The sequence below is a fragment of the Streptomyces sp. MGP-BFMKR1 genome (assembly GCF_057766585.1).
Genome location: NZ_CM173408.1, coordinates 1519754 through 1577424, shown reverse-complemented (window position 1 = coordinate 1577424; position 57671 = coordinate 1519754). Strand labels below are relative to the sequence as shown.

General features: G+C 72.2%; 5 protein-coding genes and 1 pseudogene (2 of these 6 running past the window's edge). All 6 read left to right on the top strand.

Annotated elements, in window-relative coordinates:
- Window positions 1-4778, top strand: partial view of a type I polyketide synthase gene (locus tag AC3CHW_RS05810; protein ID WP_488469775.1) — the end only. Its footprint begins 9517 nt before the window's first position; only the last 4778 of its 14295 coding nucleotides appear in the window; its start codon lies beyond the left edge, outside the window; its stop codon occupies window positions 4776-4778.
- A gap of 76 nt (window positions 4779-4854) precedes the next feature.
- Window positions 4855-29748, top strand: coding sequence for a type I polyketide synthase (locus tag AC3CHW_RS05805; RefSeq protein ID WP_488469774.1), 24894 nt, complete (start codon window positions 4855-4857; stop codon window positions 29746-29748).
- Window positions 29749-29793: 45 nt separating this feature from the next.
- Complete coding sequence (locus AC3CHW_RS05800; RefSeq protein ID WP_488469773.1) at window positions 29794-39414, top strand: type I polyketide synthase; 9621 nt, start codon at window positions 29794-29796, stop codon at window positions 39412-39414.
- Window positions 39415-39456: 42 nt separating this feature from the next.
- Window positions 39457-49839, top strand: coding sequence for a type I polyketide synthase (locus AC3CHW_RS05795; RefSeq protein WP_488469772.1), 10383 nt, complete (start codon window positions 39457-39459; stop codon window positions 49837-49839).
- 61 nt (window positions 49840-49900) lie between these two features.
- Window positions 49901-56215 (top strand): annotated as a pseudogene (locus tag AC3CHW_RS05790) (type I polyketide synthase); the annotation flags it as partial.
- Window positions 56216-56327: 112 nt separating this feature from the next.
- Window positions 56328-57671: the 5' end (the start) of an SDR family NAD(P)-dependent oxidoreductase gene (locus AC3CHW_RS05785; protein ID WP_488469771.1), read on the top strand. Its footprint extends 5568 nt past the window's final position; only the first 1344 of its 6912 coding nucleotides appear in the window; it begins with the start codon at window positions 56328-56330; the stop codon falls past the right edge of the window.

Sequence of the window (57671 nt, the reverse complement as noted above, 5' to 3'; positions counted from 1 at the left end):
CCGCCGACCGTGGTTGGGACCTCGACGCGCTGTACGACCCCGACCCCGAGCGGCTCGGCACGTCCTACGCCCGCGAGGGCGGCTTCCTCTACGACGCCCCGCGGTTCGACGCCAGGTTCTTCGGGATCTCCCCGCGTGAGGCGCTGGCCATGGACCCGCAGCAGCGGTTGCTGCTCGAGACCTCGTGGGAGGCGTTCGAGCGCGCCGGTATCGCTCCCGAGTCGCTGAGAGGCGCCCGGGCGGGTGTGTTCGTCGGAACGAACGGCCAGGACTACGCCGGATTGTGGGTGGACTCCCAGGGCGACCTCGAAGGCCACTTGGGCACGGGCAGTGCGGCCAGCGTGGTGTCGGGTCGTATCTCCTACACCTTCGGTCTCGAAGGACCCGCGGTGACGGTGGACACGGCGTGTTCGTCGTCGCTGGTGGCACTCCATATGGCCATGCAGGCGCTGCGCCAGGGCGAGTGCGATCTGGCGCTCGCCGGTGGCGTCTCGGTGATGTCGTCGCCCGGTGCGTTCGTGGAGTTCAGCCGGCAGCGTGGGCTGGCGGTCGACGGCCGGTGCAAGCCGTTCGCGGACGCGGCGGATGGTACGGGTTGGTCCGAGGGTGTCGGCTTGCTGCTGGTGGAGCGGCTGTCGGACGCGCGGCGCAATGGTCACCCGGTGTTGGCGATCGTGCGGGGTTCGGCGGTCAACCAGGACGGTGCCAGTAATGGTCTGACGGCGCCGAACGGTCCTTCGCAGCAGCGGGTGATTCGGCAGGCGCTGGCGAGTGCGGGGTTGTCGGCGGCCGAGGTGGACGCGGTGGAGGCGCACGGCACGGGGACGACGTTGGGTGACCCAATCGAGGCGCAGGCGCTGCTGGCGACCTATGGTCAGGGGCGGCCTGCGGAGCAGCCGCTGTGGTTGGGTGCCATCAAGTCGAACATCGGGCACACGCAGGCGGCGGCCGGTGTCGCGGGCATCATCAAGATGGTGATGGCGATGCGCGAGGGCGTGTTGCCGAAGGTCCTGCATGTGGATGAGCCGTCGAGTCAGGTGGACTGGTCGGCGGGTGAGGTGCGGTTGCTGACGGAGGCCACCGCGTGGCCGGAGACCGGCCGTCCGCGTCGGGCGGGCATCTCCTCGTTCGGGCTGAGTGGGACCAACGCTCACACCATTATCGAGCAGGCGCCGGAGGCCGGGCAGCCCGCGGCTTCGGACACCGTGGCTCCCGATTCCACACCGGTCTCCGCTTCCGCGACCGTCGACGCGTCGACAGTGGTGCCGTGGCTGCTCTCGGCCAAGAGCCAGGAGGCGTTGCGGGCACAGGCCGGGCGGCTGGCCGCGCATGTGGCGGCCCGGGGCGACCTCGGTGTGCTGGATGTGGGGTACTCGCTGGCGGCCAGGTCGGTGTTCGAGCACCGTGCCGTGCTGGTCGGCGAGGACCGGGCGACCCTGCTGCGTGGTCTTGAGGCCGTGGCCGGGGGCGGAATCGCCTCCGGTGTGGTGCGGGGGCAGGCGGTATCGGGCGGTAGGACGGCGTTCCTGTTCTCGGGTCAGGGTGCGCAACGCCTGGGTATGGGGCGGGAGTTGTACGACGCCTTCCCGGTGTTCGCCCGCGCCCTGGACGAGGTGTGCGCCCATCTGGACGTACTCCTTGACCGTCCGCTGAAGGACGTGATGTTCGCGGCCGAGGGCAGCGCGGACGCCGAGCTGCTGGACCGGACCGCGTTCACGCAGCCCGCGCTCTTCGCCGTCGAGGTGGCGTTGTTCCGGTTGCTGGAGCACTGGGGCGTCACCCCGGATGTGGTGATGGGCCACTCGGTGGGTGAGATCGCCGCCGCGCATGTGGCCGGGGTGTTCTCGCTTCAGGACGCGTGCACGCTGGTCGCGGCGCGTGGTCGGTTGATGCAGGCCCTGCCGGAGGGCGGCGCGATGGTGGCCATCCAGGCATCCGAGGGGGAGGTCGCCGCCTCGCTTGCCGGCCGTGAGCACGAGGTGAGCATCGCGGCGGTCAACGGCCCGACGGCAGTGGTGATCGCCGGGCACACGCAAGCGGTCCAGGAGGTGGCGGACACATGGACGGCGATGGGGAAAAAGACTAGGGGATTGCGGGTCTCACATGCGTTTCACTCTTACCTCATGGACAGTATGTTGGACGAGTTCGGCCAAGTAGTCCGTGAGATCCCTTTTGCGCCGCCGACCATGGCGCTGGTCTCCAACGTGACGGGCGGGCTGGCCTCGGAGGGGGAGGCGTGTTCTCCGGACTATTGGGTCCGGCATGTGCGTGAGGCGGTTCGGTTCGCGGATGGGGTTCGTTCGCTTGAGGCGTTGGGCGTGACAAGGTTCTTGGAAGTCGGTCCGGACGGTGTGCTCACCGCCATGGCGCAGGACTGCCTCGCGGCACACGCCGAGGACACTTCGGCGGCGGTTCTGGTCCCGGTGCTGCGTAAAGAGCGACCCGAAGCAGGGTCTTTGATGACGGCGCTTGCCGAACTGCACGCACACGGTGCCACGGTGGGCTGGGAAGCGGTATTCGCCGGACATGGTGCCGGCAAGGTGGAGCTGCCCACCTACGCGTTTCAGCGTGAACGGTTCTGGCCCGAGGTGTCCGCGTCCGGCGGCGGCCGGAATTCCGGCTCGACGACCGCGGACTCGGTGGACGCGCGGTTCTGGGAAGCGGTCGAGCGCGAGGATCTCGAAGCGCTCGCCGAGGCGCTCGACGTTGATCGCGATGCGCCGCTGAGTAGGGTCATGCCCGCGCTGTCCGCGTACCACCGGAGCAACCGCGAGCAGTCCACGCTTGATGGTTGGCGTTATCGGGTGTCGTGGAAGCCGGTTGGGGATGTGGTGGGTGGGTCGTTGTCGGGGACGTGGTTGGTGGTGGTCCCGGGGGCGTGTGTTGAGGACGAGTTGGTGGCGGGGGTTGTTTCGGGGCTTGAGCGGCATGGTGCGGGTGTGGTGTCGCTGGTGGTGGATGAGGAGGACTTGGAGTCCGGGGTGCTGAGCGGGCGGTTGCGCGAAGCTCTGGAGTCTGCACCGGAGTTGGGTGGTGTGGTGTCCCTGCTCGCTCTGGATGAGGGGCCGTGTCCGGGGCACCCGGAGCTGTCTGCTGGCTTTGCTTCGACGTTGACGTTGGTGCAGGCGTTGGTGGAGGTGGGTGCTGGGGGTTTGTTGTGGTGTGTGTCGCGGGGTGCGGTGTCGGTGGGGCGTTCGGATCGGTTGGCGAGTGCTGTGCAGTCGCAGGTGTGGGGTCTGGGTCGGGTGGTGGGGTTGGAGCACTCGGGGTTGTGGGGTGGTCTGGTTGACCTGCCCGAGGTGCTGGATGAGCGTGCGGTCGCGCGGCTGGTGGGTGTGCTGTCCGCCGAGGTCGGTGAGGGCGGCGAGGACCAGGTCGCGGTGCGTGGTTCTGGTGTGTTCGTGCGTCGTTTGGCCCGGTCGGCGGCGCCTGTCGCTGACGTAACGCCGTGGCGGGTGCGTGGCACGGTGTTGGTGACCGGTGGTACGGGTGCGCTGGGTGGCCGGGTGGCTCGCTGGCTGGTGGGTAATGGTGCCGAGCATCTGGTGTTGACCAGCCGTCGTGGTCTTGAGGCGCCGGGTGCTGTGGCGTTGCGGGATGAGTTGGTGGGCCTAGGCGCTCGGGTGTCGGTGGTGGCGTGTGATGTGTCTGATCGCCAGGCGCTGGCTGGGGTGTTGGAGGCGGTTCCGGAGGAGTTTCCGTTGCGGGCGGTCTTCCACGCGGCGGGTGTGGAGCAGGCGGCGGAACTTGCGGGGATGGGATTGGCGGATGCTGCCGCTGTGATCTCCGGCAAGGCGACGGGTGCCGAGCATCTGGACGCGTTGTTGGGTGATCGTGAGTTGGACGCGTTCGTGGTGTTCTCTTCGATCGCGGGTGTGTGGGGCAGTGGTGGTCAGGCTGCTTACGGTGCGGCCAACGCCTATCTGGACGCGTTGGTGGAGGATCGTCGGGGTCGGGGTCTTGCTGGTACGGCTGTGGCGTGGGGGCCGTGGGCGGAAAGCGGTATGGCGGCCGGCGACGGTGGCGACCAGTTGGCCCGTCGTGGCCTGCCCGCGATGGCGCCAGAACTGGCTCTCGCGGCGCTGCGTGGGGCGGTCGCGGGTGATGACGGTGTGGTGACGGTCGCCGACGTGGATTGGGAGCGGTTCGCGCCCTTGTTCACCGTGGAGCGGCCGAGCCCGTTGCTCGGCGACCTGCCCGAGGTCGTATCGGCCCTGGAGCAGGCCCGTGCCGCCGAGGAGAGCCACGCCGAGGGTGGATCGGCACTGCGGGAAAGGCTCCTCGCGCTGGCTCCGGGCGAGCGGCAGCGCGCTGTGCTCGACCTCGTGCGCGGTCACGCGGCGGCGGTTCTCGGATTCGCCGGTATGGAAGGCGTGGAATCCGACCGAGCCTTCAAGGAATTGGGGTTCGACTCACTCACCGCGGTGGAGTTCCGTAACCGGCTGAACTCCGACACCGGGCTGCGACTGCCCACCACCCTGGTCTTCGACTACCCCAACGCAAAGGCTCTGGCAGAGCATGTGCGAGCGGGTGTCCTGCCCGACGAAGGGGTATCCGCCTCTCCGCTGATCGCGGACCTGGAAAAACTCGAGGCATCACTTTCCACGGCTGAACCGGACGATGCCGGGCGAACGGCCATCGCGGCTCGACTCCACGTACTCCTTGCCAGGCTGAACGGCGACGAGGGCGGAGCGAAGGACGCTGAGAGCATCACGCAGCGGCTTGACGGGGCGTCCGACGACGATCTCTTCGATTTCATCGAGAACGAGCTCAGCTAAAACGCGAGCGCCGAGGCAGTTCTCTGGCCTCCTTTCATTCTTCAGTCTTCTTTGACTCGTAACAGGCAAGGGTTTCATGGTGAACGAAGATAGGCTTCGGGACTACCTCAAGCGGGTAACGGCTGATCTGCACCAAGCGCGCCAACGCCTGCGCGAGCTGGAGGCAGGAGAGCAGGAACCCATCGCGATCGTGGCGATGAGCTGCCGTTTCCCGGGTGGTGTGGGGAGCCCCGAGGATTTGTGGCGGCTGGTGGCCGGCGGTGGTGATGCCATATCCGATTTCCCGTCCAATCGCGGATGGGACGTGGAGGGAATGTACGACCCGGACCCCGAGAGTTCGGGGACGTTCTACTCCCGTGAGGGTGGTTTCCTTCACGACGCGGACGAGTTCGACGCGGGTTTCTTCGGGATCTCGCCGCGTGAGGCCCTTGCCATGGACCCGCAGCAGCGGCTGCTGCTTGAGACCTCGTGGGAGGTCTTCGAGCGGGCGGGCATCGCTCCGGGGTCGGTGAAGGGCCGGCGTGGCGGTGTGTTCGTGGGAGCCGCCACCTCGGGCTACGGGGCGGACGTCGTCGGCTTCCCCGAGGAGATCGAGGGCCACCTGCTGACCGGTACGGCGACTTCGGTCGTATCGGGCCGTATCTCGTACACGCTCGGTCTTGAGGGACCCGCGGTGACGGTGGACACGGCGTGCTCGTCGTCGCTGGTCGCGCTGCACCTGGCCGCGCAGGCGCTGCGCCAGGGCGAGTGTGACCTGGCCCTTGCCGGCGGTGCCACGGTGATGTCCACACCGGGTGCCTTCGTGGAGTTCAGCCGCCAGCGCGGGCTGGCCCCCGACGGCCGCTGCAAGCCGTTCGCGGACGCGGCGGACGGCACGGGTTGGTCCGAGGGCGTCGGCATGCTGCTTGTGGAGCGGCTGTCCGACGCGCGCAAGAACGGCCACCCGGTGCTGGCGATCGTGCGGGGTTCGGCGGTCAACCAGGACGGTGCCAGCAACGGTCTGACCGCGCCCAACGGCCCGTCCCAGCAGCGAGTGATCCGCGACGCGCTGGCGAGTGCCCGTCTGGCTGCCGCCGATGTGGACGTGGTGGAGGGCCACGGGACCGGTACGTCCCTGGGCGACCCGATCGAGGCGCAGGCGCTGTTGGCCACCTACGGCCAGGAGCGGCCGGAGGGCCGTCCGCTGTGGCTGGGTTCGCTGAAGTCGAACCTCGGCCACACGCAGGCCGCGGCCGGGGTCGCGGGTGTTATCAAGATGGTGATGGCGATGCGGCATGGTGTGTTGCCGCAGTCGCTGCATGTGGATGAGCCGTCGCGGCAGGTGGACTGGTCGGCGGGTGAGGTGCGGCTGCTGACGGAGGCCACCCAGTGGCCGGAGACCGGGCATCCGCGTCGGGCCGGTGTCTCCGCCTTCGGCGTGAGCGGTACCAACGCCCACACCATCATCGAGCAGGCTCCGCCGGCCGAGGAAGAGACCGGGGAGAGTCCGGCTCCCGGCGTTGACAGTGGTGTGGCCACGTGGTTGCTGTCGGCGCGTGGTGCGGACGCGTTGCGGGCGCAGGCGGCGCGGCTCAGGGCGTTCCTGTCGGAGCGGGACGAGTGGAGCGCGCTGGATGTCGGCCACTCGCTGGTGGCGACGCGGTCGATATTCGAGCACCGTGCGGTGGTGTCGGGCGTGAGTCGTGCGGAACTCCTCGCCGGACTCGATGCCGTCGCATCCGGCGAAGCCGCCCCGGGACTGGTCCAGGGCGTGGCCGGGACGGCCGTCAAGACCGCGTTCCTGTTCTCGGGTCAGGGTGCGCAACGCCTGGGCATGAGCCGGGAGTTGTACGAGACGTTCCCGGTGTTCGCCCAGGCTCTGGACGAGGTGTGCGCGCACCTGGACGTCGTGCTTGACCGTCCGTTGCGGGACGTGATGTTCGCGGCGGAGGGCAGTGCGGATGCCGAACTGCTGGACCGGACCGCGTTCACGCAGCCCGCGCTCTTCGCCGTCGAGGTGGCGTTGTTCCGGTTGCTTGAGCACTGGGGTGTCACCCCGGATGTGGTGATGGGCCACTCCATCGGTGAGATCGCCGCCGCGCACGTGGCCGGGGTCTTCTCCCTGGAGGACGCGTGCACGCTGGTCGCGGCGCGTGGCCGGCTGATGCAGGCGCTGCCTGAGGGCGGCGCGATGGTGGCCATCCAGGCATCGGAGGAGGAGGTCGCCGGCTCGCTGGCCGGTCGTGAGGCCGAGGTGAGCGTCGCGGCGGTCAACGGCCCGACGGCCGTGGTCATCGCGGGCGACGAGACCGCCGTACTGGAGGTTGCCGCACAGTGGGCCGAGCAGGGCCGTAAGACCAACCGCCTGCGGGTCAGCCATGCCTTCCACTCGCCCCGCATGGACGCCATGCTGGACGACTTCCGCCGCGTCGCGCGGGGCCTGACCTTCCGGACTCCCACCCTGGCCCTGGTCTCCAATGTCACCGGAGAGCCGGTCGGGGCCGACGATGTCCGCTCGCCCGAGTACTGGGTGCGGCATGTGCGCGCGGCCGTGCGGTTCGCCGACGGCGTTCGGTCCCTCCAGGCCCAGGGCGTCACCGCGTACATCGAGGTGGGCCCCGACGGTGTGCTCTCGGCGATGGCGCGGGACTGCCTGGCGGGCGAGGCGGCTTCGGCCCCGGCCGTGGTGCCGGTCCTGCGCAAGGACCGGCCGGAGGTTCAGGCGCTGACGGCGGCGCTGACCGAGGCCCATGTGCACGGTGTGACGGTCGGCTGGGAGCAGGTCTTCGCCGGGCGCGGTGCGCGGACGGTGGAGCTGCCGACGTACGCCTTCCAGCGTCAGCGCTACTGGCTGGAGGGCACGGGCGGAGCCTCGGGCGCCTTTGCCGCGGTGGACTCGGTGGACGCGCGGTTCTGGGACGCGGTGGAGCGCGAGGACCTGGAGGCACTGGCACAGGCGCTGGACGTCGACGGGAGCGGCTCGCTGGGCGAGTTGCTGCCCGCGCTTTCCTCGTACCGCCGTCAGCGGCGCGACCGGGCCACGGTCGACGGCTGGCGCTACCGGATCTCGTGGAAGCCGGTCTCGGAGACCCCCGCGGTCACACTGCCGGGTACCTGGCTCGTGGTCGTTCCCGCGTCCGGTGTCGCCGACGCGTTCGCGGACTCGGTGTCCGCCGCACTCCAGCGGCACGGCGCCGATGTCGTACGTCTGGTGGCGGACGAGGCCGACCTCGCCCCCGGCGCGCTGGCCGGGCGACTGCGTGACATGGCCACCGAGCCGTCCGGGCTCGGCGGTGTGCTGTCCCTGCTGGGGGTGGACGAGCGGCCCTGCACCGAGCACCCGGTGGTCTCGCGCGGCCTCGCGCTGACGCTGACGCTGGTGCGCGCCCTGGCCGAGACGGACATCCGCGCCCGCCTGTGGTGCGCCACCCGGGGTGCCGTGTCGGTGGGCCGTTCCGACCAGCTCACCAGCGCCGTGCAGGCGGAGATCTGGGGTCTGGGCCGGGTGGCCGCCCTGGAGCACCCGCGGATATGGGGCGGTCTGGTCGATCTGCCCGAGACCGTGGACGAGCGCGCCGCCGCGCGACTGGCCTGGGCCCTGTCCGCCGGAGACGGCGAGGACCAGGTGGCGGTACGCGGATCCGGAGCGTACGCCCGGCGCCTGACCCGCGTCACGGTCGGCAACGGGTCGGCGGAGCGCGCGTGGCGCCCCCGGGGCTCGGTGCTGATCACCGGCGGCACCGGGGCCCTGGGCGCCCAGGTGGCGCGCTGGGCCGCGCGCGAGGGCGCGGAGCACCTGGTGCTGACGAGCCGTCGGGGCCCGTCGGCCGACGGCGTTTCCGAACTCACCGCGGAGCTTGAGGCACTCGGCGCCGAGGTGACCGTGGTGGCCTGCGACGCCGCCGACCGGGACGCCCTGGCCGAGGTGCTGGCCGCCGTACCGGAGCGGTATCCGCTGACCGCCGTCGTGCACGCGGCGGGCATCCTGGACGACGGTGTGCTCGACGGCCTGACCGTCGGCCAACTCGCCGGCACCCTGGCCGCGAAGGCCGAGGGTGCGCGTCATCTGCACGAGCTGACCGCGGAGCTGCCGCTGGACGCGTTCGTGCTGTTCTCCTCGTTCGCCGGTGCCGTCGGCGGCGCCGGCCAGGCCGCCTACGCGGCGGCCAACGCCTACCTCGACGCGTTGGCACAGCACCGCCGGGCCCAGGGCCTGGCCGCCACCGCGGTCGCCTGGGGCCCGTGGGCCGAGAGCGGGATGGCCGCGAGCGGCCGAGCCGGGGAGCGGGCGCGCGGCGGGCCACTGCCCCCCATGACTCCCTCGCTGGCCCTGGACGCGCTGGGCTGGGCCGCCGGCCATGACGAGGCCGCGCTGGTCGTGGCCGACATCGACTGGGCCGGCATGGCCTCCATGCTGAGCGCCGGTCCCAGCGCCCTGGTCAGCGACATCCCCGAGGCACGTGAGCTGCTGACCGCCGCGGCCGGCACCATCGGCCAGGCCGGTCCGGGCCATGACCTGCGCGGACAACTGGCCGGACAGTCGGACGAGGAACAGCGGCTCTTCCTGCTGGACCTCGTCCGCACCCACGCGGCCTCGGCACTCGGCCACTTCTCGGCCGACTCCGTCGAGCCGGGCCGCGCCTTCCGGGACCTCGGGTTCGACTCCCTGACGGCCATCGAGCTGCGTAACCGACTCGACCTGGCCACCGGCCTGAGCCTGCCCGCCACCCTCATCTTCGACTACCCGACCGCCGAGGTGCTCGCCGACCACCTACGGCGGGAGCTGGGCACAGCCCACGTCGAGGCCGCCACCTCGGCGGTCCCGCACCGCGTGCGGCCGGATGACGACGACCCCATCGCGATCGTGGCGATGAGCTGCCGCTTCCCCGGAGGCGTGGAGAGCCCGCGGGACCTGTGGCGACTCCTGGCCGAGGGCGGCGACGGCATCGCCGGGTTCCCCGGCGACCGGGGCTGGGACGTCGAGGGCATGTACCACCCGGACCCCGAGCACCCGGGCACCTTCTACGCCCGCGAGGGCGGATTCCTCTACGGGGCGCCCCAGTTCGACCCCACCTTCTTCGGGATCTCGCCGCGCGAGGCGACCGCCATGGACCCGCAGCAGCGGCTGCTCCTTGAGACGTCCTGGGAGGCGTTCGAGTACGGAGGCGTCAAACCGGCCGCGCTGCGTGGCAGCCGTACCGGTGTGTTCGTCGGCACCAACGGCCAGGACTACTCCACGATCATGCTCGACGCCGTCGAGGACTTCGGCGGCCACGTGGGCACGGGCAGTGCGGCCAGCGTGGTGTCCGGGCGCATCTCGTACACCTTCGGCCTTGAGGGGCCCGCGGTGACGGTGGACACGGCGTGTTCGTCGTCGCTCGTCGCCCTGCATCTCGCGGTGCAGGCACTGCGTCAGGGCGAGTGCGACATGGCGCTCGCCGGTGGCGTGTCGGTCATGTCGACACCCGGCGCCTTCGTGGAGTTCAGCCGCCAGCGTGGGCTGGCCCCCGACGGCCGCTGCAAGCCGTTCGCGGAGGGCGCGGACGGTACGGGCTGGTCCGAGGGTGTCGGCATGCTGCTCGTGGAGCGGCTGTCGGACGCGCGCAGGAACGGCCACCCGGTGCTGGCGGTGGTCCGCGGCAGCGCCATCAACCAGGACGGCGCCAGCAATGGACTGACGGCGCCGAACGGTCCTTCGCAGCAGCGGGTGATCCGGCAGGCGCTGGCCAGCGCCGGACTGTCCGCCGCCGAGGTCGACGCGGTCGAGGCGCACGGTACGGGGACGACGCTGGGTGACCCGATCGAGGCCCAGGCGCTGCTGGCCACCTACGGCCAGGAGCGGCCGGAGGCCCGCCCGCTGCTGCTGGGCGCCATCAAGTCCAACATCGGTCATACGCAGGCCGCCGCGGGCGTGGCCGGGGTCATCAAGATGGTGATGGCGATGCGGCACGGCGTGCTGCCGCGGACCCTCCACGTGGATGAGCCGTCGAGCCAGGTGGACTGGTCGGCGGGTGAGGTGCGGCTGCTGACGGAGGCCACCCAGTGGCCCGAGACCGGCCGTCCGCGTCGGGCGGGCATCTCCTCGTTCGGGCTGAGCGGGACCAACGCCCACACCATCATCGAGCAGGCCCCCGAGCTGGAAGAGGCGGTGGCCTCGGAAGCGGCCGGGCCCGGGACACCGGTGACGACGGACGTGGTGCCGTGGCTGGTCTCCGGGAAGAGCCGGGAGGCGCTGCGGGCGCAGGCCGAGCGGCTGTACGGGGACGTGGCGGCTCGCGAGGACGTCAGGGCGCTGGACGTCGGCCACACGCTGGCGGCCAGGTCGGTGTTCGAGCACCGTGCCGTGCTGGTCGGCGAGGACCGGGAGACCCTGCTGCGTGGCCTGCGGGCCGTCGCGGAGGGTGGCATCGCCTCGGGAGTCGTCCAGGGGCAGGCCGTAACCGGTGGCAGGACGGCGTTCCTGTTCTCGGGTCAGGGCGCGCAACGCCTGGGTATGGGCCGGGAGTTGTACGAGGCGTTCCCGGTGTTCGCCCGCGCCTTGGACGAGGTGTGCGCGCACCTGGATGTGCTGCTTGACCGTCCGTTGCGGGACGTGATGTTCGCGGCGGAGGACAGTGCGGACGCCGAGCTGCTGGATCGGACGGGGTTCACGCAGCCGGCGTTGTTCGCCGTCGAGGTGGCGTTGTTCCGGTTGCTGGAGCACTGGGGTGTCACTCCTGATGTGCTCATCGGTCACTCGGTGGGTGAGATCGTTGCCGCGTATGTGGCGGGGGTGTTCTCGCTGGAGGACGCGTGCGCGCTGGTGGCCGCGCGTGGTCGGTTGATGCAGGCGCTGCCTGAGGGTGGCGCGATGGTGGCCATCCAGGCATCGGAGGAGGAGGTCGCCGGCTCGCTTGTCGGTCGTGAGGCCGAGGTGAGTGTCGCGGCGGTCAACGGCCCGACGGCCGTGGTCATCGCGGGCGACGAGACCGCCGTGCTGGAGGTCGCCGCACAGTGGGCCGAGCAGGGCCGTAAGACCAGCCGCCTGCGGGTCAGCCACGCCTTCCACTCGCCCCGTATGGACGCGATGCTGGACGACTTCCGTGACGTCGTCACCGGTCTGTCCTTCCAGGCACCGGCCATCGCCCTGGTCTCGAACGTGACCGGCGAGGCGGCGGGCCCCGACGAGGTGTGCTCGCCGGAGTACTGGGTGCGCCATGTCCGGGAGGCCGTGCGGTTCGCGGACGGCATGCGGGCGCTCAGCGCCCAGGGCGTCACCAGGTTCCTGGAGGTCGGCCCCGACGGTGTGCTGTCCGCGATGGCGCGGGACTGCCTGACGCCGGACGAGGCAGCGGCCTCGGCCGTGGTGCCGGTCCTGCGCAAGGACCGCCCCGAGGCCCGGGCGCTGACGACGGCGCTGGCCGAACTCCACGTCCACGGCGCCTCGGTGGAGTGGGAGTCCGTCTTCGCCGGGCGCGGCGCGCGGATGGTCGAGCTGCCGACGTACGCCTTCCAGCGTGAGCGGTACTGGCCCGAGGTGTCCCTCTCCCTGAGCGGCTTGGACGCACGGGGCGCCGCCGATTCGGTGGACGCGCGGTTCTGGGACGCGGTCGAGCGCGAGGATCTCGAAGCGCTCACCGAGGCGCTCGCCGTCGACGGCGAGACGCCGCTGAGCGCGGTGCTGCCGGCGCTGTCCACGTACCACCGCGACAGGCGTGACCGGTCCACGGTCGACAACTGGCGCTACCGCGTGGCGTGGAAGCCCGTCTCCGACGTGGCCGGCGGGTCGCTGTCGGGGACGTGGCTGGTGGTTGTTCCGGCGTCGCGTGCCGAGGACGAGTGGGTGACGGAGGCCGTCGCCGGGCTCCGGCGCCATGGCGCCGATGTGGTGGCGCTGGTGGCGGACGAGCGCGACCTCGACGCCGGGGCGCTGGGGGAGCGGCTGCGCGCCGCGGTCGCCGAAACGCCCGCTGTGGGTGGCGTGCTGTCGCTGCTCGCCCTGGACGAGGAGCCCTCCTCCCGGCACCCCGAGCTGCCCAGCGGCCTCGCCCTGACGCTGACCCTGGTGCGGGCCATGGCGGACACGGGCATCGAGGCTTCGCTGTGGTGCGGCACGCGGGGCGCGGTCTCGGTGGGCCGTTCCGAGCGGCTCAGCCGTCCGGCGCAGGCGATGGTGTGGGCGTTGGGCCGGGTGGCCGCGTTGGAGCTGCCGGGGCTGTGGGGCGGTCTGGTCGATCTGCCCGAGGTGTTGGATGAGCGTGCGGTCGCGCGGCTGGTGGGTGTGCTGTCCGCCGAGGTCGGTGAGGGCGGGGAGGATCAGGTCGCGGTGCGTGGTTCTGGTGTGTTCGTGCGTCGTTTGGCCCGGTCGGCGGCGCCTGTTGCTGATGTGGCGTCGTGGCGGGTGCGTGGCACGGTGTTGGTGACCGGTGGTACGGGTGCGCTGGGTGGCCGGGTGGCTCGCTGGCTGGTGGGTAATGGTGCCGAGCATCTGGTGTTGACCAGCCGTCGTGGCCTTGAGGCGCCGGGTGCGCCCGAGCTGCGTGAGGAACTTGAGGCCCTAGGCGCCCGGGTGACCGTGGTGGCCTGTGATGTGGCTGATCGAGAGCAGTTGGCCGCGGTGCTGGACGCCGTGCCTGAGGAGTACCCGCTCGCGGCGGTGGTTCACGCCGCGGGTGCCAACGCGGCGGGACCGCTGGCCGAGACGACGGTGGCCGATGCCGCCGCTGTGATCTCCGGCAAGGTGGCCGGCGCCGTCAACCTGGACGCGTTGCTGGGCGATCGTGAGTTGGACGCGTTCGTGGTGTTCTCCTCGATCGCGGGTGTGTGGGGCAGCGGTGGTCAGGCTGCTTACGCCGCGGCCAACGCCTATCTGGACGCGTTGGTGGAGGACCGCCGGGGCCGGGGCCTGGCTGGTACGGCTGTGGCCTGGGGGCCGTGGGCGGAAAGCGGTATGGCGGCCGGCGACGGTGGCGACCAGTTGGCCCGTCGTGGGCTGCCCGCGATGGCGCCAGAACTGGCTCTCGCGGCGTTGCGTGGAGCGGTCGCGGGTGATGACGGCGTGCTGACGGTCGTCGACGTGGACTGGGAGCGGTTCGCACCCGCGTTCACGATGGGGCGGCCCAGCCCGCTCCTCGGCGACCTGCCCGAGGTCGCATCGGCCCTGGAGCAGGCCCGTGCCGCCGAGGAGAGCCACGCCGAGGGCGGTTCGGCACTGCGGGAGCGTCTGGCGGGGCTGACCGAGGCCGAGATCGACCGGGCCCTGCTCGACCTCGTGCGTGGTCAGGCCGCGGCGGTGCTCGGTTTCGCGGGTGCGGAGGTGGTTGAGCCGGGGCGGGCGTTCAAGGAGCTGGGTTTCGACTCGCTTACCGCGGTGGAGTTCCGTAACCGGTTGAACGCGGAGACGGGGTTGGTGTTGCCGGCCACGTTGGTCTTCGACTTCCCGAGTTCTGTGGTGCTGGCTGGTCATCTGCGTGCCGAGGTGTTGGGTACGCGGGAGGCGGTGGTGGTGCCTTCGGCGGTGGGGGCCTCGGTCGATGACGACCCGATCGCGATCGTCGGGATGAGCTGCCGCTTCCCGGGCGGCGTCGGAAGCCCCGAGGACCTGTGGAACCTCGTCGCGGCCGGCACGGACGCCATCACGGACTTCCCCTCCGACCGGGGCTGGGATGTCGACGGGATGTACGACCCGGACCCGGAACGCCTGGGCACGTTCTACGCCCGCGAGGGCGGGTTCCTCGACGGGGCGGGCGAGTTCGATGCCGCCTTCTTCGGGATCTCGCCGCGTGAGGCCCTTGCCATGGACCCGCAGCAGCGGCTGCTGCTCGAGACGTCCTGGGAGGCGTTCGAGCGCGCCGGCATCGACCCGGCGTCCGTACGCGGCAACCAGATCGGCGTCTACGTCGGCGCCGCGACCTCCGGCTACGGAACGGGACTGCACGAGATCCCCGAGGGACTCGAAGGGCAGTTGCTGACCGGCAGTGCCACCTCGGTCGTCTCCGGTCGTATCTCCTACACGCTGGGTCTTGAGGGGCCGGCGCTGACGGTGGACACGGCGTGCTCGTCGTCGCTGGTCGCCCTGCACCAGGCCGCGCAGGCACTGCGTCAGGGCGAGTGCGACATGGCGCTCGCCGGCGGTGTCACCGTGATGACCAACCCGGCCGCCTTTGTCGAGTTCAGCCGCCAGCGTGGCCTGGCCCCCGACGGCCGCTGCAAGCCGTTCGCGGACGCCGCGGACGGTACGGGCTGGTCCGAGGGTGTGGGGATGCTGCTGGTGGAGCGGCTGTCCGACGCCCGGCGCAACGGCCACGAGGTGCTGGCGATCGTGCGCGGCTCGGCCGTCAACCAGGACGGCGCGTCCAACGGCCTCACGGCGCCCAACGGGCCGTCCCAGCAGCGGGTGATCCGACAGGCCCTCGCCAACGCCGGAGTGTCCGCCGCCGACATCCACGTGGTGGAGGCGCACGGTACGGGGACGACGCTGGGTGACCCGATCGAGGCGCAGGCGCTGCTGGCCACCTACGGCCAGGAGCGCCCGGAAAACCTGCCGCTGTGGCTGGGATCGCTCAAGTCGAACCTCGGTCACACGCAGGCCGCGGCCGGTGTCGCCGGTGTCATCAAGATGGTGATGGCGATGCGGCACGGCGTACTGCCGAAGACGCTGCACGTGGACGAGCCGTCGCACCAGGTGGACTGGTCGGCGGGTGAGGTGCGGCTGCTCACGGAGGCCACCGAGTGGCCCGAGACCGGGCATCCGCGTCGGGCCGGTGTCTCCGCCTTCGGCGTGAGCGGTACCAACGCGCACACCATCATCGAGCAGGCCCCGCCGGTCGAGGACGAGGCGCGGCCCGCTCCGGCCCCCGCCGACGACCACGGCCTGGCCCCCTGGACGCTCTCCGCCCGGAGCCCGGAAGCCCTGCGCGCCCAGGCCGAGCGGCTGCGGACCCACCTGATCGACGGGGCCGAGCACGGCGTTCTGGACATCGCCGAATCGCTGGTCGCCACACGATCGGTGTTCGAGCACCGCGCGGTGCTGCTGGGCACCGAACGCGAGACGCTGCTGCGCGGCCTGGAGACCCTCGCCGCGGGCGACGACGCCCCCGGCATCGTCCAGGGGCAGGCCGCAGGCGGCGGCAAGACCGCGTTCCTGTTCACCGGCCAGGGCGCGCAACGCCTGGGTATGGGCCGGGAGTTGTACGAGACGTTCCCGGTGTTCGCCCGCGCCCTGGACGAGGTGTGCGCGCACCTGGACGTCGTGCTTGACCGTCCGCTGAAGGACGTGATGTTCGCCGCCGAGGGCAGTGCGGATGCCGAGCTGTTGGACGGGACCGCGTTCACACAGCCCGCGCTCTTCGCCGTCGAGGTGGCGTTGTTCCGGCTCCTTGAGCACTGGGGGATCACCCCGGACGTGCTCATCGGCCACTCCGTCGGTGAGATCGCCGCCGCGCATGTGGCCGGGGTGTTCTCGCTCCAGGACGCGTGCACGCTGGTCGCCGCCCGTGGTCGGTTGATGCAGGCCCTGCCGGACGGTGGGGCGATGGTCGCCATCGAGGCGTCCGAGGAGGAGGTCGCCGGCTCGCTGGCCGGTCGTGAGGCCGAGGTGAGCGTCGCGGCGGTCAACGGCCCGACGGCCGTGGTCATCGCGGGCGACGAGGTCGCCGTACGGGAGATCGCCGGTCAGTGGTCGGAGCAGGGCCGCAAGACCCGCCGCCTGCGGGTCAGCCACGCGTTCCACTCGCCCCGTATGGACGCCATGCTGGACGACTTCCGTGCGGTCGCGCGGACGCTCGCCTACCACAGCCCGTCCGTCGCGTTCATCTCGAATGTCACGGGTGAGCAGGCCGGTGCCGACGAGGTGTGCGCGCCGGAGTACTGGGTGCGGCATGTGCGGGAGACCGTCCGCTTCCTCGACGGGGTGCGGGCCCTCGAAGCGCGGGGTGTCACCGCGTACGTCGAGGTGGGCCCCGACGGCGTGCTGTCGGCCATGGCCCAGGACTGCCTGACCCGACCGGCCGCCGACATCACGGCCGAGGACACAGCGGCCCCCCTGTTGGTGCCGGTGCTGCGCAAGGACCGTCCCGAGACACAAGCGCTCGTCGCGGCCCTCGCCGAGATCCACGTCCACGGCGAAACCGTCGACTGGCGGACCTTCTTCGCGGGACGCGGCGCCCGCCGCGTGGACCTTCCCACCTACGCGTTCCAGCACCAGCGCTACTGGCTGGAGGCCGGTACCTCGGCGGGCGACGCCTCCGCCTTCGGCCTCGACCCCGCCGACCACCCACTGCTCGGCGGCGCCGTCCCCCTCGCGGGCGCCGACGGCCTGTTGTTCACCGGAACCCTCTCGCTGCGTACCCAGCCCTGGCTGGCGGACCACGTCCTGCGCGGCGAGGCGGTCCTGGCGACCACGGCCCTCGTCGAACTGGCCATCCGCGCCGGTGACGAGGTCGGCCTCGGCCATGTGGAAGAACTCGTCATCCAGGCGCCGCTGGCTGTCCCCCGAGGGGGCGGTGTCCAGATCCAGCTCGTCCTCGGCGAGGAGGACGAGACCGGCACCCGTTCGCTGGAGATGTACTCACGAGTGGGTGAGGACGCGGACGAGGACGCGGACGAGTGGATCTGCCACGCCAGCGGTGTGCTCGCTCCGGAGCCGGACGACGCCACGGCCGCCGAGGCGGCGGCGGGCTTCACCGCATGGCCCCCGCCCGGCGCCGAGCGCGTCGAGGTGGCCGGCCTGTACGAGTCGCTCGCCGGCGACGGCCTCGTCTACGGCCCCTCCTTCCGTGGCCTGCGCGCGGTGTGGCAGCGCGACGACGAGGTGTTCGCCGAGGTCAGCCTCGCTGAGGAGTCCGTCGTGGACGCCCAGCGGTTCGGGCTGCACCCGGCCCTGCTAGACGCGGCGTTGCAGCCGCTCGGCCTCGGCGTGCTGGACGGTGTGGGGCGCGGACGCATGCTGTTCAGCCTCGCCGGGATATCGCTGTACGCGTCCGGTGCCTCCGCGCTGCGCGTCAGGCTCGCCCGTACGGGCCCGGAGACCCTCGCCCTGACCGCGGTCGACGGAGCCGGTGACACCGTGCTCACCGCCGACACGCTGACCCTGCGCCAGGTCACCCCGGAGCAGCCGGAGACCACCCCGGCGGTCGACGCGGCCGAGACTCTGCCCGAGCCCGCCGCCTCGCCCGAGCCCGCCACCTCGCCCGAGCCCGCCGCCTCGCCCGAGCCCGCCACCTCGCCCGAGCCCGCCGTCTCGCCCGAGGTGGTCGCCGAAAACCCTGTGGCGGAGACCTCCTCCGCCAAGCCGTCACGCCGCCGCAAGGCCGCGCGGCGCTCCGCCAAGCGGGGCGGAACGGATTCGGGGCCGCTCGCCGCGCTGCGGGAGCGGTTGGCCGGGCTCTCCGAGCCCGAGCAGGACCGGATGCTGCTCGAAGTGATCCGTACGCATGTCGCGGCGGTGCTCGGACACGCCTCGGCTGGCGCCGTCCAGGGCTCGCAGGCGTTCAAGGACCTCGGCTTCAGCTCGCTGACCGCCGTCGAGTTCCGCAACCGGGTGAGCAAGGCCATCGGTCTGCGGCTCCCGGCGACGGCCGTGTTCGACTACCCGACCCCCGCCGAACTCGCCAAGTTCACCCGTGCCGAGATCCTCGGCGCGGAGACCGGAGCGGTGCGGCCGGTGCCGGTCGCGGTGGCGGGCAACGACGATCCGATCGTCATCGTGGGAATGAGCTGCCGCTACCCCGGAGAGGTGACCACCCCGGAGGACCTGTGGCACCTGGTCGCCGAAGGCCGGGACGGCATCTCTCCCTTCCCGACCGATCGTGGCTGGGACGTGGAGAACCTCTACGACCCGGACCCGGACGAGCCGGGCAAGTGCTACACGCGGGAAGGCGGCTTCCTGCACGGCGCCAGCCAGTTCGACCCGGCGTTCTTCGGGATCTCGCCGCGTGAGGCGCTCTCGATGGACCCGCAGCACCGGCTGCTGCTTGAGACCTCGTGGGAGGCGCTGGAGCGGGCCGGTATCGACCCGGTCTCCGCGAAGGGCAGCCAGACCGGTGTCTACGCGGGCGTGACCTACCAGGACTACGGCGGTGTCCTCGCCGGATCCCAGGACAACGTCGAGGGCTACATCGGCACCGGCGTCTCGCCCAGCGTGCTCTCCGGCCGCATCTCCTACACCCTGGGCCTCGAAGGGCCGGCGGTGACGGTGGACACGGCGTGTTCGTCGTCGCTGGTCGCCCTGCACCTCGCGTGGCAGGCGCTGCGCCAGGGTGAGTGCGACCTGGCGCTCGCCGGTGGTGTGACGGTGATGTCCACACCGATGTCGCTGATCGAGTTCAGCCGCCAGCGCGCGCTCGCCTCCGACGGCCGCAGCAAGCCGTTCTCGGCCGCCGCGGACGGCGCAAGCTGGGCCGAGGGCGTCGGCATGCTCGTCCTCGAACGACTCTCGGACGCCCGCCGCAACGGACACCCCATCCTCGCCGTGGTGCGGGGCAGCGCGGTGAACCAGGACGGCGCGAGCAACGGCCTCACGGCGCCCAACGGCCCCTCGCAGCAGCGGGTCATCCGGCAGGCACTGGCGAACGCCCGCCTGTCGGCCGCCGAGATCGACGCGGTCGAGGCGCACGGTACGGGCACGTCGCTGGGCGACCCGATCGAGGCGCAGGCGCTGCTGGCCACGTACGGCCAGGAGCGCCCCGAGGGCCAGCCACTGTGGCTGGGGGCCATCAAGTCCAACATCGGGCATTCGCAGGCCGCCGCCGGTGTCGGTGGCGTCATCAAGATGGTGATGGCGATGCGGCACGGCGTACTGCCGAAGTCGCTGCACATCGACGAGCCGTCGCCGATGGTGGACTGGACGGCCGGCGACGTCGAGCTGCTGGCCGAGGCCAGGCCGTGGCCGGAGACGGGGCATCCGCGTCGGGCGGGTGTGTCGGCGTTCGGCATGAGCGGCACCAACGTGCACACCATCCTGGAACAGGCCCCCGAGGCCGAGGGGGCCGAGGCGGTCGAGAAGGCCGAGCCCGTCGGAACCGAGCCCGTCGGGACCGGGGCCGTCGACGGCCCGGTGGCGTGGGTCGTGTCCGGCAAGAGCAGCGACGCGCTGCGGGACCAGGCCGACAGGCTGCGGAAGTTCGTGACCGAGCGCCCCGAGCTGAGCGCCGCCGATGTGGCGCTCTCCCTGGCGACGACCAGGTCCGCGTTCCAGTACCGGGGCGCGGTGACCGGGACCAGCCGTGAGCAGCTCGTCGAGCGCCTGGAGGCCATGGCCGAGGGCGCGAGGACGCCGGGCGTGGTCCGCGCCAACGCCATCGAGGCACCTGGCCGTTCGGTGTTCGTGTTCCCGGGGCAGGGTGCGCAGTGGGTGGGTATGGCGGTGGGGTTGTTGGACTCCTCGCCGGTGTTCGCGGAGGCGGTGGGTGAGTGTGAGGCGGCCCTGTCGGCGTATGTGGACTGGTCGTTGACGGATGTGCTGCGTGGTGCCGAGGGTGCGCCCGGGTTTGGCCGGGTGGATGTGGTGCAGCCGGTGTTGTTCGCGGTGATGGTGTCGCTGGCGAAGTTGTGGCGTTCGGTGGGTGTCGAGCCGGACGCGGTGATGGGTCACAGCCAGGGTGAGATCGCGGCGGCCTGTGTGGCGGGCGCGTTGTCGCTGGAGGATGCCGCCAAGGTGGTGGCGCTGCGGTCGCGGGCCATCGCCGCCGGTCTCGCGGGCCGTGGTGGCATGGTGTCGGCGGGTCTGCCGGTCGATCAGGTCAAGGAGCGCATCGCCGCCTGGGACGGCGCGATATCGGTTGCCGCGGTCAACGGCCCGGGCTCGGTCGTCGTCTCGGGTGATCCGGGTGCGTTGGATGAGATGGTGGTCCAGCTTGAGGGTGAGGAGGTGCGGGTTCGCCGGGTGCCGGTGGACTACGCCTCGCACTCCGCGCACGTGGAGGCGATCCGCGAGGAGCTGCTGAAGGTCCTGACGGACCTGGAGCCGCGTACCGCGCAGGTGCCGTTCTACTCGACGGTCTCCGGTGAACTGGTGGACACCGCCGCTCTGGACGCGGAGTACTGGTACCGGAACCTGCGTCAGACGGTGGAGTTGGAGGCCACGACCCGCCTCCTGCTCGGTGACGGTCACACCGTGTTCGTCGAGGTGAGCCCGCACCCGGTGCTCACCCTTCCCGTGCAGCAGACCGTGGAGGCCGCTGACGCCCAGGCCGTGGTCGTCGGCACGCTGCGGCGCGACGAGGGCGGGGCCGAGCGGTTCCTGACCTCGATCGCCGAGTTGCATGTCAACGGCGCCGACGTCGACTGGCGGAAGGTGTTCGCCGGACACGGTGGCCGGCAGGTCGACCTGCCGACGTACGCCTTCCAGCGGCAGCGGTACTGGCCGCAGCCGGGCGAGGACGGCGGGTTCGGCAACGGCCCCGTCTCCGAGACCGACTCGGTGGACGCCCGGTTCTGGGAGGCCGTCGAGCGCGAGGACCTCGAAGGGCTCGCGCAGACGTTGGAGCTCGACGGGGAGGCCCCGCTGAGCGCGGTGCTGCCCGCCCTGTCGTCGTACCGGCGAGGCAGGCGTGACCGCTCCACGGTCGACAACTGGCGCTACCGGATCAACTGGAAGCCCCTCATCGACCAGCCGTTGTCCGGCTCCGGGCAGGAGCAGGGCGCCCCGATCACCGGTACCTGGGCGATCGTCGTCCCGCCGGTCGACGCCGCCCGTGAACTGGCGGAGCGCGTCGCACGGGACGTGGAGCGCCACGGTGCCCGCGTGGTGCGGGTCGACCTGGACGCGACGGAGCCGGAGCGGTCCTCGCTGGCCGGACTCCTGCGGGCCGCGGCCCCCGGCACGTCCGCCACGGACGGTTCCGAGCAGGACGGGACGCTCGCGATCGACGGAGTGCTCTCCCTGCTCGCGCTCGACGAGGAGGCGCTCGTGGGACACCCGGGCGTACCGCGCGGCTTCGCCGGCACGGTGGCCCTGGTCCAGGCGCTCGCCGACATCGACATCGACGTGCCGTTGTGGCTCGCCACCGCCGGTGCCGTGTCCGTGGGCCGCTCCGACCGGGTCGGCAGCGTCAAGCAGTCCCTGGTGTGGGGTCTGGGCCGGGTGGTCGGCCTGGAGTACGCACAGCGCTGGGGCGGTCTCGTCGACCTGCCCGAGTCGTCGGACGCGCTCGACGAGCGGGCCCTGAACCGTCTGGTCGGCCTGATCGGGCGCTCCGGTGACGAGGACCAGGTGGCGGTGCGCGCCTCCGGGGTCTTCGCGCGGAGGCTGGTCCGGGCGCCCCTGGGCGACGCCCGGCCGGCCCGTGCCTGGCAGCCTCGGGGCAGCGTTCTGATCACCGGTGGTACGGGTGCTCTCGGTGGCCGTCTCGCCCGTTGGCTGGCCCGTGGCGGCGCCGAGCACCTGGTGCTCACCAGCCGCCGTGGCCCGGACGCCCCCGGCGCGGCCGAGTTGAGGGACGAACTGACCGCACTGGGCGCGCGGGTCACCGTCGCCGCCTGTGACGCCGCCGACCGTGACGCGCTGCGGGCGCTCCTCGACGGGCTACCCGCGGAGTACCCGCTGACCGGTGTGGTGCACGCGGCCGGTGTGCTGGACGACGGCCTCGTCGACACCCTCACCGTCCCCAGGACGCAGGGGGTCTTCCGGCCCAAGGTGGACGCCGCGGTCAACCTCCACGAGTTGACCCAGGACCTGGACCTGTCCGCGTTCATCCTCTTCTCGTCCTACGCCGGAACCGTCGGCGGTGCCGGTCAGGGCAGCTACGCCGCCGCGAACGCCTTCCTCGACGCCCTGGCGCAGCAGCGCCGGGCCCAGGGGCTGGCCGCGACCTCGGTGGCGTGGGGCGCCTGGGGTGGCGGGGGTCTCGTCGACGACGCCACCGCGGCCCAGTTGAAGCGGCGCGGTATGCCGCCGCTGGTGCCCGAACTGGCCGTCGAGGCCCTTCAGCAGGCGCTCGACCACGACGAGGTGGACATCACCGTCGCCGATGTGGACTGGGAGCGTTACGCCCCCGGGTTCGCCTCCGCCCGGCCGCGTCCGCTGCTCAACGAGCTGCCGGAGGTGCGGCGGGCCCTGGAGGAGGCGGAGGCCGAGCTGGGCGCGGCCCTCACCGGGCTGGCCGTACGCCTCGAAGGGCTGTCGGCCGCCGAACGCGAGACGGAGGTCCTCGACCTCGTCAGGACCCACGCCGCCGAGGTGATCGGTTACCCGAACGCCGACGCGGTGGAGCCGGAGCGGGCCTTCAGGGACATCGGGTTCGACTCGCTGACCGCCGTGGAGCTGCGCAACGGGCTCAGCGCGGCGGCCGGTGTGAACCTTCCGATCACCATGGCCTTCGACTACCCGACGCCCACGGCGCTCGCCCGGTTCATCCTCGGCGAGGTGCTGGGCACCGTGCCCGCGCCGGCCGATGAGCCGCCGGTGGTCACGGGCACGGTCGTGGACGACGACCCGATCGCGATCGTGTCGATGAGCTGCCGCTTCCCCGGCGGGGTGCGTACCCCGGAGGACCTGTGGCGACTGGTCTCCGAGGGCAGCGACGTGATCAGCGCCTACCCGACCAACCGTGGCTGGGACCTGGACGACCTGTACGACCCGGACCCGGAGAACACGGGCACCAGCTACGCCAGCGGCGGCGGTTTCGTCTACGACGCCGACGAGTTCGACCCGGCGTTCTTCGGGATCGCGCCCCGCGAGGCGCTGACCATCGACCCGCAGCAGCGGCTGCTGCTTGAGACGTCCTGGGAGGCGATCGAGCGGGCGGGCATCGACCCCACGTCGCTCAAGGGAAGCCGGACCGGCGTCTTCGCCGGAAGCAACGGCCAGGACTACATCGGCCTGCTGCTGACCGCCCCGGGCGGCCCCGACGGCTACCTCGGAACCGGTAACGCGGGCAGCGTCGTGTCGGGCCGCGTCTCCTACACCCTCGGCCTCGAAGGGCCGGCCGTCACGGTGGACACGGCGTGCTCCTCGTCCCTGGTGGCACTGCACATGGCCGTGCAGTCGCTGCGTCAGGGGGAGTGCTCCATGGCGCTGGCCGGCGGTGTCACGATCATGTCCACCCCGGGCTCGTTCGTGGACTTCAGCCGCCAGAAGGGGCTGTCGTCGGACGGGCGCTGCAAGGCGTTCGCGGCCTCGGCCGACGGTACGGGCTGGGGCGAGGGTGTCGGCGTGCTGCTCCTTGAGCGGCTGTCGGACGCGCGGCGCAACGGCCACCCGGTCATGGCGATCGTGCGCGGCTCCGCCGTCAACCAGGACGGCGCCAGCAACGGCCTGACGGCGCCCAACGGGCCGTCGCAGCAGCGGGTGATCCGGCAGGCGCTGGCCAGCGCCGACCTCGCCGCCCACCAGGTGCACGCGGTCGAGGCACACGGCACCGGCACCCGGCTGGGTGACCCGATCGAGGCGCAGGCGCTGCTGGCCACGTACGGCCAGGGGCGGCCCGAGGACCAGCCGCTGTGGCTGGGCTCGATCAAGTCGAACATCGGTCACACGCAGGCCGCGGCCGGTGTCGCGGGTGTCATCAAGATGGTGATGGCCATGCGCGAGGGCGTGCTGCCCAAGACGCTCCACGCGGACGAGCCCACACCACACGTGGACTGGACGGCCGGCGAGGTCCGACTGCTGACCGCGCCGACCGCGTGGCCGGAGAACGGCGAACCGCGGCGGGCGGGCATCTCCTCGTTCGGCATCAGCGGTACCAACGCCCACACCATCATCGAGCAGGCCCCGGAACGCGAGGAGCCGGAGGCGGTGTCGCGGGCCGGCACGGACGGCCTCTCGACCGGTGCGCGAACGCTCCCCTGGACGATCAGCGGCAAGGGCGCCGCGGCGCTGCGCGCGCAGGCGCGCGGCCTGCGCGACCACCTGGCGGACCACCCCGAACTCGACCTGGGCGACGTGGGTTACTCGCTCACGGTCTCCCGGTCCGTCTTCGACCACCGCGCCGTCCTCCTGAACGGCGACCGGGACGCGCTGCTGAGCGGTCTCGACGCCATCGCCTCGGGCGCCACGGCCCCCGGGGTCGTCCAGGGGTCGGTGGGCACCGGCGGGAAGACGGCGTTCCTGTTCTCGGGCCAGGGCGCGCAGCGCCTGGGTATGGGCCGGGAGTTGTACGAGGCGTTCCCGGTGTTCGCTCAGGCTCTGGACGAGGTGTGCGCGCACCTGGACGTCGTCCTTGACCGTCCGCTGCGCGAGGTGATGTTCGCGGCCGAGGACGGTGCGGACGCCGAACTGTTGGATCGGACGGGGTTCACGCAGCCGGCGTTGTTCGCCGTCGAGGTGGCGTTGTCCCGGTTGCTGGAGCACTGGGGTGTCACTCCTGATGTGCTCATCGGCCACTCGGTGGGTGAGGTCACGGCCGCGTATGTGGCGGGGGTGTTCTCGCTGGAGGACGCGTGCGCGTTGATCGCGGCGCGCGGTCGGTTGATGCAGGCGCTGCCGTCCGGTGGGGCGATGGTGGCCATCCAGGCATCGGAGGAGGAGGTCGCCGGGTCGCTTGCTGGTCGTGAGGCCGAGGTGAGTGTCGCGGCGGTCAACGGCCCGACGGCCGTGGTGATCGCGGGTGACGAGGCCGCGGTGCTGGAGATCGCCGAGGACTGGGCCGGACAGGGCCGCAAGACCCGTCGCCTGCGGGTCAGCCACGCCTTCCACTCGCCCCGTATGGACGCGATGCTGGACGACTTCCGCGAGGTCGTCGAGGGGCTGACCTTCCAGGCACCGTCGATCTCCCTGGTCTCCAACCTCACGGGTGCGCCGGCGGGCGCGGAGCAGGTGTGCTCGGCGGAGTACTGGGTGCGCCACGTGCGCGAGGCCGTGCGGTTCGCCGACGGGGTACGGGCGCTGGAGAAGCTCGGAGTGACCTCGTTCCTGGAGGTGGGCCCCGACGGAGTGCTCACCGCGATGGCGCAGGACTGTCTGGCGGCCGACGAGGCCGGAGGCGCGCGCGTCCTCGTCCCCGTACTGCGCAGGAACCGCCCCGAGATCCAGTCGCTGACCACGGCGCTGGCGGAACTCCACGTCCACGGCACCACCGTGAACTGGTCGACGGCGTTCACCGGACACGACGTCCGGCGGGTGGAGCTGCCCACCTACGCGTTCCAGCGGCAGCGCTACTGGCCGAAGGCCGGCGGCCCCATGACCGGGGACGTGGCCTCCGTCGGACTCAGCTCCCCCAACCACCCGCTGCTGGGTGCCGGGGTCGAACTCGCGGGCAGCGACGGATTCCTGTTCACCAGCAGGCTGTCGGTGCAGAGCCAGCCCTGGCTGGCCGACCACGCGATCGCGGGCGCGGCCTTGTTCCCGGGGACCGGATTCCTCGAACTGGCCATCCGCGCGGCCGACCAGGTCGGCTGCGGCCGGGTCGAGGAGGTCACCCTGGCCACCCCGATGGTCCTGCCCGAGAACGAACAGGTCCAGGTGCAGCTGTGGGTGGATGACGCGGACGAGACGGGCCACCGCTCGATCGGCCTCTACTCCCGCCCGGCCGACGCCTCCTCGGGTGAGCCGTGGACGCAGCACGCGGCCGGCGCGCTGGCCCCTGCCGGCCCCGAGCCGTCGTTCGACCTGGGCGTATGGCCCCCGGCGGACGCGGAAGCGCTGGACATCAGCGACTTCTACGAGCGCTTCGCCGCCTCCGGCTTCGCCTACGGCCCGGTGTTCCAGGGCCTGCGGGCGGCCTGGCGCGCCGGCGACGACGTCTACGTCGAGGTCAGCCTCGGCGAGGAGCACGCGTCACTGGCGGCCGACTTCGGCCTCCACCCGGCGCTGCTTGACGCCGCCGTGCAGGCGGTGACCTTCGTCGCCCTGGAGGACGTCGGGCTCTCCCGGCTCCCGTTCTCCTGGAGCGGGGTGTCGCTTCACGCCGGTGGCGCGTCCACGCTGCGGGTACGCCTCACCCAGTTGGGGCCGGACTCCATCTCCCTCGCGGTGGCCGACGGAACAGGCCGCCCCGTGGCATCGATCGAGTCCCTCGTACTGCGCCCGGTGTCCGTGGACCACATCGACACGGCCAGGACGTCGGCGTTCCGCGACTCGCTGTTCACGCTGGACTGGACCCCCGTGCCGGCCGTCACCCCGGCGGACGCCGCCACGGCCAGCTGGGCCGTGGTGGGCACCGACCACTACGGACTGGCCGCCGGCGCGATCGCCGGAGCCCAGGTGACCGCCTACGCCGACCTCGACGCCCTGGGCGCCGCGATCGACGACGGCGCCACCGCCCCGGAGGCCGTGCTGGTCTCCTACGCGCCGGGCCTCGACGACGAGGCGGCGCAGGGCAGGCCCAAGAGCAGGCCCAAGGGCAAGGCGAAGGGCAAGGGCAAGGCCAAGCGGGGCCTGGAGCCCGTGGACGCCATCCACGCGGTGACGCACCACACGCTCGGCATGATCCAGGGCTGGCTCGGCGACCGCCGGTTCGCTTCCTCCCGGCTGGTCTTCGTGACCTCGGGCGCCATGGCACCCGAGGACCGCGACGAGACCCCGGACCTGATCCACGCCCCGCTGTGGGGCATGGTGCGGTCCGCGCAGTCGGAGAACCCGAACTGCTTCGTCCTGGTGGACCTCGACGAGGACGAGGCGTCCAAGGCGGTACTGCCCGCGGTGCTCGCCACCGACGAGCCGCAGGCCGTGGTCCGCGAGGGCACGGTGCTCGGCCAGCGCATGGCCCGGGTCTCCTCGGGCACCGCGCTGCTGCCGCCCGCCGGGGTGCGGGACTGGCGGCTGGACATGCACGCCAAGGGGACCCTGGAGAACCTGGCGCTGCTGCCCAGCCCGGACGCCGCGGAGGAACTCGGCGCGACCGAGATCAGGGTGGCGCTGCGCGCCGCTGGCCTGAACTTCCGCGACGTGCTCAACGCCCTCGGGATGTACCCCGGGGAGGCCGGGCCGCTCGGTGGTGAGGGTGCCGGAGTGGTGACCGAGGTCGGCTCCGCGGTGAAGGACCTCGTCCCCGGCGACAAGGTGATGGGCATCTTCAGCGGGTCGTTCGGCCCGTTCGCCATCACCGACCGGCGCGTCGTCGCCCGGGTCCCGGAGAGCTGGACGTTCGAGCAGGCGGCCTCCACCCCGATCGTCTTCCTGACGGCCTACTACGCCATGGTGGACCTGGCTGGTCTGAAGGCCGGCCAGTCGGTGCTGGTGCACTCCGCCGCGGGCGGCGTGGGCATGGCCACGCTCCAGTTGGCACGGCACCTCGGCGCCGAGGTCTTCGGTACCGCGAGCGAGGGCAAGTGGGACACCCTGCGGTCGCTGGGCCTGGACGACGAGCACATCGCGTCGTCCCGGACGCTGGACTTCGAGAAGCGCTTCCTCGAAGCGACCGGCGGGCGCGGCATGGACGTGGTGCTCGACTCGCTGGCGCGGGAGTTCGTGGACGCCGGCCTGCGGCTGCTGCCGAGCGGCGGCCGGTTCCTGGAGATGGGCAAGACCGACATTCGGATTCCGGAAGAGGTGGCCGCCGAGTACCCCGGCGTCTCCTACCAGGCGTTCGACCTGATCGAGGCGGGACCCGACCGCATCAACGAGATGTGGAACGACCTGATCTCGCTCTTCGAGCAAGGGGTCCTGCGACCGCTGCCGGTGCGCACCTGGGATGTCCGCAGGGCACCCGACGCGTTCCGCTTCCTCAGCCAGGCACGCCACACCGGCAAGGTGGCGCTGACGATGCCGAGGACGCTGGACGGCCGTGGGACGGTGTTGATCACGGGTGGTACGGGTGGTCTGGGTGCGTTGTTGGCTCGTCATCTGGTGGTGGAGCACGGTGTGCGTTCTCTGGTGTTGACGAGTCGTCGTGGTGTGGAGGCGCCGGGCGCGGTGGAGTTGGTGGCGGAGTTGGCTGGGCTTGGTGCTCAGGCGCGGGTGGTGGCGTGTGATGTGGCTGATCGTGGCGCGGTGGAGGGTGTGTTGGCTGGGATCGGGTCTGAGTACCCGTTGTCGGCTGTGGTGCATGCGGCGGGTGTGCTGGATGACGGTGTGGTGGAGTCGTTGACGCCGGAGCGGGTGGATCGGGTGTTGCGTCCCAAGGTGGACGCGGCGTTGCACCTGCACGAGCTGACCCGCGACCTCGACCTCTCCGCGTTCATCCTGTTCTCCTCCGTCTCCGGAACCTTCGGCGGCGCGGGCCAGGCCAACTACGCGGCGGGCAACGCCTTCATGGACGCCCTCGCCCAGCACCGCAGGGCCGCGGGCCTCGCGGCGGCCTCCCTCGTATGGGGGCCGTGGACGCAGGACGGCGGCATGACCACCGAACTGGCCGACGCCGACGTCACCCGGATGACCAGGACCGGCATGGTCGCCCTCACCCCCGAGGCCGGGCTCGCGCTGTTCGACGCGACCCGCGATCTCGACGGCGCCGTCCTGGTGCCCATGACGATGGACATGTCCTCGGTGGGCGAGCCGGTACCCGCGCTCCTGCGCGGACTGGTGCGCGCACCCGCGCGCCGGGCCGCGGAGTCGGCGGCCACGAGCACCACGGCCGATCCGGCCGCCGCGCTCAAGCAGCACCTGGCCGGGAAGTCCGAGACGGAGCGCGAGCGCGTCCTGGTGGACCTGGTCTGCGACCAGGTGGCCGTCGTCCTCGGCTACGCGTCGGGGCAGGCGATCGAACCCGGACACGCCTTCAAGGACCTGGGCTTCGACTCCCTGTCGGCCGTCGAGCTGCGCAACCGGCTCAACGCGATCACCGGGACACGGCTGCCGGCCACCCTGGTGTTCGACTACCCGACGCCGGCGTCGCTCGCACGGTTCCTGCGCGAGGAGGTCGTCCCCGCCGACGAGCCCGCGACCGAGCACGTCTTCGGAGAACTGGACCAACTGGAATCCACCCTGTCGGCCCTCGCGTCCGACAGCACGACGCACGCCCAGGTCATGGCGCGGCTCCAGGGGATGGTGGCGAAGTGGTCCACCGGCGGTACCGGCCAGGTGGCGGGCGCCGTGATGGTGGCGGACGACGACCTGGACGACAGCAGCGAGATCGAATCGGCCACCGCCGACGACATCTTCAAACTCATCGATGACGAATTCGGAATGTCCTGACGTGGCGAGCTGGAACTCACAGAGTGTTTCAAGGGGCTGGGGATAGTGGCGGAAGACAAAAAACTCCTTGACTACCTCAAGAAGGTGACGGCTGACCTGCGTCAGGCTCGTCGGCGACTTCGAAAGGTGGAGGAGCGGGACCGGGAGCCCATCGCCATCGTGGCGATGAGCTGCCGGTACCCCGGAGGCGTGCGGACTCCGGAGGAGCTGTGGCGGCTCGTCGCCGAGGGCGGCGACGGCATCACCGAGTTCCCGCCCGACCGGGGCTGGGACGTCGACGGCTTCTTCGACCCCGACGCGGAGCGGTCCGGGACCTTCTCCGTCCGCGAGGGCGGATTCCTGGACGCCCCCGGCGACTTCGACCCCGGCTTCTTCTCCATGAGCCCGCGGGAGGCACTCGCCACCGACCCGCAGCAGCGGCTGCTGCTTGAGACCGCGTGGGAGGCGTTCGAGCGGGCGGGGATCGACCCGGCGTCGGTGCGGGGCAGCCAGGGCGGTGTGTTCGTCGGCGCTTCGTCCTCTGGCTACGGCGCCGGGGTGAGCGAGATGCCCGAAGGCGTCGAGGGGCTGCTGCTCGCTGGCAACGCCACCTCCGTGGTGTCCGGCCGGGTGGCCTACACCCTGGGCCTGGAAGGGCCCGCCGTGACGGTGGACACCGCGTGCTCGTCGTCGCTGGTGGCTCTGCACCTGGCCTGCCAGGCGCTCCGCCAGGAGGAGTGCTCGCTGGCCCTGGCGGGCGGCGTCGCGGTCATGTTCACCCCCAGCATGTTCGTGGAGTTCAGCCGGCAGGGCGGGCTCGCTCCCGACGGCCGGTGCAAGGCGTTCGGTGCGGGAGCCGACGGCACCGGCTGGGCCGAGGGCGTGGGCCTGCTCCTCCTGGAGCGGCTCTCGGACGCCCGGCGCAACGGCCACCCCGTGCTGGCCGTGGTGCGGGGCAGCGCGGTGAACCAGGACGGCGCGAGCAACGGTCTTACGGCGCCCAACGGCCCCTCGCAGCGGCGGGTGATCCGCCAGGCACTGAAGAACGCGGGCTTGACGCCGGCCGACGTGGACGCGGTCGAGGCGCACGGTACGGGCACCGCACTGGGTGACCCGATCGAGGCGCAGGCGCTGCTGGCCACCTACGGCAAGGAGCGTCCCGAGGGCCAGCCGCTGTGGCTGGGCTCGCTGAAGTCCAACATCGGCCACTCCCAGGCCGCCGCCGGTGTCGGCGGGGTCATCAAGATGGTGATGGCCATGCGCGAGGGTGTGCTGCCCAAGACCCTGCACGCGGACGAACCCTCCACCCAGGTGGACTGGTCCGAGGGCGACATCCGACTGCTCACCGAGGCCACTGACTGGCCCGAGACCGAGCAGCCCCGGCGGGCGGGTGTGTCCTCGTTCGGCATCAGCGGGACGAACGCGCACGCGATCCTGGAGCAGGCGCCGGAGGCCGAGGAGTCCGAGCCCGAGTCCGAGGCCGGGGTCGTCGATGGTCCGGTGGCCTGGGTGGTGTCGGGCCGCAGCGCGGCCGGGCTGCGGGCGCAGGCGGGGCGGTTGCGGGAGTTCGTGGCCGAGCGTCCCGAGTTGGGCGCTGCTGATGTGGCGTTCTCGTTGGCGACGTCGCGTTCGGTGTTCGAGCACCGTGGGGTGGTGACGGGTGCCGGTCGTGAGGAGTTGTTGGGTCGGTTGGGTGCGCTGGCCGGGGACGAGGTGGTCTCGGGTGTGACGCGTGGTGTGGCCGATGTGCGTGGGCGTTCGGTGTTCGTGTTCCCGGGTCAGGGGGCGCAGTGGGTGGGTATGGCGGTGGGGTTGTTGGACTCCTCGCCGGTGTTCGCCGAGGCGGTGGCCGAGTGTGAGGTGGCCCTGTCGGCGTATGTGGACTGGTCGTTGACGGACGTGCTGCGTGGTGTTGAGGGTGCTCCCGGCTATGACCGGGTGGATGTCGTTCAGCCGGTGTTGTTCGCGGTGATGGTGTCGTTGGCGAAGTTGTGGCGTTCGGTGGGTGTGGTGCCGGATGCGGTGATGGGTCACAGTCAGGGTGAGATCGCGGCTGCGTGTGTGGCGGGCGCGTTGTCGCTGGAGGATGCCGCGAAGGTGGTGGCGTTGCGGTCGCGGGCCATCGCGGGTGGTCTGGCGGGCCGTGGTGGCATGGTGTCGGTCGGGCTGCCGGTCGACCAGGTCAAGGAGCGCATCGCCGCCTGGGACGGGGCTATATCGGTTGCCGCGGTCAACGGCCCCGGCTCGGTCGTAGTCTCCGGCGATCCGGGTGCGCTGGATGAACTGGTCGCCGCACTTGAGGGTGAGGAGGTGCGGGTTCGCCGGGTTCCGGTGGACTACGCCTCGCACTCCGCGCATGTGGAGTCGATCCGCGAGGAGTTGCTGAAGGTCCTGGCGGATCTGGAGCCGCGTACCGCGCAGGTGCCGTTCTACTCGACGGTCTCCGGTGAGCTGGTGGACACCGCCGGTCTGGACGCCGATTACTGGTACCGCAACCTGCGTCAGACGGTCGAGCTGGAGGCCACGACCCGTACTCTCCTGGGCACTGGGCATGGTGTGTTCATTGAGGTGAGCCCGCACCCGGTGCTGACCCTGCCCGTGCAGCAGACCGTGGAGGCCGCTGACGCGCAGGCCGTGGTCGTCGGCACGCTGCGGCGTGACGAAGGCGGCCTGGAGCGGTTCCTGACCTCCGCCGCCGAGGTGTTCACGCGTGGCACCAAGGTCGACTGGACCGTCACCCTGGAGGGCCGTCGCGCCCGCCGGGTCGAGCTGCCGACGTACGCCTTCCAGCGCGAGCGTTACTGGCTCGACGGATTCGGTCTGCCGCCCGGCGGAGGCGTGGCCGATGGCGCGGGCTCCGTCGACGAGCGGTTCTGGGACGTGGTGCGGCGTCAGGACCTGGAGACGCTGGCGGGGACGTTGGCGGTCGACAGCGAGGCGCCGCTGAGCGCCGTGCTGCCCGCTCTGTCCGCGTACCACCGCGACAACCGCGACCGGTCCACGATTGACGGCTGGCGCTATCGGGTCACGTGGAAGCCGCTCTCCGACGCCGCCGACGGCTCGCTGTCGGGGACGTGGCTCGTGGTGGTTCCGGCGGCCCTCGCCGAGGACGAACTGGTCTCGGGCGTTGTCGCCGGCCTCGAACGGCATGGCGCGAGTGCCGTCCCGGTCCTCGTGGACGAGCGGGACCTCGACGCGGACGCGCTGGCGGAGCGGCTGCGCGTGGTGGCCGCCGAGGCGCCCGAGCTGGGCGGCGTGCTGTCGCTGCTCGCCCTGGACGAGCGGCCCTGCCCCGGCCACCCGGCGCTGACCGGCGGCTACGCGCTGACCCTGGTGCTGGTCCGGGCCCTGGTCGAGGCCGACCTTCCGGCCCGGCTGTGGTGCGGTACGCGCGGCGCCGTCTCGGTGGGCCGTTCCGACCGGCTCACCAGCCCGGCGCAGGCGATGGTCTGGGCGTTGGGCCGGGTGGCCGGCCTGGAACTGCCGCCCCTGTGGGGCGGGCTGGTCGACCTGCCCGCGACGTTGGACCCGCGCGGTGCGGAACGGCTGGCCGGTGTGCTGTCCGTCGAGGGCGGCGAGGACCAGGTCGCGGTGCGCGGCTCCGGTGTCTTCGTACGCCGTCTGGCGCGCTCGGCCGCGTCCGTCGGCGAGGGGACCTCGTGGCGGGCGCGCGGCACCGTGCTGGTGACCGGTGGCACGGGCGGGCTCGGCGGGCAGGTGGCCCGCTGGCTGGTCCGTAGTGGCGCCGAGCACCTGGTGCTGACCAGCCGCCGCGGTCTCGACGCCGAAGGTGCCGCCGAGTTGAAGGCGGAGCTGGAGGAGATGGGCGCCGAGGTGACGGTGGCCGCGTGCGACGCGGCCGACCGGGACGCGCTCGCCGCCGTCCTGGACGCCGTACCGGAGCACAGGCCGCTCACCGCGGTGGTGCACGCGGCGGGTGTCACGCTCGCGGCCTCCCTGCTGGAGACGGAGCTCGCCGACGCGGCGGCGGTCGTGTCGGGCAAGGTGGCGGGCGCCGTCAACCTGGATGAGCTGCTCGGCGACCGTGAGCTCGACGCGTTCGTGGTCTTCTCCTCCATCTCCGGTGTGTGGGGCGGCGGCAGCCAGGGCGTCTACGGCTCCGCGAACGCCTTCCTGGACGCACTGGTCGAGCGCCGCCGTGCGCGGGGCCTCGCCGGCACCGCCGTCTCCTGGGGCCCGTGGGCCGAGGACGGCATGGCCACCCGGGGCGACGCGGGGGAGCAGCTCGCGCGGCGCGGACTGCCCGCGATGGCACCCCAGTTGGCGATCGCCGCTCTGGAACGCGCGGTGGCGGGCGACGACGGTGTGGTCACGGTCGTCGACGTGGACTGGGAGCGGTTCGCGCCCTCGTTCACCGCGGTCCGGCCCAGCCCGTTCCTGAGCGATCTCGACGAGGTCCGGGCGCTGGAGACGAAGGGCGGCGACGGCGAGAGCGCCGACGCCGCCGGGGCCCAGTTGCGTGAACGGCTGAAGCCGCTCACCGAGAGCGAGCGGGACCGGGCGCTGCTCGACCTGGTGCGCGGGCACGCCGCCTCCGTACTCGGCTACTCCTCCGCCGAGACGGTCGAGCCGAACCGGGCCTTCCGCGACCTGGGTTTCGACTCGCTGACCGCGGTCGACCTGCGCAACCGCCTGGCCGCCGAGACCGGTCTCGGCCTCCCCGCCACGCTGGTCTTCGACTACCCCAGCGCCGCGGTGCTCGCGGCGCATCTGCGCACCGAGGTGCTGGGCGCCACGTCCCCGACGCCGGCCTCCGGCCCCGGGGGCCCCGCCGGCTCCGGCGCGGACGACGAGCCCATCGCGATCGTCTCCATGAGCTGCCGCCTGCCCGGTGGGGTGCGGAGCCCGGAGGACCTGTGGCAGTTGATCGACGGCGGCGGTGACGCCATCTCGTCGTTCCCGACGGACCGCGGCTGGGACCTGTCGGGCATGTACGACCCCGACCCGGACCGGCCGGGCACGTTCTACGCCCGGGAAGGCGGATTCCTCTACGACGCGGGCGAGTTCGACCCCGGCTTCTTCGGGATCTCGCCCCGCGAGGCCCTGGCGACCGACCCGCAGCAGCGCCTGCTCCTGGAGACCTCCTGGGAGGCGTTCGAGCGGGCGGGCATCGACCCCGCGTCGGTGCGGGGCAGCCAGACCGGTGTGTTCGTCGGCTTCTCGGGCTCCGGATACGGCACCAACCTGGAGACGGTGCCCGAGGACGTCGAGGGCCATCTGCTGACCGGTAACGCCGGCAGTGTCGTCTCCGGCCGTCTCGCCTACACCTACGGCCTGGAAGGCCCCGCCATCACGGTGGACACGGCGTGCTCGTCGTCGCTGGTGGCCCTGCACCTGGCCTGCCAGTCGCTGCGTCAGGGCGAGTGCGACATGGCGCTGGTCGGCGGTGTGGCGGTGATGGCCACTCCGATGGCGTTCGTGGAGTTCAGCCGGCAGGGCGGGCTCGCGCCCGACGGCCGCTGCAAGCCGTTCGCGGCGGCGGCGGACGGTACGGGATGGAGCGAGGGCGCCGACGTGCTGCTCGTGGAGCGGCTGTCGGACGCGCGGCGCAACGGCCACCAGGTGCTGGGCATCGTGCGGGGTTCGGCGGTCAACCAGGACGGCGCCAGCAACGGTCTGACGGCACCGAACGGCCCGTCCCAGCAGCGGGTGATCCGGCAGGCGCTGGCCAGCGCCGGACTGTCCGCCGCCGAGATCGACGCGGTCGAGGCGCACGGTACCGGTACGTCGTTGGGTGACCCGATCGAGGCGCAGGCGCTGCTGGCCACCTACGGCCAGGACCGGCCGGAGGGACGCCCGCTGCTGCTCGGCGCGCTGAAGTCGAACATCGGCCACACCCAGGCAGCCTCCGGTCTCGCCGGTGTCATCAAGATGGTGTTGGCGATGCGGCACGGCGTGCTGCCGAAGACGCTGCACGTGGACGAGCCGTCGAGCCAGGTGGACTGGTCGGCGGGCGAGGTGCGGCTGCTCACGGAGGCCACCGAGTGGCCCGAGAGCGGACATCCGCGCCGGGCCGGTGTGTCCGCCTTCGGCGTGAGCGGTACCAACGCGCACACCATCATCGAGCAGGCCCCCTCGGACGCCGAGGACACCCGACCGGCCGAGGTGGCGACCCCCGACGACCGTGGCACGGCGCCCTGGACGCTCTCCGCTCGGAGCGCGGACGGGCTGCGGGCCCAGGCACGGCGGCTGCGGGCACAGCTGATCGCACGTCCGGAGCTGAGCCTGAGGGACGTCGGCTACTCCCTGGTCGCCACCCGTGCGGTGTTCGAACACCGTGCCGTACTGACCGGCGCGGACCGCGCGGAGCTGCTGCGCGGTCTTGAGGCCGTCGCCACCGCCGAGGACGCCCCCGGCGTCGTCCGCGCGGTCGCGACCCCGACGGGGACCACGGCGTTCCTGTTCTCGGGCCAGGGCGCGCAACGCCTGGGCATGGGACGGGAGTTGTACGAGGCGTACCCGGTGTTCGCCCGCGCCCTCGACGAGGTGTGCGCGCACCTGGACGTCGTCCTTGACCGTCCGCTGAAGGACGTGATGTTCGCGGCCGAGGGCAGTGCGGACGCCGAGCTGCTGGACCGGACCGCGTTCACGCAGCCCGCGCTCTTCGCCGTCGAGGTGGCGTTGTTCCGACTCCTTGAGCACTGGGGTGTCCGGCCGGACGTGGTGATCGGCCACTCGGTGGGTGAGATCGCCGCCGCGCACGTGGCGGGGGTGTTCTCGCTCCGGGACGCGTGCGCGCTGGTCGCCGCGCGTGGTCGGTTGATGCAGGCCCTGCCGGACGGTGGGGCGATGGTCGCCATCGAGGCGTCCGAGGAGGAGGTCGCGGCGTCGCTCGCCGGCCGTGCGGCCGAGGTGAGCTTGGCCGCGGTCAACGGCCCGAACGCCGTGGTCATCGCCGGCGACGAGGCCGCGGCGCTGGAGATCGCCGAACAGTGGGCCGAGCAGGGCCGCAAGACCCGTCGGCTGCGGGTCAGCCACGCGTTCCACTCACCCCGCATGGACGCCATGCTCGGCGACTTCCGCAAGGTCGTCGAAGAGCTGTCGTTCGCCCCGCCGGCCATCGCCCTGGTGTCCAACGTGACGGGCAAGGCGGCGGGCGCCGACGAGGTGTGCTCGCCGGAGTACTGGGTGCGCCATGCCCGGGAGGCCGTACGCTTCCTGGACGGGCTGCGCTCCCTGGAGAACGCGGGCGTGACCAGGTTCCTGGAGGTCGGCCCCGACGGCGTGCTCGCGGCGATGGCACGGGAGTGCCTGACGGCGGAGGAGACGTCGGCCCCGGTCGTGGTGCCCGCGCTGCGCAAGGACCGCGCCGAGGTGCGGGCGCTGACGACGGCGCTGGCCGAACTGCACGTGAACGGCGCCACCGTCGACTGGGAGGCCCTGTTCGCCGGCCAGGACGTCCGCCGGGTCGAGCTGCCGACGTACGCGTTCCAGCGGCAGCGGTACTGGCTGGACGCCCCCGAGGACGATGCCGTCGCCCCCTCCGCCTCCGCGGACTCGGTCGACGCCCGGTTCTGGGACGCGGTCGAGCGCGAGGACCTGGAGGCGCTGACCACCGCCCTGCACGTGGACGGAAGCGCCTCGCTGACCGAGGTGCTCCCCGCCCTGTCCTCGTACCGGAAGGGCCACCGCGAGCGGTCCACGGTGGACGGCTGGCGCTACCAGATCGCGTGGAACGCGGTCTCGGAGCTCTCGGAGCGGGCACTGACCGGCATCTGGATGGTCATGGTCCCCCAGCCGTACGCCGACGACGCGCTGGTCACCTCCGCGGTGACCATGCTGGAGGGGCAGGGCGCGCGCGTGGCACGGATCGTGCTCGACGGCGCGGCGGACATCGACCGCGCGGCGGTCGCCGAACGGCTGCGTACCGCGGTCGAGGGCGCGTCCGACGGGATCGTCGGCGGGGTGCTCTCCCTGCTGGCCCTGGACGAGGACCCCTGCGTCGGGCACACGGTGGTGCCGCGAGGGCTCGCGCTGAACCTCGTCACGCTCCAGGCACTCGTGGACGCCGGTGTCGAGGCCCCGCTGTGGGTGGCGACCCGGGGCGCCGTGTCGGTGACCGCGTCCGACACCCTGCGCAGCGCCGCCCAGGCGCAGGTCTGGGGACTTGGCCGGGTCGCCGGACTGGAGCACCCCAAGCTCTGGGGCGGCCTGGTGGACCTCCCGGAGACGCTGGACGAACGCGCCGCGAACCGGCTGTCCGGTGTGCTGGGCGGCGGCGCGGGCGAGTTCGAGGACCAGGTGGCGGTGCGCACGTCCGGCGTGTTCACCCGGCGCCTGGTGCGGGCCGCCGCGCCGCGGACCACGGCCCGGCCGTGGAACGCGCGTGGCTCGGTGCTGGTGACCGGCGGCACCGGGGGAGTGGGCGGCCAGGTGGCCCGGTGGCTGGCGGGCGCCGGCGCCGAACACCTGGTGCTGACCAGCCGGCGTGGCCTGGACGCCCCCGGCGCGGCCGAACTGCGCGACGAACTCGCCGCCTTGGGCGCCGAGGTGACCGTCGCGGCCTGCGACATCGCCGACCGCGACGCCCTGGCCGCCGTACTGGCCGCCATCCCCGAGCGGTACCCGCTGCACGCCGTCGTGCACGCGGCGGGTGTCCTGGATGACGGCGTCCTGGACTCGATGTCGGTGGACCGGGTGGCGGGCGTGCTACGCCCCAAGGTGGACGGGGCCCGCCACCTGCACGAACTCACCCAGGGTCTCGACCTGTCCGCGTTCGTGCTGTTCTCCTCGCTCGCCGGAGCGATCGGCGGGGCCGGCCAGGGCAGTTACGCGGCGGCCAACGCCTATCTCGACGCCCTGGCGCAGCAGCGCCGGGCCCAGGGCCTCGCCGCCACCTCGGTGGCCTGGGGCCCGTGGGCCGAGGCCGGTATGGCGGTCGACGGGGCGCTGGAGGACCGGCTGCGGCGCGGCGGCATGGCCGCGATGACGCCGGAGCTGGCGGTCAAGGCACTCCAGCAGGCCCTCGACCTCCAGGAGACACACCTGGCCGTCGCCGACCTCGACTGGGAGCGGTTCGTCCCGTCCTACACCGCCGTACGGGCCAGCAGGCTGCTGGACGAGATGCCCGAGGCCCGACGGGTCCTGGAGGCCGCGACCGCGGGCGGTACCACCGCGGGGTTCGAGACCGGAGGTTCGGAACTGCGCGAGCGGCTGGCCGGACTGTCGGAGGCGGAGCAGGAACGGGTGCTGCTCGACCTGGTCACCACCCAGGTGGCCGTCGTACTCGGCTTCCCCTCGGTGGAGTCGGTCGAGTCCCAGCGGGCCTTCCGGGAACTCGGCTTCGACTCGCTGACCGCCGTCGAACTGCGGAACCGGCTCGACGCGGCGACGGGCCTGCGCCTGCCCGCGACGATCGTCTTCGACCACCCGACGCCCGTGGCGCTCGCCCGCCGACTGCGTACCGACGTCGTCGAGGACGGGGTCTCGGCGGCCACGCCGATCCTCGACGAACTGGACCGGATCGAAGCGGCGATGGCCACGATCTCCGCCGACGACGTGGACCGGCCAAGGATCACCACGCGTCTGCAGACGCTCCTCCTGAAGTGGGGCGAGGCGGAACAGGAGTCGCCCACCTCGGGCAAGAAGGCGGTGCCGGACAAGATCCAGTCGGCGACGTCGGACGAGATCTTCGACTTCATCGACAAGGAGCTCGGGCTCTCCTGAGCTGGCGCGGTCGGTTCCAGAGGGTCGTTCCTTACTACTTCCATGGGTGACATAACAATGAACGAAGAGAAGCTTCTCGACTATCTCAAGCGGGTGACGGCGGATCTCCAGCAGACTCGCCAGCGCCTGCTGGAGGCCGAGTCGGCGGACCAGGAACCGATCGCGATCGTCGCCATGAGCTGCCGGTTCCCCGGCGGGGTGAGCTCTCCCGAAGACCTGTGGCGCGTGGTGGCGGACGGTACCGACGCGATCGCGGAATTCCCCATGGACCGGGGCTGGGACATCGACGCCCTCTACGACGAGGACCCGGACCGTCCCGGCACCAGCTACACGACCGAGGGCGGTTTCCTGGAGAACGCCGACCGGTTCGACCCGGCGTTCTTCGGGATCTCCCCGCGTGAGGCGCTGTCGATGGACCCCCAGCAGCGGCTGCTGCTTGAGACGTCCTGGGAGGCGTGCGAGCGCGCGGGCATCGACCCGCTGTCCCTGCGGGGCAGCCGTACCGGTGTGTTCGTCGGCACCAACGGCCAGGACTACTCCATGCTCACGCTCGGCGCGGCCGAGAGCCTGGAGGACGTCGAGGGCCACTCGGGCACCGGCAACGCGGCGAGCATCGTCTCCGGCCGGATCTCCTACACCATGGGCCTGGAGGGCCCCGCGCTCTCCGTGGACACGGCCTGTTCGTCGTCCCTGGTGGCCCTGCACCTCGCCGTTCAGGCGCTGCGCCAGCGCGAGTGCACTCTCGCGCTGGCCGGTGGTGTCACGGTGATGTCCACCCCGTCGGCGTTCGTCCAGTTCAGCCGGCAGCGCGGCCTTGCCGCGGACGGCCGGTGCAAGCCGTTCGGCGCCGCGGCCGACGGCACGGGCTGGGGCGAGGGCGTCGGCATGCTGCTCGTGGAGCGGCTGTCCGACGCCCAGCGCAACGGCCACCGGGTGCTGGCCGTCGTTCGCGGCTCGGCCATCAACCAGGACGGCGCGTCCAACGGCCTCACGGCCCCCAACGGCATCTCGCAGCAGCGGGTCATCCGGCAGGCGCTGACCAGCGCCCGGCTGTCGGCCGCCGAGGTGGACGCGGTCGAGGCGCACGGTACGGGCACGTCGCTGGGCGACCCGATCGAGGCCCAGGCGCTGATGGCCACGTACGGGCAGGACCGACCCGCGGACCAGCCGCTGTGGCTGGGAAGCATCAAGTCCAACATCGGTCACACGCAGGCCGCCGCCGGCGTCGCGGGTGTCATCAAGATGGTGATGGCCATGCGCGAGGGCGTCCTGCCCAAGACGCTCCACGCGGACGAGCCCTCACCGCACATCGACTGGACCGGCGGCGCCGTCTCCCTGCTGAACGACTCGACCCCGTGGCCGGACCGGGAGCACCCGCGACGCGCCGCGGTGTCCTCGTTCGGCATGAGCGGCACCAACGTGCACACCATCCTGGAACAGGCTCCCGAGGCCGATCCGGCGGAGACCGACGAGACCGGTGCCGAGGCCGCCGACGGCCCGGTGGCGTGGCCCGTGTCGGGCCGTAGCGCGGAGGCGCTGCGGGCGCAGGCCGGGCGGCTGCGTGAATTCCTCGTGGAACACCCGGAGTTGAACGCGGCGGAGGTGGCCCGCTCGCTGGCCACGACCCGGTCCGCCTTCGAGCACCGGGCCGTGGTGACCGGAGCCGACCGCGAGGCGCTCCTCCGGGGCCTTGAGGCGATCGCCGAGGACACCGCCACGTCGAACGGAGTGGTACGCGGGAGGACCGGCGACGCCGGTCGTTCGGTGTTCGTGTTCCCGGGTCAGGGGGCGCAGTGGGTGGGTATGGCGGTGGGGTTGTTGGAGTCCTCGCCGGTGTTCGCGGAGGCGGTGGGTGAGTGTGAGGCGGCTTTGTCAGCGTATGTGGACTGGTCGTTGACGGACGTGTTGCGTGGTGCCCAGGGTGCTCCCGGTTTTGATCGGGTGGATGTGGTGCAGCCGGTGTTGTTCGCGGTGATGGTGTCGCTGGCGAAGTTGTGGCGTTCGGTGGGTGTGGTGCCGGATGCGGTGATGGGTCACAGCCAGGGTGAGATCGCGGCTGCGTGTGTGGCTGGCGCGTTGTCGCTGGAGGATGCCGCGAAGGTGGTGGCGTTGCGGTCGCGGGCCATCGCGGGTGGTCTCGCGGGTCGCGGTGGCATGGTGTCGGTGGGGCTGCCGGTCGACCAGGCGCGGGAGCGCATCGCCGCCTGGGACGGCGCGATATCGGTCGCCGCGGTCAACGGCCCGGGCTCGGTCGTGGTCTCCGGTGATCCGGGTGCGCTGGATGAACTGGTTGCGGAACTCGAGGGTGAGGAGGTGCGGGTTCGCCGGGTTCCGGTGGACTACGCCTCGCACTCCGCGCACGTGGAGGCGATCCGCGAGGAGTTGTTGCAGGTCCTGGCGGACCTGAAGCCGCGCGCCTCGCAGGTGCCGTTCTACTCGACGGTGTCGGGCGAGTTGGTGGATACGGCCGCTCTGGACGCGGAGTACTGGTACCGGAACCTGCGTCAGACGGTGGAGTTGGAGGCCACGACTCGCCTCCTGCTGGGTGACGGTCACACCGTGTTCGTCGAGGTGAGCCCGCATCCGGTGCTGACCCTGCCCGTGCAGCAGACGGTGGAGGCCGCTGACGCGCAGGCCGTGGTCGTCGGCACGCTGCGGCGGGACGAGGGTGGCCTGGAGCGGTTCCTGACCTCCGCCGCCGAGGTGTACGTACGCGGAGTCACGGTCGACTGGACCGCCCTGCTCGGGGGCCGGAGCGCCCGCTGGGTCGAGCTGCCGACGTACGCCTTCCAGCGTCAGCGGTACTGGCTGGATGTGTCGGCCTGGGAGATGTCGGCCACCGCCGACGCCCTGGGCGCGGACGCGGTGGACGCCCGTTTCTGGGAGGCCGTCGAGCGCGAGGACCTGGAGGCGCTGGTCCGCACGTTGGAGGTGGAGGGTGAGGAGGCGCAGTCGTCGTTGACGGCGCTGCTTCCCGCGCTGTCGTCCTGGCGGCGTCAGCGGCGTGAACAGAACACGGTGGACAGTTGGCGCTACAAGGTGGTCTGGAAGCCCCTGGCGTCCGCCAACGGCGCGACCCTCTCGGGCACCTGGCTCGTCGTCCTTCCCGCGTCGCACGCCGATGACGCCCTCGTGTCCGCCACGGTGAACGGGCTGGAGGCGAACGGGGCCGCTGTCGTCCGCGTGGTGCTGGACGCGTCGGGCAACGACCGCGAGGTGGTCGCGGAGCGGCTGCGTGGGGCGCTCGACGGTGCGGCGGTGGAGCCGTCGGGCGTGGCGGGTGTGTTCTCGCTGCTGGCGTTGGACGAGTCGGGGCACGGGGCCTTCGCGGGTGTTCCCGCCGGGTTCGCCGCGTCGGTGGGGCTGGTCCAGGGGCTCGGCGACGCGGGGGTCACGGCTCCGCTGTGGTGCGGTACCCGGGGTGCGGTGTCGGTGGGCCGTTCCGACCGGCTGGTGAGCCCGCTGCAGTCGCTGGCGTGGGGCCTGGGCCGGATCGTGGGGGTGGAGTACCCCCAGCGCTGGGGTGGCGCGGTCGATCTGCCCGAGACCGTGGACAGCCGTGCGGCGGCCCGTCTGGTCGGGGTGCTGGCGGGTGCGGAGGGCGAGGACCAGGTCGCGGTACGCGGCTCAGGCGTGTACGCCAAGCGCATGGTGCGGGCCACGGCCGCCGAGGACGTGGAGGGCCGAGGGTCCTGGCAGAGCCGGGGTTCGGTGTTGGTGACGGGTGGTACGGGCGCGCTGGGTGGCCATGTGGCCCGGTGGCTGGCGCGTACGGGTGCTGAGCACCTGGTGTTGACCAGCCGTCGTGGGTTGGAGGCCGAGGGGGCCGCCGAGCTGAGGGCGGAGCTTGAGGGCCTGGGCGCCCGGGTGACGGTGGCGGCGTGTGACGCGGCCGACCGTGAGGCTCTGGCGGCGGTGCTGGACGCGATTCCGAGCGAGTTCCCGCTGACCGGGGTGGTGCACACGGCGGGTGTGCTGGACGACGGTGTGGTGGACGCCCTGACGGTGGAGCGGGCGGCCGGGGTGTTGCGTCCGAAGGTGGACGCCACCCGGAATCTGCACGAACTGACCGCCGGGATGGACCTGTCGGCCTTCGTGCTCTTCTCCTCCGGCGCCGCCACACTGGGCGGCCCGGGGCAGGGCAGCTACGCGGCGGGCAACTCCTACCTCGACGCGCTGGCGTTGCAGCGCCGCGCGGACGGCCTTCCCGCGACGTCCATCGCCTGGGGCGCCTGGGCCGGCGGTGGCCTCGGCTCCGGCGAGGTCGGCGAGCGGATGGACCGTTCCGGCGTGGTCGGGATGGCGCCCGAGCTGGCGATCTCCGGACTGCAACAGGCGCTTGAACTGGACGAGACGTTCCTGGTCATCGCCGAGATCGACTGGGACCGCTTCCAGCCGGAGTTCGTCGGCTCACGTCCGAACGCGTTGTTCCGCGAGGTGCCCGAGCTGAACCGCCCCGCTGCCACCGCTGGCGCGGACGCGGGCGACGGCGACGACGCGATCTCCGCGCTGCGCCGGGAGATGGCGGAGCTGCCCCCCGCCGAGCAGCCCAAGCTCCTCCAGGAGCTGGTGCGCAACCAGGCCGCCGACGTCCTCGGCTACGACAACGCCGACGCCGTGGAGGCCGACCGTGCCTTCCGCGACCTCGGGTTCGACTCGCTGACCGCCGTCGAACTGCGCAACCGCCTCGGCGTGGTCACCGGCCTCCGGCTGCCGGTCACCTGTGTCTTCGACTACCCGACCGCCACCGTTCTGGCCCGGTACCTCCACACCGAGATGTTCGGCGAGCAGCCGGCCACCGGGGGCGCCACCGCCGCCGCGCCCAAGCGGCCGGGGGCGCTCGACAAGCCCGTCGCCACCGACGAGCCGATCGCCATCATCGGCATGAGCTGCCGGTTCCCCGGCGGGGTACGCACCCCCGAGGCGCTGTGGGACCTGCTGATGTCCGAGGGCGATGTGATCTCCGGGTTCCCCGAGGACCGCGACTGGGACATCGACAGCCTCTACGACCCGGACCCCGAGAAGGCCGGTACCAGCTATGTCCGGGCGGGCGGCTTCCTCGACGAGGTCGGCCACTTCGACCCGGCGTTCTTCGGGATCTCGCCGCGCGAGGCGATGGCGATCGACCCGCAGCAGCGGCTGCTGCTTGAGACGTCCTGGGAGGCGTTCGAGCGTGCCGGCATCGACCCCGTGGCGCTGCGCGGCAGCCAGACCGGAGTCTTCGTCGGCTCCAACTACCACGACTACGGTTCACGCATCTTGAGGGACGGCGAAGGAGTGGAGGGGTACCTCGGCCTCGGCAGCGCCCCCAGCGTCTCCTCCGGCCGTATCTCCTACACCTTCGGCTTCGAGGGCCCGGCCGTCACGGTGGACACCGCGTGTTCGTCGTCGCTGGTCGCCCTGCACCTGGCCTGCCAGTCGCTGCGCCAGGGGGAGTCCTCCGTGGCGCTGGCCGGCGGGGTGACGATCATGGCCACGCCGGGCACGTTCGTCGAGTTCAGCGCCCAGCGTGTGCTGTCGTTCGACGGCCGCTGCAAGGCGTTCGCGGCATCGGCCGACGGCACCGGCTGGTCCGAGGGCGTGGGCATGCTCCTCGTGGAGCGGCTGTCCGACGCCCAGCGCAACGGCCACCAGGTGCTGGCCGTCGTCCGGGGCTCGGCCATCAACCAGGACGGCGCGTCCAACGGCCTCACGGCCCCCAACGGCCCGTCGCAGCAGCGACTGATCGAGCAGACGCTGGCCGGCGCCCGGCTGGCCTCCGCCGATGTGGACGTGGTCGAGGCCCATGGCACCGGCACGCCCCTCGGCGACCCGATCGAGGCGCAGGCACTGCTGGCCACCTACGGCCAGGGCCGCCCCGAGGGCCGGCCGTTGCTGCTGGGCGCCGTCAAGTCGAACATCGGTCACACGCAGGCCGCGGCCGGTGTCGCGGGTGTCATCAAGATGGTGATGGCCATGCGCGAGGGCGTCCTGCCCAAGACCCTGCACGTGGACGAGGCGACACCGCACGTGGACTGGTCGGCGGGCGACGTCGAGCTGCTGACCGAGACGGTGCCCTGGCCGGAGACGGACCACCCGCGCCGGGCGGCGGTGTCCGCCTTCGGTGTGAGCGGCACCAACGCGCACACGATCATCGAGCAGGCGCCGGTCGCCGACGAGCCACAGGCGCCGCGGGCCACGGCCGCCCCGGGCACCACCGGGCTCCCGGTGCCGTGGGTCCTCTCCGGCAGGACCGACGCCGCCCTGCGGGGCCAGGCCGAGCGGCTGCGGGACCACCTCGCGACGCTCACCGAAGAGCTCATCCCCACGGTGGACGTCGGCTATTCCCTGGCCACGACCCGGTCGCTCTTCGACCAGCGGGCCGTCCTGGTGGGCGAGGACCGCACGGACCTGCTGCGTGGCCTCGACGCCCTCGCGAAGGGCGAGACCGCGCCCGGCGTCGTGCGGGGCACGGCGGGGGCGGCCGGCAAGACGGCGTTCCTGTTCTCGGGCCAGGGCGCGCAACGGCTCGGCATGGGACGGGAGTTGTACGAGGCGTTCCCGGTGTTCGCCGACGCGTGGGACGAGGTGTGCGCGCACCTGGACGTGCTGCTCGACCGTCCGCTGCGGGACGTGGTGTTCGCGGCGGAGGGCAGCGCGCAGGCCGAGCTGCTGGACCGGACGGCGTTCACGCAGCCCGCGCTGTTCGCCGTCGAGGTGGCGTTGTTCCGGCTCCTTGAGCACTGGGGTGTCCGGCCGGACGTGGTGATCGGGCACTCCATCGGTGAGATCGCCGCCGCGCACGTGGCCGGGGTGTTCTCCCTGGCGGACGCGTGCGCCCTGGTGGCCGCGCGTGGCCGGCTGATGCAGGCGCTGCCGGAGGGCGGCGCCATGGTCGCCATCGAGGCGTCCGAGGAGGAGGTCGCCGGAACGCTGGCCGGTCGTGAGACCGAGGTGAGCATCGCGGCCGTCAACGGTCCGACCGCCGTGGTCGTCGCGGGCGACGAGGCCGCCGTGCTGGAGATCGCCGGCCAGTGGTCGGAGCAGGGCCGCAAGACCCGCCGGCTGCGGGTCAGCCACGCCTTCCACTCCCCGCGCATGGACGCGATGCTCGGCGACTTCCGCGAGGTCGTCGAAGAGCTGGCCTTCGCCTCGCCGACCCTCGCGCTGGTCTCCAACGTGACGGGTCAGCCGGCCGGTGCGGACGAGGTGTGTGCGCCGGAGTACTGGGTGCGGCACGTGCGGGAGGCCGTGCGGTTCGCGGACGGGGTGCGGGCGCTGGAGAAACTGGGCGTGACCCGGTTCGTCGAGGTCGGCCCCGACGGTGTGCTCACCGCGATGGCGCGGGACTGCGTGGCGGACCACCCCGAGGGCGCCGCCGAGCCGGTCCTGGTGCCGGTGCTGCGCAGGGAGCGCCCCGAGGCGCGGGCGCTGACGACGGCGCTGGCCGAACTGCACGTGGGCGGCGTCGCGGTGGACTGGGGGCGGGTCTTCACCGGGCGCGACGCCCGCAGGGTCGAGCTGCCCACCTACGCCTTCCAGCGGGAGCGCTACTGGCTGGAGGCCCTGACGTCGTTCGCCAGTGATGTGACCGCCGTGGGGCTCGTCCCGCCGACGCACCCGCTGCTGGGCGCCGCCGTCGAACTGCCCGACGCGGACGGCTTCCTGTTCACCAGCCGCCTCTCGCCGCAGACCGACCAGTGGCTCGTCGACCACATGGTGCAGGACACGATCCTGCTGCCCGGCACCGCCTTCCTCGAACTGGCCCTGCACATCGCCGACCAGGTGGGATGCGACCGGGTCGAGGAGCTGACCCTCACGGCGCCGCTGGCACTGCCCGAGCGGGGCGCGGTCCACCTCCAACTGGCGGTGGGCGGACCGGACGAGAACGGCACGCGCTCGCTGAACGTGTACTCCCGGCCGGAGGACTCCACCATGGAGCAGCCGTGGACACAGCACGCCTCAGGACTGCTCGCGCGGAGCGGGGCGCAGGACGACACCGGCCCGGCCGACCTCGTCGTATGGCCCCCGGAGGGCGCCGAACGGATCGACATCGAGGACGTCTACGCCCGCATGGCCGCGGGCGGCTTCGCCTACGGCCCGGTCTTCCAGGGGCTGCGATCGGTGTGGATCCGTGGTGACGAGGTCTTCGCCGAGGTGCGTCTGCCCGAGGAGCACGCGTCGGACGCGGAGCGGTTCGGACTGCACCCGGCCCTGCTCGACGCGGCGGTCCAGGCCGTCATGTTCGTGCCGCAGGAGGAGGCGGGGCTGGCCAGGCTTCCGTTCTCCTGGACCGGCGTATCGCTGCGGGCCACGGGCGCCTCGGAACTGAGGGTGCGCCTCAACCCGCTCGGGCCCGACTCGATCGCCCTCGCGGTGGCCGACACCAGCGGCCGGGCCGTGGCCACCGTCGACTCCCTGGTGCTGCGGCTGGTGGCGGAGGGGCAGATCCAGTCGGCCGGCTCCGCGCCGGCCGGGCACGACTCGCTCTTCCGGTTGGACTGGACCCCCGTCCCCGTCGGCGCGCCGGCTCCGGCCTCCGAGGGGACGTGGGCCGTGCTGGGCACGGACGGCCTGGGGTTGCGCTCCGGTCTGGAGGGCGCGGGCGCCGACGTGGTGTCGTACGCGGATCTGGCCGCGCTGCGCGAGGCGGTCGACGCCGGGGCCACGCCGCCGGACGTCGTCATGGTGGCGGGCGCCGCGGAGGCGGCCGGCATCGACGACGGGGCGGATCTGGCGGGACGAGTACGTGGTGCCACCTACCGCGCGCTGGAGCTGGTGCGGTCGTGGGTCACCGACGAGCGGTTCGCCGACTCCTACCTGGTGTTCGTGACCCGTGGCGCGATGGGCGCCCGGTCCTCCGGTGAGGTGCGCACCCCGGCCGAGGCCGCCGTGTGGGGCCTGCTGCGCTCCGCGCAGACCGAGCACCCCGGGAAGTTCCTGCTGGTGGACCTGGACCCGGAGGACCACGGCGACGTGTCTCCGGCGCTACGGGCGGCGCTGACCGCCGAGGAGCCGCAGGTGGCCGTGCGGGACGGACGGGTGCTCGCCGCGCGTCTCGCCCGCGTGGTCCCGGCCGAGGAGCTGCCCGAACCGGGCACCTCGCCGTTCGACGGCCGTGGGACGGTGTTGATCACGGGTGGTACGGGTGGTCTGGGTGCGTTGTTGGCTCGTCATCTGGTGGTGGAGCACGGTGTGCGTTCTCTGGTGTTGACGAGTCGTCGTGGTGTGGAGGCGCCGGGCGCGGTGGAGTTGGTGGCGGAGTTGGTGGGGTTGGGTGCTCAGGCGCGGGTGGTGGCGTGTGATGTGGCTGATCGTGGCGCGGTGGAGGGTGTGTTGGCTGGGATCGGGTCTGAGTATCCGTTGTCGGCTGTGGTGCACGCGGCGGGTGTGCTGGACGACGGTGTGGTGGAGTCGTTGACGCCGGAGCGGGTGGATCGGGTGTTGCGTCCGAAGGTGGACGCGGCGTTGCACCTGCACGAGCTGACCCGCGACCTCGACCTCTCCGCGTTCGTGGTCTTCTCCTCGGCCTCCTCCAACTTCGGAGGCGGCGGCCAGGCCAACTACGCGGCGGCCAACGCCTTCCTGGACGCCCTGGCACACCAGCGGCGCGGCCTCGGGCTCCCCGCGGTATCCCTGGCCTGGGGCATGTGGGAGCAGCGCAGTGAGATGACCGGGGACCTCGGCGAGGCGGACCTCCAGCGCATCGCGCGAGCCGGACTGAACGCGCTCAGCTCGCGAGAGGGCCTCGCGCTGTTCGACGACGCGCTCAGGACCGACGAGACCGTGCTCGTGCCGACCCACGTGGACCTCGCCGCCCTGCGCGTCCAGGCCCACACCGGCGACGTCCCCGCGCTGCTGCGCGGCCTGGTGCGGGCCCCCCGGCGCCGGGCCACGGCGGCGGAGACCACGCACACCGGCACCGGGTCGCTGCGGGACCGCCTGGCTGGTCTCTCCGCGGCCGACCAACACCGGACGCTCCTGGACCTGGTGCGGGTGCAGGTGGCCACCGTCCTCGGCCATGGCTCGCCGGAAGCGGTGGAGCCCGACATGGCCTTCAAGGAGATGGGCTTCGACTCGCTGACCACGGTGGAACTGCGCAACCGGCTCAACGCGGAGACCGGTCTTCGACTGTCGGCGGTGCTGGTCTTCGACCACCCGACCCCCACGGCGCTGGTGGACCACCTGCGGGAGGAACTCCTGCCGGACGGAGGCACGGGCGAGCCCCTGGTCCTCGCCGAGCTCGACCGGCTGGAGCCCTTGCTCTCCCACGTGCTGGACGACGGCGAGGCGCGCACGAAGGTGGCCGGACGGCTGCGGGAGCTCCTGGAGAAGCTGGTCGAGGCTTCCGACGACTCCGGCTCCGCCGAGGTGGTCGAACGGATCGGATCGTCGTCCAACGACGAACTGTTCGCCTTCATCGACAACGAGCTCGGGCTGTCCTGAACCGGTGTCCAGCGCCCTCTGACCCCCTGACTTCACAGTTCAAAGAAAGCGACGGCACACAGTGAGCGAGACGAAGCTCCGCGACTACCTCAACAGGGTGACCACCGACCTGCACCGCACCCGGCAGCGCCTTCAGGAGGTGGAGGCGAAGCAGCGTGAGCCCATCGCGATCGTCGCGATGAGCTGCCGCTTCCCCGGCGGGATCAGCTCTCCCGAGGAGCTGTGGAAGATGGTCGCGGACGGTGCCGACGGACTCTCACCGTTCCCGACGGACCGTGGCTGGCACGAGGAGGTGTACAACCCGGACCCCGACAGCCAGGGCACGAGCTACGTGAACGAGGGCGGGTTCCTGCACGACGCCGCGCAGTTCGACCCCGTGTTCTTCGGCATCTCCCCGCGTGAGGCGCTGGCCATGGACCCCCAGCAGCGGCTGCTGCTTGAGGCGTCCTGGGAGGTCCTGGAGCGGGCCGGCATCGACCCGCTGTCCGTCAAGGGCACCACCGGCGGCGTGTTCATGGGCGCCGCCTTCCAGGGGTACGGCGCGGCCGGTCCGATCGAGGCCGAAGAGGTCGAGGGCCACCTGATGACGGGGCAGACGCCCGCCGTCACCTCCGGCCGGGTCTCCTACGTCCTCGGCCTCGAAGGGCCGGCGGTGACGGTGGACACGGCGTGTTCGTCGTCCCTGGTGACGCTGCACCTGGCCGCGCAGGCGCTGCGCCAGGGCGAGTGCGACTTCGCCCTAGCCGGCGGCATCACCGTGATGGCCGGCCCCGGAACGTTCACCGAGTTCAGCCGTCAGCGGGGGCTCGCCTCCGACGGCCGCTGCAAGCCCTTCGCGGCCGCGGCGGACGGCACCAACTGGTCCGAGGGCGTCGGCGTGCTGCTCGTGGAACGGCTGTCCGACGCCCGCCGCCTCGGCCACCCCGTGCTGGCGGTGGTGCGCGGCTCCGCGGTGAACCAGGACGGCGCCAGCAACGGCCTGACGGCCCCCAACGGCCCGTCGCAGCGCAGGGTGATCCGGCAGGCGCTCGACAGCGCGGGACTCACCCCGAACGACGTCGACGTGGTGGAGGCGCACGGTACGGGTACCACGCTGGGTGACCCGATCGAGGCACAGGCGCTGATCGCGTCCTACGGCCAGGACCGGCCGGCGGACCGGCCGCTGTGGCTGGGGTCCATCAAGTCGAACATCGGTCACGCGCAGGCGGCGGCGGGTGTCGCGGGGATCATCAAGATGGTGATGGCGATGCGGCACGGCGTCCTGCCGAAGACGCTGCACGTGGACGAGCCGACCCCGCACGTGGACTGGTCGGCGGGGGCCGTGGAACTGCTGACCGAGGCACGCCCCTGGCCGGAGACGGGCCGGCCCCGCCGGGCGGCGATCTCCTCCTTCGCGATCAGCGGCACCAACGCGCACACCGTCATCGAGCAGGCCCCCGAAGCCGAGGAACCGGGGCCGGCCGAACCGCGGGAGAGCCCGGAAGCCGAGGCACCCGTGACGGTCGTCGCCCCCGTCGTGCCGTGGCTCGTCTCCGGCAAGGGCGAGGCCGCGCTGCGGGCACAGGCCGAGCGGCTGCACGCCCGACTGACGGCCGAGGACGACGAACTCGCGGCGGCGTCGGTGGCGGACATCGGCTACTCCCTGGCCGTGTCCCGCTCTGCGTTCGAGCACCGCGCGGCGGTGATCGGCGACGACCGCGAGAGCCTTCTGCGGGGCCTGCTGGCCGTGGCTCAGGGCGAGGCGACCCCGGGCGTGGTCAGGGGGCAGGCCGCGAAGGGACGCAGGACCGCCTTCGTGTTCCCGGGTCAGGGCGCCCAGTGGGCGGGTATGGCGGTGGGGCTGCTGGACTCCTCGCCGGTGTTCGCGGATGCGGTGGGTGAGTGTGAGGCGGCCCTGTCGGCGTATGTGGACTGGTCGCTGACGGACGTGCTGCGTGGCGCCGAGGGTGCTCCCGGTTATGACCGGGTGGATGTGGTGCAGCCGGTGTTGTTCGCGGTGATGGTGTCGCTGGCGAAGTTGTGGCGTTCGGTGGGGGTCGAGCCGGATGCGGTGATGGGTCACAGCCAGGGTGAGATCGCGGCGGCCTGTGTGGCCGGTGCGTTGTCGCTTGAGGACGCCGCGAAGGTGGTGGCGTTGCGGTCGCGGGCCATCGCGGGTGGTCTGGCGGGTCGCGGTGGCATGGTGTCGGTGGGGTTGCCGGTCGAGCAGGTCAAGGAGCGCATCGGCGCCTGGGATGGCGCTATATCGGTCGCCGCGGTCAACGGCCCGGGCTCGGTCGTCGTCTCCGGTGATCCGGGTGCGCTGGACGAGATGGTGGCCCAGCTTGAGGGTGAGGAGGTGCGGGTTCGCCGGGTGCCGGTGGACTACGCCTCGCACTCCGCCCACGTGGAGTCGATCCGCGAGGAGTTGCTGAAGGCCCTGGTCGACATCGAGCCGCGCACCTCGCAGGTGCCGTTCTACTCGACCGTCTCCGGTGAAGTGGTGGACACCGCCGGTCTGGACGCCGAGTACTGGTACCGCAACCTGCGGCAGACCGTGGAGCTGGAGGCCACCACCCGCACCCTGCTGAAGGACGGCCTCACGGTGCTCGTCGAGGTGAGCCCGCACCCCGTGCTCACCCTTCCCGTGCAGCAGACGGTGGAGGCCGCCGAGGCGCGGGCGGTGGTCGTGGGCACGCTACGGCGCGACGAGGGCGGGGCCGAGCGGTTCCTGACCTCCGCCGCCGAGCTGCACGCCAGCGGGGTCGTCGTCGACTGGGGGAAGGTGTTCCAGGGGCGTGGCGCCCGTCGGGTGGAGCTGCCGACCTACGCCTTCCAGCGCCAGCGCTACTGGCTCGACGCGACCGCGGCCGTCGGCGACGCGGGCTCGGTGGGCCTCGGATCGGTGTGGCACCCCCTGCTGGGCGCCGTGGTCTCGCTGGCCGGTGGCGGCGGGGTGCTGCTCAGCGGGCGGTTGTCGATCGCCACACACGCCTGGCTCGCCGACCACTCGGTGGAAGGCGTGGCGCTGGTGCCCGGTACGGCCTTCATGGAGATGGCCGTACAGGCGGGGGATCAGGTGGGGTGCGCCCGGGTCGAGGAGTTGGTGATCGAGGCGCCCCTGGTGATGCCCGAGCGCGGCGGGGTGCAGATCCAGGTCGAGGTGGGGGACGTCGACGCCGCGGGCCACCGCGAGGTGAGCGTCTACTCGCGGATCGAGTCCGACGAGGACCGGGCCGACCTCGGGAATCCCTGGGTACGGCACGCACGCGGTGTGCTCACCCCGCCTGGCCCGGCGGCCTCCTTCGACTTCAGGAAGTGGCCGCCCTCCGGGTCCAAGCCCGTCGACATCTCCGGCGGGTACGAGCACGCCGCCGAGCACGGGCTGCGCTACGGCCCCGCGTTCCAGGGGCTGCGGCGCGCCTGGCGGCGCGGCGACGCGGTGTTCGCCGACGTGGAACTGCCCGAGGAGCAGCTCGGCACCGCGAAGTACTTCGGCCTGCACCCGGCCCTGTTCGACGCGGCCCTCCACGCGATCGGCGTGAGCAAGGCGATGCGCGGCGGCGACGACGCGCCGAGCGCGGGCACTCTGCTGCCGTTCTCCTGGCGGGGCTTCTCCCTCGAAGCCGTCGGCGCGGGAGCCCTCCGGGTCCGGATGGTCCCGGACGGGCGGAAGGCGGTGTCCCTGGCGATAGCCGACACGTCGGGCCGCCCGGTGGCCTCGGTCGACTCCCTCGTCCTGCGGCCGATCCAGGCCCAGGCGTTGCGGAACGCGGGCCGGAGAGACGGTGACGCGCTGTTCCGCGTGGAGTGGACGGCGGACGCGGTCAAGCCCACCGAGAGCGTGGCGCCGGGCTGGGCGGCGGTGCTGGGCGACGACCTCCTCGGCGTGGGCGCCGCGCTGGAGATGTCGGGCGTCACCGTCGATGTGTACACGGACCCGGTGGCGCTCGGCGACGCCGTGTCGTCGGGCACGCTCATGCCCGGCATGGTGGTGCTGCCGGTGGTCCCGGGCGGCGCGGCCGTGGTGGACGAGGTGCACACGCGGGTCGCCGAGGCGCTGGAGACCGTCCAGTCGTGGCTGGCGGACGAGCGGTTCGCGGCGACCCGGCTGGTGCTGGTGACGCGCGGCGCCGTGGACACCGGTGACGGTGTGACGGATCTGGCGGGCGCGGCCGTATGGGGACTGGTGCGCTCGGCGCAGTCGGAGAACCCGGGCCGGGTGGTGCTGGTCGACACCGACGACGTCGAGAAGTCGGCGGGGCTTCTCGCGGGTGTGGCGGCCTCCGGCGAGGCGCAGGTGGTGGTGCGCTCCGGTGAGGTCCGCGTGCCGCGCCTGGCTCGGGCGCTGCCCTCGGGCGACGCTCCCGAGTCGGCGACGTTCGGCTCCGGCGCGGTGCTGGTGACCGGCGGCACGGGTGTGCTGGGCGGCCTGGTGGCCCGGCATCTGGTGACCCGGCACGGCGTCGGGAGGCTGGTGCTGCTGTCCCGCCGTGGGGCGGAGGCGGACGGCGCGGCCGAGTTGCGGGCCGAACTGGAGGCCGCGGGCGCCGAGGTGATGATCGCGGCGTGTGACGTCTCGGACCGTGCGGCGCTCGCCGCGGTGTTGGAGGGGCTGCCCGAGGAGTTCGCGCTGAGCGCCGTGGTGCACGCGACCGGGGTGCTGGACGACGGGCTGTTCGCGTCCATGACGCGCGAGCGGGTCGAGCCGGTGCTGCGGGCGAAGGTGGACGCCGCGTGGAACCTGCACGAGCTGACCTCGGGCATGGACCTGTCGGCCTTCGTGCTCTTCTCGTCGGCCGCCGGTGTGTTCGGCTCGGCCGGACAGAGCAACTACGCCGCGGCCAACGTGTTCCTGGACGGCCTCGCGTCATGGCGACGGGCTCAGGGGCTGCCGGGTGTCTCGCTGGCGTGGGGCCTGTGGGAGCAGGCCAGCGGCATGACCGGCCACCTCGGACAGGGGGACCTGCGCCGGGTGTCGCGTTCGGGTCTGGTGCCGCTCTCCTCCACGGAGGGCCTGGAGCTGTTCGACGAGGGCGTCACCTCCGGCCAGGCCGTGGTGATCCCCACCCGGCTGGACCTGGGCGCGCTGCGCGCCCAGGGCGCCGCGATGCCCGCCGTGTTCCGCGCCATCGTCCCGGAGCCCACGATCCGGCGTACGGCCCGGGCGGTCGAGTCCGAGGCCGGCGACCAGTCCACCCAGTTGCGCCAGCGACTGGCCGGGCTGTCGGAGGCCGAGACCGAGGAGGCGCTGCTCGAACTGGTGCGTACGCTCGCCGCCGCGGTGCTCGGGTACACGTCACCCGACGAGGTCGACACCAGCCACGAGTTCATGGAGATGGGCTTCAACTCCCTCACGGCGGTGGAGTTCCGGAACCAGCTCGCCGCGGTCACCGGCCTCCGGCTGGACACCACGGTGGTCTTCGACCACCCGCGCCCCCTGGAGCTGGTGTCCTACCTGCGGCCCCGGCTCGCGGCCGGGATCGCGTCCGCTCCCGCCGACCGTCAGACCCAGCCGTCATCGGCTGCCCAGGCCGACACGCCGACGCCCGCGACCGCGCCCGCGGCGTCGCAGGCGGACGCGCCCGACACCCTCGGCTCCCTGTTCCGGGAGGCGGCGGCGCAGGGCAAGACCAAGGTCGGCATGGATCTGCTGGTGAACGCCGCGCGGCTGCGTCCCACCTTCGAGGACCCGGCCGACTTCGAGGGGACCATCAGGCCCGTACGGCTCTCCCGGGGTGCCGAGCGCCCCCGGCTGATGTGCTGCTCCTCCTACATGGCGCTGGGCGGCGTCCACCAGTACGCGCAGCTCGCCGCCCCGTTCCGGGGCAGCCGGGACGTCGCGGCCCTGCCCGCCGTGGGGTTCGTCCAGGGCGAGAGCCTTCCGGCCACCCCGGAGGCGCTGTTCCGCCTCCAGGCACGGATCGTCTCGGAGTACGCCGACGGCGCCCCGGTCGTCCTGGTCGGTTCGTCGGCCGGCGGAATGGTCGCCCACTCGGTGGCCGCCGCTCTGGAGAGCCAGGGCACACCGCCCGCGGGAGTCGTCCTGCTGGACACCTACCTTCCGGACAGCGCGAGCATCGGCCAGTTCGAGAACGCCATGCTCGACGAGATGTACGAGCGGGACGCCCTCGTCTCCATGGAAGGCGTCCGGATGTCGGCCATGGGGTGGTACCTGCATCTGTTCGAGGGATGGAAGCCGCCGGAGAGCGCGGTTCCCAGCCTCCTCGTCCGGGCGGCGGAACCGATGGGCGAGGTGGACGCGGACGCGGCGGGCTGGCAGTCGGACTGGCCGGCCGACTCCGTGGTCGACGTGCCCGGAACCCACTTCACGATGATGGAGAAGCAGGCGGGCACCACCGCACAGGCCATCGAGGACTGGGTGGCCAACCTCTAGCGCATCACGCGCCCGCCCGCGCCGACGGCCCGCGGGCGGGCGCCCCACGCCGCGGCCGAGGCCGGCCCGGCCCACAGCTTTGACGCAGGGTTTTACCCAAGGCAGGAGTTAGGTGAGCACCATGTTGAACGGGTCCAGTGACTCGGGAGATTCCATCGCGCAGGCTGGACCGGACCGCGACGAGAGCCCTGAACCGCCCTCACTCGGTCCGGACTTCCACGACCTGCCGGACCACGAACAGCGCAGGGTCCTGTTCGACCTGGTACGCGCACACGTCGCCGCGGCGCTGCGGTCCGACTCACCGCGCACGCTCGACGCGGAGAGCTCGTTCCTCGACCTGGGACTGGACTCGCTCGCGGCGGTCAACCTGCACCGAGGACTGGTCGCCGCCACCGGGCTCACCCTGGAGGTGTCACTCGCCTTCGAGTACCCGACACCCAGTCAGCTCGTGGACCACCTCCACCGGAAGCTCTTCCCCGTGGCCACGGACGACGCCGCTCCCGCGCGTGCCGTCGTGGGCTCGGACGACCCCATCGCGATCGTCGGGATGAGCTGCCGTTTCCCCGGCGGTGTCAACAGCCCCGAGGACCTGTGGAAGGTCGTCTCCGAGGGCGTGGACGCCATCACGCCGTTCCCCACCGACCGCGGCTGGGACCTGGAGGCGCTCTACAGCCCGGACCCGGACCGCCCCGGCACCAGCTACGCGACCGAGGGCGGGTTCATCCACGACGCGGCCGAGTTCGACGCGGAGTTCTTCGGCATATCGCCGCGTGAGGCGCTCGCCATGGACCCGCAGCAGCGGCTGCTGCTCGAGACGAGCTGGGAGGTCTTCGAGCGGGCCGGAATCGACGTGACCAAGCTGCGGGGGAGCCGCACCGCGGTCTTCACCGGCGCGGAGCACCACGACTACGGGCCCCACCTGCAGAGCACCAAGAGCGGCCTCGAGGGCTACGCGCTGACCGGCATCGCGGGCAGCGTCGCCTCCGGGCGCATCTCCTACACCTTCGGCTTCGAGGGCCCGGCGTGGACCGTGGACACCGCGTGCTCCTCGTCGCTGGTCTCCGTGCACCAGGCGGCGCAGTCGCTGCGCCAGGGCGAATGCGACCTGGCGCTCGCCACCGGCGTCGCCACCATGCCCACCCCGGGTGACTTCATCCTCTTCAGCCGCCAGCGCGGGCTCTCCTCCAACGGGCGCTGCAAGGCGTTCGGCGCCGAGGCCGACGGCACGTCCTGGGCCGAGGGCGTCGGCGTCCTCCTGGTGGAGCGGCTCTCGGACGCTCGGCGCAACGGCCACGAGGTGCTGGCGATCGTGCGTGGCTCCGCCGTCAACCAGGACGGCGCCAGCAACGGTCTGACGGCCCCCAACGGGCGCTCCCAGCAGCGCGTCATCCGGCAGGCGCTGGCCAACGCCGAGCTGACCGCGGACCAGATCGACGTGATCGAGGCGCACGGCACC

Excerpts from the sequence above, each read along its gene's own strand:
- AC3CHW_RS05805 (WP_488469774.1), top strand. The coding sequence starts at position 4,855 with ATGGTGAACGAAGATAGGCTTCGGGACTACCTCAAGCGGGTAACGGCT.
- AC3CHW_RS05795 (WP_488469772.1), top strand. The coding sequence starts at position 39,457 with ATGGGTGACATAACAATGAACGAAGAGAAGCTTCTCGACTATCTCAAG.